General features: G+C 72.9%; 51 protein-coding genes and 1 pseudogene (2 of these 52 cut by a window edge). 32 read left to right on the plus strand and 20 right to left on the minus strand.

The genetic code is table 11. The features are described from left to right. Together H7K62_RS03790 and H7K62_RS03795 are read left to right on the plus strand one after the other, a co-directional pair. Positions 1-47 carry the end of an alpha/beta hydrolase gene (locus H7K62_RS03790; protein WP_186716620.1) on the plus strand. It extends 1207 nt beyond the left edge of the window, so 47 of the gene's 1254 nt are visible here — the last part of the coding sequence; its start codon lies off the left edge, out of view; its stop codon occupies positions 45-47. Positions 48-202: 155 nt separating this feature from the next. Continuing rightward, entirely contained in the window at positions 203-697 is a 495-nt protein-coding gene (locus tag H7K62_RS03795) for a nucleoside deaminase (RefSeq protein WP_186716621.1), read from the plus strand. Positions 698-715: 18 nt separating this feature from the next. Here H7K62_RS03795 and H7K62_RS03800 read toward each other — a convergent pair whose 3' ends face one another. Both H7K62_RS03800 and H7K62_RS03805 read right to left on the minus strand, forming a co-directional pair. Continuing rightward, on the minus strand, positions 716-2011 hold the full coding sequence (locus tag H7K62_RS03800; protein ID WP_370591602.1) for an FAD-binding domain-containing protein: 1296 nt from the start codon (positions 2009-2011) through the stop codon (positions 716-718). Between the two features lie 51 nt (positions 2012-2062). Then, a complete protein-coding gene (locus H7K62_RS03805) occupies positions 2063-3202 on the minus strand; it encodes a GNAT family N-acetyltransferase (protein WP_186716622.1) in 1140 nt (379 codons plus the stop codon). Between the two features lie 126 nt (positions 3203-3328). Between H7K62_RS03805 and H7K62_RS03810 the strand changes: the two genes are divergently transcribed. Further along, positions 3329-4879 (plus strand): flavin-containing monooxygenase, encoded by a 1551-nt coding sequence (locus tag H7K62_RS03810; RefSeq protein WP_186716623.1) that lies wholly within the window; start codon positions 3329-3331, stop codon positions 4877-4879. Positions 4880-4917: 38 nt separating this feature from the next. On the opposite strand, the gene H7K62_RS03815 is transcribed toward H7K62_RS03810, so the two are convergent. From H7K62_RS03815 to H7K62_RS23505, 3 genes are read right to left on the minus strand one after another with little or no spacing between them, the layout of a single operon-like run. Beyond that, the gene (locus tag H7K62_RS03815) at positions 4918-5925 is read right to left on the minus strand and encodes an exonuclease domain-containing protein (RefSeq protein ID WP_186716624.1); all 1008 of its coding nucleotides are present in this window, start codon (positions 5923-5925) and stop codon (positions 4918-4920) included. Between the two features lie 59 nt (positions 5926-5984). After that, on the minus strand, positions 5985-6374 hold the full coding sequence (locus H7K62_RS23500; protein ID WP_222437061.1) for a VOC family protein: 390 nt from the start codon (positions 6372-6374) through the stop codon (positions 5985-5987). A gap of 32 nt (positions 6375-6406) precedes the next feature. After that, positions 6407-6544 (minus strand): hypothetical protein, encoded by a 138-nt coding sequence (locus H7K62_RS23505; protein WP_222437062.1) that lies wholly within the window; start codon positions 6542-6544, stop codon positions 6407-6409. A 635-nt stretch (positions 6545-7179) separates the two neighbouring features. Between H7K62_RS23505 and H7K62_RS03825 the strand changes: the two genes are divergently transcribed. From H7K62_RS03825 to H7K62_RS03855, 7 genes are all read left to right on the plus strand, one after another. Then, the gene (locus H7K62_RS03825) at positions 7180-8184 is read left to right on the plus strand and encodes a LacI family DNA-binding transcriptional regulator (RefSeq protein WP_186716626.1); all 1005 of its coding nucleotides are present in this window, start codon (positions 7180-7182) and stop codon (positions 8182-8184) included. Positions 8185-8433: 249 nt separating this feature from the next. Next, on the plus strand, positions 8434-9276 hold the full coding sequence (locus H7K62_RS03830) for a sugar phosphate isomerase/epimerase family protein (protein ID WP_186716627.1): 843 nt from the start codon (positions 8434-8436) through the stop codon (positions 9274-9276). Between the two features lie 80 nt (positions 9277-9356). Next, positions 9357-10550 (plus strand): substrate-binding domain-containing protein, encoded by a 1194-nt coding sequence (locus tag H7K62_RS03835; protein WP_222437063.1) that lies wholly within the window; start codon positions 9357-9359, stop codon positions 10548-10550. An 8-nt stretch (positions 10551-10558) separates the two neighbouring features. Further along, on the plus strand, positions 10559-12088 hold the full coding sequence (locus H7K62_RS03840) for a sugar ABC transporter ATP-binding protein (protein WP_370591630.1): 1530 nt from the start codon (positions 10559-10561) through the stop codon (positions 12086-12088). Between the two features lie 2 nt (positions 12089-12090). Then, positions 12091-13083 (plus strand): ABC transporter permease, encoded by a 993-nt coding sequence (locus H7K62_RS03845; RefSeq protein ID WP_186716628.1) that lies wholly within the window; start codon positions 12091-12093, stop codon positions 13081-13083. Beyond that, positions 13080-13733: a gluconate 2-dehydrogenase subunit 3 family protein gene (locus tag H7K62_RS03850; RefSeq protein ID WP_186716629.1), complete on the plus strand. Its 654-nt coding sequence runs from the start codon at positions 13080-13082 to the stop codon at positions 13731-13733. Before H7K62_RS03845 ends, H7K62_RS03850 begins: the two co-directional genes overlap by 4 nt. After that, positions 13730-15388: a GMC family oxidoreductase gene (locus H7K62_RS03855; RefSeq protein WP_186716630.1), complete on the plus strand. Its 1659-nt coding sequence runs from the start codon at positions 13730-13732 to the stop codon at positions 15386-15388. Before H7K62_RS03850 ends, H7K62_RS03855 begins: the two co-directional genes overlap by 4 nt. Positions 15389-15662: 274 nt before the next feature. Here H7K62_RS03855 and H7K62_RS03860 read toward each other — a convergent pair whose 3' ends face one another. From H7K62_RS03860 to hisD, 4 genes are all read right to left on the minus strand, one after another. After that, positions 15663-17186 (minus strand): cell wall-binding repeat-containing protein, encoded by a 1524-nt coding sequence (locus H7K62_RS03860; RefSeq protein ID WP_186716631.1) that lies wholly within the window; start codon positions 17184-17186, stop codon positions 15663-15665. Positions 17187-17392: 206 nt separating this feature from the next. After that, complete coding sequence (locus H7K62_RS03865) at positions 17393-18241, minus strand: nitrilase-related carbon-nitrogen hydrolase (protein ID WP_186716632.1); 849 nt, start codon at positions 18239-18241, stop codon at positions 17393-17395. Continuing rightward, positions 18238-19671 (minus strand): APC family permease, encoded by a 1434-nt coding sequence (locus H7K62_RS03870; protein ID WP_186716633.1) that lies wholly within the window; start codon positions 19669-19671, stop codon positions 18238-18240. Before H7K62_RS03870 ends, H7K62_RS03865 begins: the two co-directional genes overlap by 4 nt. A gap of 31 nt (positions 19672-19702) precedes the next feature. Further along, on the minus strand, positions 19703-21022 hold the full coding sequence (hisD, locus tag H7K62_RS03875) for a histidinol dehydrogenase (RefSeq protein ID WP_186716634.1): 1320 nt from the start codon (positions 21020-21022) through the stop codon (positions 19703-19705). Between the two features lie 89 nt (positions 21023-21111). On the opposite strand from hisD, the gene H7K62_RS03880 reads away from it, so the two are divergent. Next, positions 21112-22002 carry a LysR family transcriptional regulator gene (locus tag H7K62_RS03880; RefSeq protein ID WP_186716635.1) on the plus strand — a complete coding sequence of 297 codons (891 nt, stop codon included), beginning with the start codon at positions 21112-21114 and terminating at the stop codon, positions 22000-22002. A 96-nt stretch (positions 22003-22098) separates the two neighbouring features. Here H7K62_RS03880 and H7K62_RS03885 read toward each other — a convergent pair whose 3' ends face one another. Continuing rightward, positions 22099-24822 carry an N-6 DNA methylase gene (locus tag H7K62_RS03885; protein WP_186716636.1) on the minus strand — a complete coding sequence of 908 codons (2724 nt, stop codon included), beginning with the start codon at positions 24820-24822 and terminating at the stop codon, positions 22099-22101. A 264-nt stretch (positions 24823-25086) separates the two neighbouring features. Here H7K62_RS03885 and H7K62_RS03890 point away from each other — a divergent pair, with 264 nt between their 5' ends. Then, positions 25087-28206 (plus strand): DUF3427 domain-containing protein, encoded by a 3120-nt coding sequence (locus tag H7K62_RS03890; protein ID WP_186716637.1) that lies wholly within the window; start codon positions 25087-25089, stop codon positions 28204-28206. Positions 28207-28286: 80 nt separating this feature from the next. Continuing rightward, positions 28287-28946, plus strand: coding sequence for a restriction endonuclease (locus H7K62_RS23510; protein WP_186716638.1), 660 nt, complete (start codon positions 28287-28289; stop codon positions 28944-28946). Between the two features lie 222 nt (positions 28947-29168). Here H7K62_RS23510 and H7K62_RS03900 read toward each other — a convergent pair whose 3' ends face one another. Further along, positions 29169-30146 (minus strand): ADP-ribosylglycohydrolase family protein, encoded by a 978-nt coding sequence (locus H7K62_RS03900; RefSeq protein ID WP_370591603.1) that lies wholly within the window; start codon positions 30144-30146, stop codon positions 29169-29171. 254 nt (positions 30147-30400) lie between these two features. Here H7K62_RS03900 and H7K62_RS03905 point away from each other — a divergent pair, with 254 nt between their 5' ends. Together H7K62_RS03905 and H7K62_RS03910 are read left to right on the plus strand one after the other, a co-directional pair. Continuing rightward, positions 30401-31645: a hypothetical protein gene (locus H7K62_RS03905; RefSeq protein ID WP_186716639.1), complete on the plus strand. Its 1245-nt coding sequence runs from the start codon at positions 30401-30403 to the stop codon at positions 31643-31645. 185 nt (positions 31646-31830) lie between these two features. After that, entirely contained in the window at positions 31831-32427 is a 597-nt protein-coding gene (locus tag H7K62_RS03910) for a hypothetical protein (RefSeq protein ID WP_186716640.1), read from the plus strand. On the opposite strand, the gene H7K62_RS03915 is transcribed toward H7K62_RS03910, so the two are convergent. Then, positions 32418-33317, minus strand: a complete 900-nt coding sequence (locus H7K62_RS03915) for an alpha/beta fold hydrolase (RefSeq protein WP_186716641.1) — start codon at positions 33315-33317, stop codon at positions 32418-32420. The genes H7K62_RS03910 and H7K62_RS03915 overlap by 10 nt on opposite strands. 45 nt (positions 33318-33362) lie before the next feature. Between H7K62_RS03915 and H7K62_RS03920 the strand changes: the two genes are divergently transcribed. The 7 genes from H7K62_RS03920 to H7K62_RS03950 all read left to right on the plus strand — a co-directional run bounded on the left by H7K62_RS03920 (position 33363) and on the right by H7K62_RS03950 (position 38729). Next, on the plus strand, positions 33363-33581 hold the full coding sequence (locus H7K62_RS03920) for a hypothetical protein (protein WP_186716642.1): 219 nt from the start codon (positions 33363-33365) through the stop codon (positions 33579-33581). A gap of 63 nt (positions 33582-33644) precedes the next feature. Continuing rightward, positions 33645-34298, plus strand: coding sequence for a DUF6318 family protein (locus H7K62_RS03925; protein WP_186716643.1), 654 nt, complete (start codon positions 33645-33647; stop codon positions 34296-34298). A gap of 99 nt (positions 34299-34397) precedes the next feature. Then, on the plus strand, positions 34398-35015 hold the full coding sequence (locus H7K62_RS03930; RefSeq protein WP_186716644.1) for a hypothetical protein: 618 nt from the start codon (positions 34398-34400) through the stop codon (positions 35013-35015). Positions 35016-35144: 129 nt separating this feature from the next. Beyond that, positions 35145-36209 (plus strand): PrsW family glutamic-type intramembrane protease, encoded by a 1065-nt coding sequence (locus H7K62_RS03935; RefSeq protein WP_186716645.1) that lies wholly within the window; start codon positions 35145-35147, stop codon positions 36207-36209. A gap of 389 nt (positions 36210-36598) precedes the next feature. Further along, positions 36599-36886: a hypothetical protein gene (locus tag H7K62_RS03940; RefSeq protein ID WP_186716646.1), complete on the plus strand. Its 288-nt coding sequence runs from the start codon at positions 36599-36601 to the stop codon at positions 36884-36886. Between the two features lie 71 nt (positions 36887-36957). Beyond that, the gene (locus H7K62_RS03945; RefSeq protein ID WP_186716647.1) at positions 36958-37866 is read left to right on the plus strand and encodes a hypothetical protein; all 909 of its coding nucleotides are present in this window, start codon (positions 36958-36960) and stop codon (positions 37864-37866) included. Then, positions 37863-38729 (plus strand): NERD domain-containing protein, encoded by an 867-nt coding sequence (locus H7K62_RS03950; protein WP_186716648.1) that lies wholly within the window; start codon positions 37863-37865, stop codon positions 38727-38729. The genes H7K62_RS03945 and H7K62_RS03950 overlap by 4 nt, the downstream gene beginning before the upstream one ends. 3 nt (positions 38730-38732) lie before the next feature. Here the strand turns inward: H7K62_RS03950 and gtfA are convergent, their stop codons facing one another. Continuing rightward, positions 38733-40229: a sucrose phosphorylase gene (gene gtfA, locus H7K62_RS03955; RefSeq protein ID WP_186716649.1), complete on the minus strand. Its 1497-nt coding sequence runs from the start codon at positions 40227-40229 to the stop codon at positions 38733-38735. A gap of 93 nt (positions 40230-40322) precedes the next feature. On the opposite strand from gtfA, the gene H7K62_RS03960 reads away from it, so the two are divergent. Then, entirely contained in the window at positions 40323-42710 is a 2388-nt protein-coding gene (locus H7K62_RS03960; protein ID WP_186716650.1) for a hypothetical protein, read from the plus strand. A 99-nt stretch (positions 42711-42809) separates the two neighbouring features. Further along, positions 42810-43682, plus strand: coding sequence for a hypothetical protein (locus tag H7K62_RS03965; protein WP_186716651.1), 873 nt, complete (start codon positions 42810-42812; stop codon positions 43680-43682). A gap of 9 nt (positions 43683-43691) precedes the next feature. Here H7K62_RS03965 and H7K62_RS03970 read toward each other — a convergent pair whose 3' ends face one another. The 3 genes and pseudogenes from H7K62_RS03970 to H7K62_RS23515 form a co-directional block, all read right to left on the minus strand. Then, the gene (locus tag H7K62_RS03970; protein ID WP_222437065.1) at positions 43692-44573 is read right to left on the minus strand and encodes an SDR family NAD(P)-dependent oxidoreductase; all 882 of its coding nucleotides are present in this window, start codon (positions 44571-44573) and stop codon (positions 43692-43694) included. Then, a complete protein-coding gene (locus tag H7K62_RS21970; protein WP_370591631.1) occupies positions 44570-45592 on the minus strand; it encodes an alpha/beta fold hydrolase in 1023 nt (340 codons plus the stop codon). Before H7K62_RS21970 ends, H7K62_RS03970 begins: the two co-directional genes overlap by 4 nt. Then, positions 45566-47053, minus strand: a pseudogene (locus H7K62_RS23515) (flavin-containing monooxygenase); the annotation flags it as partial. The gene H7K62_RS21970 and the pseudogene H7K62_RS23515, both read right to left, overlap by 27 nt. Before the next feature lie 117 nt (positions 47054-47170). Between H7K62_RS23515 and H7K62_RS03980 the strand changes: the two are divergent. Beyond that, positions 47171-47512 (plus strand): hypothetical protein, encoded by a 342-nt coding sequence (locus H7K62_RS03980; protein ID WP_186716653.1) that lies wholly within the window; start codon positions 47171-47173, stop codon positions 47510-47512. Here H7K62_RS03980 and H7K62_RS23520 read toward each other — a convergent pair whose 3' ends face one another. Further along, entirely contained in the window at positions 47513-48262 is a 750-nt protein-coding gene (locus H7K62_RS23520; RefSeq protein WP_186716654.1) for a matrixin family metalloprotease, read from the minus strand. A gap of 99 nt (positions 48263-48361) precedes the next feature. Between H7K62_RS23520 and H7K62_RS03990 the strand changes: the two genes are divergently transcribed. Beyond that, complete coding sequence (locus H7K62_RS03990) at positions 48362-49153, plus strand: DUF6318 family protein (protein WP_186716655.1); 792 nt, start codon at positions 48362-48364, stop codon at positions 49151-49153. A gap of 23 nt (positions 49154-49176) precedes the next feature. Here the strand turns inward: H7K62_RS03990 and H7K62_RS03995 are convergent, their stop codons facing one another. Beyond that, positions 49177-50010: an excalibur calcium-binding domain-containing protein gene (locus tag H7K62_RS03995; RefSeq protein ID WP_370591604.1), complete on the minus strand. Its 834-nt coding sequence runs from the start codon at positions 50008-50010 to the stop codon at positions 49177-49179. 141 nt (positions 50011-50151) lie between these two features. Here H7K62_RS03995 and H7K62_RS04000 point away from each other — a divergent pair, with 141 nt between their 5' ends. From H7K62_RS04000 to H7K62_RS04015, 4 genes are all read left to right on the plus strand, one after another. Further along, positions 50152-50835 (plus strand): NADPH-dependent F420 reductase, encoded by a 684-nt coding sequence (locus H7K62_RS04000; RefSeq protein ID WP_186716656.1) that lies wholly within the window; start codon positions 50152-50154, stop codon positions 50833-50835. A gap of 158 nt (positions 50836-50993) precedes the next feature. After that, on the plus strand, positions 50994-51995 hold the full coding sequence (locus H7K62_RS04005) for an alpha/beta hydrolase (protein WP_186716657.1): 1002 nt from the start codon (positions 50994-50996) through the stop codon (positions 51993-51995). 61 nt (positions 51996-52056) lie between these two features. Further along, positions 52057-53136 carry a helix-turn-helix domain-containing protein gene (locus tag H7K62_RS04010; RefSeq protein ID WP_186716658.1) on the plus strand — a complete coding sequence of 360 codons (1080 nt, stop codon included), beginning with the start codon at positions 52057-52059 and terminating at the stop codon, positions 53134-53136. After that, positions 53133-53681, plus strand: coding sequence for an acetoacetate decarboxylase family protein (locus H7K62_RS04015; RefSeq protein ID WP_186716659.1), 549 nt, complete (start codon positions 53133-53135; stop codon positions 53679-53681). The genes H7K62_RS04010 and H7K62_RS04015 overlap by 4 nt, the downstream gene beginning before the upstream one ends. A gap of 27 nt (positions 53682-53708) precedes the next feature. Here H7K62_RS04015 and H7K62_RS04020 read toward each other — a convergent pair whose 3' ends face one another. Both H7K62_RS04020 and H7K62_RS04025 read right to left on the minus strand, forming a co-directional pair. Further along, entirely contained in the window at positions 53709-54953 is a 1245-nt protein-coding gene (locus tag H7K62_RS04020) for an LCP family protein (RefSeq protein ID WP_186716660.1), read from the minus strand. 276 nt (positions 54954-55229) lie between these two features. Then, on the minus strand, positions 55230-55667 hold the full coding sequence (locus H7K62_RS04025; RefSeq protein WP_186716661.1) for a MarR family winged helix-turn-helix transcriptional regulator: 438 nt from the start codon (positions 55665-55667) through the stop codon (positions 55230-55232). A gap of 81 nt (positions 55668-55748) precedes the next feature. On the opposite strand from H7K62_RS04025, the gene H7K62_RS04030 reads away from it, so the two are divergent. Together H7K62_RS04030 and H7K62_RS04035 are read left to right on the plus strand one after the other, a co-directional pair. Continuing rightward, positions 55749-57668 (plus strand): ABC transporter ATP-binding protein, encoded by a 1920-nt coding sequence (locus H7K62_RS04030; protein WP_186716662.1) that lies wholly within the window; start codon positions 55749-55751, stop codon positions 57666-57668. Continuing rightward, positions 57665-57671: the 5' portion of an NADPH-dependent F420 reductase gene (locus tag H7K62_RS04035; RefSeq protein ID WP_186716663.1), read on the plus strand. Its footprint extends 728 nt past the window's final position; only the first 7 of its 735 coding nucleotides appear in the window; its start codon is at positions 57665-57667; its stop codon lies beyond the right edge, outside the window. The genes H7K62_RS04030 and H7K62_RS04035 overlap by 4 nt, the downstream gene beginning before the upstream one ends.

Below are 57671 nucleotides of genomic sequence, written 5' to 3' on the forward strand. Positions count from 1 at the left end.
CCCTGGCCGGCGCCGCCCTGCGCGCCCTCGTGAGCGTGACCTCGTGACTTCCTGACGCGCGGCGTGCCGCCGGGGGCGGGAGCGCAGCCCCCAGGAACCAGCCGCAGCCGCAGCGGGGCCGCACGTCGCCTCGGTGGCGGACCTCGCGAACGGGTGTTCTGCTGGCCGACGGGGAACCACCCCGCCCACCGCAGGAGGACACGTGTCAGAGCAGGCTCCGCAGGACCAGCACGCCGACCGGGCCGTCGAGCTCGCGCTCGCCAACGTGGAGGCCGGCGGCAAGCCGTTCGCGACCGTCGTCGTCGACCGCTCCAGCGGTGAGGTGCTCGCCGAGGCGACCAACCAGGTCGCCCAGTCCGGTGACCTCACCGCGCACGCGGAGATCACGGCCATCCGCCAGCTCGCCGAGCGGGGCCGGACCGGGCTGGAGGGCTGCGACGTCTACGTCACGGCCTACCCCTGCCCGATGTGCCTGGGCGCGCTGTACTACGCCCAGCCCGAGCGGGTGGTCTACGTGGCCACGCGCGAGCAGGAGGACCGCCACTACGAGGACGGCAACCGCTACACCACCCTCGCCACCTTCTACGACGAGTACGCCAAGCCCGTCGCCGAGCGCTCCCTGCCCGCGGTGCAGGCCCAGCACCCCGACCCGGAGTCGCCGTTCCGCGCGTGGAAGCAGGCGCACCCCGAGGCGTAGCCGCGCGGCGCCGCGAGGTCAGCGGCGGCGGCCGCCGCTCTTCCTCGCCGGGCGCGGGCGGCTCGGCCGCCCGGCCCAGGCGCTGAACGAGCGCAGCGACCCGGACCCCGGGCGCCGCAGCCACGGCCAGGGGTGCAGGGCCACCACGTCCAGCTGCGCCGAGCGGCGCTTGAACCCCGGCACGTACGCCCAGGTCGTCGCGAGCGGTCGGCCCGCCAGCTCGGTGACCGGGTCACCGAGGTGCACCTCCAGGGGGCGGGCCTCGCCGATGTCCGCCAGCGCCTCGGTGAGGAACACCAGGCGCTTGCCCGACAGCCGCAGCGAGCGCAGCAGCGGCTCGTCGAGGACGAAGACCGCCGGCAGGTCCGGGTGGGCCGACAGCGCCGGGTCGGCGTCCCCGAGGGACTCCGCCGTCAGCCACACCGCCTCGGGCTCCCCGGTCAGCACCGGGTGCTCCGGGCCGCCGTCGGTCTGGCCCTCGTCGACCTGGCCCCCGCCGAGGGTGTCGGGCCCGTCGACCTTCGGGCCCGACTGCGCCTCCGGCCAGTCCTGCACCGGGCAGGCCTCGCGCAGCGCGCAGCCCGCGCACAGCTGCGGAGCCCGCTTCTCCACCTGCCAGCGGCTGAACCCGTAGACCCGGCCGGTGCCGGTGCCGATCGCCCACTGCCAGCCCAGGCGGTTGGCCGCCCGCGAGCCGTCGAGCAGGTTGCGGAACATCTCGTCCTCGCCCCTGCGCCAGTCGGCGCCGGCGCGCACCGCCCACTGCGAGGCCAGCCACATGCGGGTCTGGTTGACCAGCCAGCCGTTCTCGCGCAGCTCGGTGGTGGTGGCGTCCATGCACGCCATCTGCCGCGGCCACGGGTCCTCGGGGCTGACCGGGGGAGCCGGCGGGGCGCTGCCCGGCGCGGGCACGGGGGCCTCGAAGCGCAGCGGCGCCCCGTTGGCGGCTCCGACCCGGGCGTACACGTGGCGCGAGTACTCCTGCCACAGGAGCTCGTCGCGGAACTTGTCGCGGTCCCGAGAGGGAGCGCTGCCGGCGGCGTCCCACACGGCGGGCAGCGTCAGCAGCCCGTGCCGGATGTAGGGCGACAGGCGGGACGCGCCGCGGCTGGACTCGGGCAGCACGTTGCTGCGCCGGGCGGCGTAGCCGGTGAGGTCCAGGGTGGCCAGGGCGGTGTCCGCCGCCGTCTGGCCCCCGCGCACCGGCGAGGCGCGCACCTCGTCGCTGGACAGGTGGCCGAGGTGCTCGCGCACCCAGGCCACCACCTGCGCCCGGTCCTCGCTGCGGTCGGCTCGGGGGGTGGGCAGGCGCACCGCCTCACCCTCGCCGATCACCCATCCGACGGCGACCCGGCGCTGCGCGGGTCAGCTGCGGTGCGCCCGCCGCGCCTCGCCGTAGGAGGCCCACACGCCGTGCCCGGCCACGGCCAGGTGCGCCGCCCGCGAGCGGCGCCGCGGCCCCACCAGGGTGAACTCCGTGGCGGTCCGCACCTGGTCGCTCCAGCGCAGCTTGGCCTGGTTGGGCCCGCACGACAGGTCGAACACGCGGTGCCCCGCGGCGCGGGCGTCCTCCACGGCCACCGACTGCAGGTGCGTCACCGCCGAGTACGGCCACCCGCGCTCGGCCACGCCGGAGATCGAGCTGTAGCTGGCGGTGTCGGTGTGCAGCACCAGCAGCGCCGCCTCCACCACCCCCTCCAGGCGCAGCTCGTAGACGCTGACGGCCTTGCGCCGCGCCATCCGGCCCACCACGTCGTGCAGCAGGTCGAGCACCCGGGTGTCCTCCAGCACGTCCGCGTGCACGGGCCGCCCGTCGCGCAGCCCGGCGCGCGAGCCGTGCAGCGAGGCCAGCCGGCCCAGGGCCGCGCCCACCTCGGCGGGGTCGGTGGTGCGGGTCACCGCCCAGCCGTCCGCGCCGAGGTCGCGGGTCAGCCGGTTGCGGGCGCGCCGGAACGACTCCTTGAGGTTGCGGCGCCCGGCGAAGACGTCCTCCACGGTGAGGTCCAGCCAGACGTTGGCCCGCAAGCGGCGCTGCAGCACGGTGAAGGACCAGTCCGGCAGCCACTCCGGCTCCAGCCACGGCGCGGCGGACCCACCGCCCAGCAGCAGGTGCGCCCAGTCCCAGCTCGCCTGCTCCTCGCACAGCCGGGCGACCACGGCGCGGGTGGCGTCCCGCTCCAGCCCGGCGGCGGTCAGCAGCCCGGGCAGCTCGTACGGACCCACCCACACCGCCCCGGTGCCCACCGGCTGCAGGGCGCGCGCCAGCCCGCGCGCCACCGAGCGCACGTACAGGGGCGCCACGCCCACCAGCCGCTCGCCCGAGCGCACCTCCACCACGAACGGCTCGTCGCGGGTGCCGTCGGCGAAGCGCTCCAGCCAGGGCAGCGCCCAGTCCGGCCCGGTGAAGGGGTTGGCGGTCCCGGAGGTCTCGTGCAGCGACTGCCACTGCTCCGCGAGGTCACGGAGGGCGGGCAGGTCGCGGTGCACCGTCGTCTGCAGCTCCACGGTCCAGGCATCGGGTCCCCGCCCGCGCCGCTGGAGCCGCACGCGTCCTGCCGGGTGACGCCTCCGTCGTCGTCGTCCACCGGACGGCCCGGTGTGCCGATGGGCATCTCCGTGAGGGTCGCTGTCGTGGGAGCCGGTCCGTCCGGCCTGTCCACCGCCGCCGTGCTGACGGCGTGCGGGCACGACGTGGTCGTCTTCGAGGCCGCACCGGACGTCGGCGGCGTGTGGAGCACCACCCGCGCCTACCCCGGGGTGTCCACCCAGGACGACCGCACCTCCTACGCCTTCTCCGACACCCCCATGCCGGCCGACCACCCCGAGCACCCGAGTGGCGACCAGGTCCGCGCCTACCTGCACGAGTACGCGCGCAGCAAGGGGCTGCTGGACCGCATCCACCTGCGCACGCGCGTGGAGGCCGCCGAGCCCACCGCCGACGGCGAGGGCTGGCTGGTGCGCACCACCGGCCCCGGCCCCGGCACCGCCGCGGAGATGACGACGACGACGCACGCCGTCGACTGGCTCGTCATGGCCAGCGGCGTCTTCTCCACCCCCCACGTGCCCGACTGGCCGGGCCGTGACGCGTTCGAGGCGGCCGGCGGCCGGGTCGTCGAGCCCACCCGGCTCGGTGACGGCGCTGCGCTCGCGGGACAGCGGGTGGTGGTGGTCGGCTGGGGCAAGACCGCGTGCGACGTCGCGGCGGCCAGCGCCGCCACGGCGGCCTCCACCACGGTGCTGGCCCGGGCCCTGCGCTGGAAGGTGCCCAAGCGCTTGGCCGCCGGCCTCACGTTCCGCCACCTGCTGCTGACGCGGGCCGGGGAGCACCTGCTGGACCCCCGCCACGACCGCCCGGCGCTGCGCGCGCTGGCGCTGGCCGACGCCCCGCTGCGGCGGGCGACGGCCTGGCTGCTGGCCCGGCACGTGGCCCGGCGCTGCGGGCTGCGCGAGCTGGGCCTGCTGCCCGCGGTGTCGCTGCCGCACTCCGACAGCCTCGTCACCGACGGCTTCTTCGAGGCGGTGCGCGCCGGGCGGGTCGCGGTGCGCCGCGAGGTGTCGGTGCGGGCGCTGGCCGCCGTCGGGGACGAGCCGGGGGTGGTGCTGTCCGACGGGCGGTGGCTGCCCGCCGACGTGGTGGTGGCGGCGACGGGCTTCGAGCAGGACCTGTCGCTGCTGGCACCCGAGGTCCGTGCGGCGCTCCTCGACGACGACGGCGTCATGGCCCTCGACCGGCGCGTCCTGCCGCTGCGCGTGCCGCGGCTGGCGTTCGCCGGGTGGGGCAACACCTACCGCAGCCCGCTGACCGCCGAGGTCGGGGCGGTGTGGCTGGCCGCCCACCTGGCCGGGGAGCTGCGCCCGCGCCGGCGCGCCGACGTGGAGCGCCGCGCCGACCGCTACCACCTCACCCACGCCCGCGCCGCCGCCCACGGCGAGCCGCAGCTGCCGAGCGGCTCGTTCGGCGCCCTCGACGACCTCCTGGCGGACCTCGGGATGCCGCTGCCGCGCCGGGTGCGGTGGCGTCAGTGGACCCGGCCGCTGACCCCGGACACGTACGCCCACCTGCTGCCCGCGCTGCAGCGCCGGCTGGTGGCCCGCGGGCTGCTCGACGCGTCCGTGCCGCGGCCTCGCGAGGCGCACGAGGCGACGGCCAGTGCCAGGACGGGCCGCTCCGTCAGGTCGTGACACGGCGACGGCGCCTCACAGGGGACGCCGCCGAGGGCTCACCAGGCGCGAACGCGGCTCGGGCGGAGGTCGACGACTTCTGGCGCCGGCACCGGCGCGGGGCGCGCCGTCTCGATGAGCACGGCCGCGGTCGCGGGGTCGGCCACGGGCGTGCCCAGCTCCAGGGCGCGGGTGGCCTTGCGGGTGCCGGAGTGCACGTCGTCGGTGACGAGCAGCCTCGTGCGCCGTGAGACGGCACTGGTCACGCGCAGGCCGCGCTGGCGGCAGCGGGCCTCCAGCAGGGCGCGCACGTCCGGGTCACCGCCGGTGAAGACGACGGCGTCGCCGGCAGTCAACGCCGGCAGCGACGGCAGAGCTGCGAGCCGTGGCGCCGCCGTCGTCGTCGTCCTCGGTGTTGTCGGTGTTGTCGGTGCTGCGGGTGCGGCCACGGCTCCGCGCCGGCGCAGCACGGGCGGGTGCGGCGGGGGAGCGACGGCGGGCCAGGCGGTGGTGGTCGCGCGGCGCAGGAGCCCGGTGTGCGCGCCCGGTCCCGCGGAGCGCAGGTAGCAGGTGAGCAGCTCGGCGGTGGCGCGCGCGTCACCGAGGGCGGAGTGGGCGCCGGTGAGCCGGACGCCGGCGGCGGCGCAGCAGTCGGCCAGCTTGCGCTTGAGCAGGTGCGGCAGGTGGCGGCGGCTCTCCGCGAGGGTGCACAGCTGGGCCACGTCGGGCATGAGCACGCCCGCGCGCTCCATCTCGGCGCGCAGGAACGGCACGTCGAAGGCGGTGTTGTGCGCCACCAGCACGCGCCCGGCGAGCACCTCCACCAGGGCCGCGACGACGTCCGCGAAGCGCGGGGCGGAGCGCACGTCGGCGGGGCGGATGCCGTGCACCTGGGTGGCGCCGACGCCCGCCCGGCCGGGGTGGACGAGCGTGGACCACTCCGCGCCGGCCACGCCGTCGGGGGAGACGTGGACCACCGCCACCTCCACGACGCGCTCGGTGCGCGGGGAGAAGCCGGTGGTCTCGAGGTCGAGCACTGCGAAGCCTGCTGTGCCGGGGAAGTGCACCCCGTCACGCTACGTGCTCTCCTGACCCTCCCGGACCAGCGGCGTGACGGCTCCGGTGCTCAGGTGAAGAGGCAGAAGGGGTGCCCGTCGGGATCACGCAGGACGCGGACGTCGTCCTGCGGCTGGAACGGGTCCAGCACCGCGCCCACCTCCAGGGCCCAGGTGACGGCGGCGTCGAGGTCGTCGACGTGGACGTCGAGGTGCGCGGTCGCGTGCTGCGCGCTCGGCTCGCTGGGCCAGGTCGGGCGGGTGAAGCGCGCGTCGTGCTCGAAGCTCAGCACGGGCCCGAGGTCCGGGCTGGCGGGACGGACCTGCGCCCAGCCGGGCTCGTCCGCGGTCACCGGACTGCCCAGCAGCCGGGAGTAGAAGGCCGCCAGCCGCTGCGCGTCGGAGGCGGCCAGCGTCACGGAGGTGACCCGCAGGCGGGGGCGGGTGTCGTCGTCGTCCACCGTCCGAGGCTGCCACCGGTCGGCGACGGCTGTCAGGAGCCCGCGGCGGTGGCGAGGGGGGCGTCGGTGCCGCGGCGGGCGGGGGTGAGGAGCGCGGTGAGCCGCTCGGGCGGGACCGCGGGGCTGAAGAGCCAGCCCTGGCCAGCTCGCACCCGTGGGCGAGCAGCCACTGCGCCTGCTGCTCCTCCTCGACGCCCTCGGCCACCGAGCGCATCCCCGGGGCGCAGGCGACGCGAGGCGGCGCTCACCAGGGGCGCCTCCCGGTCGGCGCGCTCGATGTCCACGATGAAGCTGCGGCCGAACTCCAGGACGGCGCTGCCGAAGTCGTCGACGGCGGTGCTGACGCCGAGCTCGCACAGAGCGGGTCAGGCGCCCGGCGAAGAGGAAGCAGAGGGCGCTGCTGACGAGGGCCAGCACGTCGGTGAGGCGCACCAGCCACGTGGTGCGGTCCCCGCTGGACGCCGGGAGCGGGGTGGTGGAGATGACCAGCACCCCGACGGCTCCGAACAGCACGCCCATCAGCACCCACGTCGGGCGCCGTCAGCGCCGACGACCTGGCGCGGAGGCGGGCACGAGCGTCGCACCACGATCGCCGGTGGGCGCCCGGTGGTGCTGGAGCACCCCATCGGGGTCACCCGCAGGTGTCTCCCGGCGCCTGGTCGGGCAGGCTCGCCCGCGGGGTCAGTGGTGGTCGCGAGCGCACGCGGTGGAGGATGACCTTCGGTCGGCACCGAGGAAGGTCGGGGGCGGGGTCTTCACATGTCCACCTGCGCGTCGTCGGTGCGCTGCACCCGCGGAGCCCTGAGTGTCTAGGAACCGTCCACCGTCGCTGAAGGACGTCGCCCGGGAGGCCGGCGTCTCCTTCCAGACCGTCTCCCGCGTCATCAACGACGGCCCGCGCGTCTCGAGCGACACCCGCGCTCGGGTCCTCGAGGTGATCGCCAGGCTCGGCTACCACCGCAACGACGCGGCGCGGGCGCTGAAGACCAGCCGGTCCCGCACGATCGGGGTCATCGCTGACGCCTCCCCGCGCTTCGGCCCGGTGAGCACGCTCACCGCGGTGGAGTCCGCCGCCCGCGAGGCGGGCTACACCGCGCTCGTCACCACCATGAGCCACCCGAGCCGCGACCTCGTGGCCGACACCCTCGGCGACTTCATGGAGCGCGGCGTGGAAGGGGTGGTGGTGATCGCCCCCCGCGTGGACCTGGCCCACGTGGCGCAGGAGACGCCGTCGGAGATCCCGGTCGTGGTGCTGGCTCCCGGGGAGGCGAGCCAGCCGGGGATGACCGTGTTCTACGAGGACCAGGAGCTGGGCGCCCGCCTGGCGGTCCGCCACCTCGTGGAGCTCGGCCACCGGGACGTCGCCCACCTGGCGGGCAACCAGGAGTGGCTCGACGGGCAGGTGCGCCTGCGGGGCTGGGAGGCCGAGCTCCGGGTCCACGGCATCGAGCCGGGGGCGCTGCGGCTGGGGGACTGGTCCGGTGACAGCGGCTACGAGATCGGTCGCGAGATGGTGGCGCAGGGGCTGCCCGGGGCGGTCTTCGTCGCGTCGGACCTCATGGCCCTGGGGTTCGTCCGGGCCGTCCACGAGGCGGGGCTGTCCGTCCCCGGCGACGTGTCCGTGGTCAGTTTCGACGACAACGAGTTCGCCCCGCAGGTGCACCCGCCGCTCACCACGGTCCGCCAGTCCTTCGGGGTGGTCGGCTCGCGGTGCATGGAGATCCTGCTGGCGCTGATCTCCGGGGACGACGTCGACACCACCCCGGCCGTGCCGGAGCTCGTGGTGCGGCAGTCGACCCGTCGCGCCTGAGCCTCCTCTCGAGCTGCCCGTCCGAGGGGTGGGAGAAGGGGTCCTGACAGACAGGGCGAACGTTCGCCCAAAACCCTTGACGCGCCTCTAGGCGAACGTTCACACTCATGGCACCGGTCGAGCGGGTGCGCTGGACGGGTGGGGAGGACGGCCGCGCCGAGGCGGCGTCCGCTCCCTCCCGACCGCCCGCGAGGCCGTCGGTGCCACGTCGGTGTGGTGCCTCCGCCAGGCACCCAGGAGGACGCGACGATGCGCATCGGGCACCACACCATCACCTGGGGAGGGGTCGTCGGACACCCCGCCGGTGTCACCAGCACCAAGGACCTCCACTACCTGTCCCAAGGGTCGGTGGTCGAGGCGGTCCAGCAGATCGGCGCCGTCGGCTACGAGGGCACCGAGGTCTTCGACGGCAACCTCGCGGCCCTCGCCGACACGCCGGAGGTGCTCCTGGAGGCGCTGGCGGCGGCGCAGGTGGAGCTGGTCAGCGTCTACGCGGGGGCGAACTTCGTCTACGCGGACGCGCTGCCGGACGAGATGGCCCGCCTGCGCCGCAGCTGCGAGCTGGCCCAGCGCTTCGGTGCCTCGCGCCTGGTGGTCGGCGGCGGCGCCCGCCGCGCCGCAGGGACGCCCGACGCCGACTACGACCGCCTCGGCGCCGCGCTCGACGTGGTCGACGACCTGGCCGCCGACCACGGCCTCGAGGCCAGCTACCACCCGCACCTGTCGACCATCGTCGAGTCCCCGGCGGAGCTCGAGAGGCTCATGGACCGCACGCGCATCGGGTTCTGCCCCGACACCGCCCACCTCGCCGCCGGCGGTGGAGACCCGGCGGCGCTCGTCCGGCGCTACCCGGACCGCCTCAAGCACGTGCACCTCAAGGACATCGACCTGCGCACCGGAGCGTTCCTGCCCCTCGGGCAGGGCGACCTCGACCTCGCCGACGTCCTCGCCGCCGTCGCCGAGACCGGCTACGACAGCTGGCTCATGGTCGAGCTCGACTCCGCTGACGGGTCGCCCCAGGAGGCGGCCGCGGCCAGCCTCGCCCACCTCCGGGGTCTGCTCAGCGGCCTGCCGAACCGCGCCACCGCCTGACGCCCCACCGCCCCACCGCCTCACCGCCTCACCGCCTCACCGCACGCCCCACCCCCACCCGCGACCGGAAGGCCTTCGCCATGCCCACCTCCGTCCTGCGCCGCCGCCTCGGTGCGGCCGTCCGCCTCGCCGCCGTCCCCGCGGCGATGTGCCTCCTGCTCACCTCGTGCAGCGCCGCCGGCACCAGCGCCTCGGCCCCCGCCGGCGGCGCCGACAAGGCCTTCGACGCCAAGGTGGACGCCTCGCTCGCCTCGGTGGAGTCCCAGGTCCTCAGCACCGGGCCGAACGGGGAGAAGCCCGCCAGCGCCGACGCCGCGACCCTCACCGACGCCCAGGTCGCGCAGGTCAAGGGGCTGGGCGCCACCGCCGCGATCACCATGCACTACGCCGGTGACGACTGGTCGACCTCGCAGATCAAGGGGTTGCAGGACGAGTTCGGTCGCCTGGGCATCACGGTCGTCTCCAGCACCGACGCGAACTTCGACCCGGCGCAGCAGGTCTCCGACATCGAGAACGCGATGACCCGCAAGCCCAGCGTCATGGTCTCCCTGCCCACCGACCCGGTGGCCACGGCCGGCGCGTACCGGGCCGCGGCCGCGGCCGGCACCAAGCTCGTCTTCATGGACAACGTGCCCAAGGGGTTCGTGGCCGGGAAGGACTACGTCTCGACCGTCTCCGCGGACAACTACGGCAACGGCGTCATCTCCGCGCACCTCATGGCCCGCGCGCTCGGCGGCAAGGGGACCATCGGCCTGGTCTTCCACGAGGCCGACTTCTTCGTCACCAAGCAGCGCTACCAGGGCTTCAAGGAGACCATCGCCAAGGACTACCCGGACATCAAGATCGTCGCCGAGCAGGGGATCGCCGGTCCCGACTTCGCCGGGGACGCCCAGCGGGTGTCCGCTGCCATGCTCAGCCAGAACCCCGACCTGAGCGGCATCTGGGCCGTGTGGGACGTTCCCGCCGAGGGCGTGCTCGCCGCGGCGCGCGCCGCAGGCCGTGACGACCTCAAGGTCGCCACGCAGGACCTCGGCCTGAACGTCGCCATCGCGCTGGCGCAGGACCGCAACGTCGTGGGTCTCGGCGCACAGCGCCCCTACGAGCAGGGCGTCACCGAGGCGCGCCTGGCCGCGCTGAGCCTCATCGGGCAGCAGGTGCCGGCGTACGTGGCGCTGCCCTCCCTGGGCGTGACCCACGACAACGTCCTGGACGCCTGGAAGACCGTCTACTCCCAGGACGCCCCTGCCCAGCTCCGCGACTCCTTCGTCAAGTGACGTCCGCGATGGTGTCCGAGCCGGTGTCGCAGGCCCCGCCCGCCGTGCGGATGCACGGCATCGACAAGTCCTTCGACGCGGTGCGCGTGCTCACCGACGTCGACTTCGAGGTCAGCCGCGGTGAGGTGCACGCGCTGGCCGGCGGCAACGGCGCCGGCAAGTCGACGCTGATGAAGATCCTGCAGGGGGTCTACAGCAAGGACGCCGGCACCATCGAGGTCGACGGCCGCGAGGTCGACGTCCGCAGCACCCACGACGCGCGGGCCGCCGGCATCGGCATGGTGTTCCAGGAGTTCAGCCTGGTCCCCACCCTGACCGTGGCCCAGAACATCTTCCTCGGCGTGGAGCCGCTCTCCGGCGGCATCATCAAGGACCGGGAGGCGGAGTCCCGGGCGCGGGAGGTCTTCGCGCAGATGGCAGTCGACGTCGACCCGCGCGCGGTGGTCGGCAGGCTCGGCACGGCCTACTGGCAGCTCACGGAGATCGCCAAGGCGCTCGCCCAGGACGCCCGCGTGCTCATCATGGACGAGCCCACGGCGAGCCTGGCCCGTCACGAGGCCGACGCCCTCTTCGAGCTGGTCGGACGGCTGAAGGCGCGCGGCATCTCGGTCATCTACATCTCCCACCGCATGGACGAGGTGTTCCGGATCGCCGACCGGATCACGGTCCTGCGCGACGGCCGACGCCTCATGACCGAGCGCCTCGTCGACACGACGCCGGCCGAGGTCATCGAGGGGATCGTCGGCCAGGCCCTCGAGGGGGAGATGACCTACCGGCGCCGCGGGGAGCGTCCGGACGCCGACGCCGGCGCCCCGCCGGTGCTGGAGCTGCGCGAGGTGACCGCAGGTCCCCGCGTGCAGGGGGTGTCCTTCTCGGTGGGCGCCGGCGAGATCGTCGGCATCGCGGGCCTCATGGGCAGCGGGCGCACCGAGCTGGCCAGGGCCCTGTTCGGCATCGACCCGATCCGGTCCGGCGAGGTGCTGGTGCGGGGGAAGACCGTGCGCCTGGGCGACCCCCGGCGCGCCATCGCCGCGGGGATCGCCATGATCCCCGAGGACCGCCGAGCCCAGGGACTGGTGCTCGATCACTCCGTGCGCGACAACCTCCTGCTGCCGCTGCTCGGCAGGTTCCGGGCGGGCCCGCTGGTCGACGACCGCGCCGCCCGCGGCGAGGCCCGGCGTCTGGTGGAGCGCTTCCGCGTCAAGGTCGCCGACGACTCCAAGGCGGTCCGCCGGCTCTCCGGCGGCAACCAGCAGAAGGTCGTCATCGCCAAGTGGCTCGGCACGCAGCCCTCGGTGCTGGTCATGGACGAGCCGACGGCGGGCGTCGACATCGGCACCAAGACGGAGATCCTCGAGACCATCCGCGACCTGGCCGACGCCGGGATGGGCGTGCTCGTCATCTCCTCCGAGTACCCGGAGCTGCTCGCCGTGAGCGACCGCGTGGTCGTGCTCCGCGAGGGCTCGGTGCACCGCGTCCTGGACCGGGACGCCATCCCCGACGAGAACTCCCTCCAACTCTCCGTGCAAGGAGCCTGACCATGTCGACCACGTCGTCACCACCCGCCACCGCCGCCGCTGCTCAGGCAGCGCCGCAGCGCGAGAGCCTCCTGCAGCGGCTCGACTGGCGCCGCTACATCATCTACATCGGCTTCGTCGTCATCTTCGCCGCCTTCGCGGTCACCCTCGGCGACAACGGCTTCCTGTCCACCAACAACCTGCTCAACATCGTGCGGCAGTCGGCGATCATCGCGATCATCGCCGTGGGGATGACCTACGTCATCGCCTGCGCCCAGATCGACCTGTCAGTGGGCTCCACCGCCGGCCTGGCCAGCGTCGTCACCGCGATGGCCATCTCCTCGTACGGGCTCGTGGCTGGCATCGCCGCGGGCCTGCTCGTCGGCCTCGTGGTCGGCTGCATCAACGGCGCCCTCGTCAGCATGCTCAACATCCCCTCGTTCCTCGTGACGCTGGGCATGCTGGGCATCGCCGTCGGCGTCGCCCAGTGGATCACCGACTCCGCGCCGCAGCCGATCCTCAACAGCACGTACAACCTCGTCTTCGGGGGCGGGAACTTCGGGCCCGTGCCGGGGCTGCTCGTGTGGATGGCGATCGTGGTCGCCGTCGGCGCCGTGGGTCTGGCCAAGACCCGGTTCGGCCGGCAGGTGCTCGCCACCGGCGGCAACCGGATGGCGGCGGACTTCACCGGCGTGAACACCCGCCGGATCACGTTCTCGGTGCTCGTCATCTCCTCGGTGCTCGCGTCGCTGGCGGGCATGCTCTACGCGGGCCGGCTGGAGTCCGGGCGCTTCCAGTGGGGCACCGGCGACGAGCTCTCCGCGATCGCCGCGGTGATCCTGGGCGGCACGAGCCTGTTCGGCGGATCCGGTGCCGTGATCGGCACCTTCGTCGGAGCGCTGCTCATCGGCCTCATCAACAACGGGCTGGTGCTCGCCGGGCTCGACACCAGCCAGCAGCAGGTGGTCCGCGGTGTGATCATCATCCTCGCGGTGGCGCTGGCGAGGCGGAAGTGAACGACACCTTCTTCGACCCGCACCAGCGCGCGACGATCGCCGCCGCCATGGCGCGCATGATCCCCACGGACGACACCCCGGGTGCTGCCGAGGCCGGGACCATCGACTTCCTCGACGGGTACCTGTCAGGGACCGACCGCATCTACGCGGCCCCGGACGGCAACGGCTTCGAGGTGCTCACCGGCCGCCGGCTCGACGCGTGGACGCAGCGCCTCGAGGTGGTGCGGGCCCGCTACGTGGCCGGTGTCCGCGCCCTGGACGCCGCCGCCGAGCGGCGCGGCGGGCGGTTCGTCGACCTCAGCGGCGAGGAGCAGGACGACGTGCTGCGCGAGGTCGAGCGCCCCGAGGGGCGCGAGCAGGAGGCGGACGCAGCCCGCGCCAAGGTCGCCCTCTACGGCGCGCCCGTCGAGGCTGCGCTGCAGCAGACCAGCGCCGAGGTCGACCTCGGCTTCGTGCCGCTCCTGGCGCTGCACACCCGCCAGGGCTTCTACGCCGACCCCGTCTACGGCGGCAACCGCGACCACGTGGGCTGGAAGGTCATCGGCTTCCCGGGGCCCGCGAGCCTCGCCGAGGTCCACCAGGGCCGCTACACGACCATCGACTACTTCGCCGAGGACCGCGTCCACCCCGGCACGGAGGGCCTGTCATGACCAGCCAGACGACCGCCGGGACCCGGCACGACCCCACCGACGTCCTCATCATCGGTGCCGGCGCCTCGGGTGCCACCGCCGCCAAGGTGCTCACCGAGAGCGGCCTGCGGGTCGTGGCCCTGGAGAAGGGCCCCTGGCGCACCAAGGAGACCTTCAGCGGTGACGAGCTGGCGAGCATCAACCGGTACGACCTGTGGCCGGACCCGCTGCTGAACCCCCGCACCCACCGCACCGGCGTGGACGAGCCCGCCACCACGCAGCTGTTCTGCCCGGTCCCCCAGATGGTGGGCGGCGGCACCGTGCACTGGCAGGGCTGGCTGCCGCGCTTCACGGAGGAGGACTTCAGGTTCCACTCCGTGGTCGGTGACGTCCCCGGCGCCTCCCTGGCCGACTGGCCGATCAGCTACGCCGAGCTCGAGCCGTACTACACCGCGGTGGAGTGGGCCTTCGGCGTCTCCGGGCAGGCGGGCGCCAACAGGTACGAGTCGTTCCGGTCCAAGGGCTACCCGTGCCCGCCGATGCCCATGTCGCGGTACGCGGAGAAGTACCACCGGGGTGCTGCAGCCCTGGGGTGGAACACCTTCCCCACCCCGCAGGCGGCGCTGTCGCAGCCGTTCGACGGGCGCCCGGCGACGGTGCTGAGCGCCTTCGCGCAGCAGCACGGTGACCCGTCAGGGACGCGGTCGAGCGCGCTCAACGTCTTCGTGCCTCAGGCCGTCGCCACGGGGCGCTACGACCTGCGGCCTGACAGCGTGGTGCGGGAGATCACCGTCGACGCGCGCGGGCGCGCGACCGGCGCGGTGTACGAGGACGCCGAGGGGCGCCTGCACGAGCAGCGCGCCGACGTCGTCGTCCTGGCGTGCGGGGCGGTGGAGACCGCCCGGCTCATGCTGCTGTCGCGCTCCGCGGCCCACCCCCACGGCCTGGGCAACGAGAACGACCTGGTGGGCCGGAACGTGACCTTCCACGAGTTCAGCTCCGCCGTCGCCACCTTCGACGACCCGATCTACGCGTGGGCGGGCGGTGGGTACGTCAGCGCGAGCTCGTTCGAGTTCTACGGGCACGACGACAGCCGCGGGTTCGCCGGCGGCGGCCACATGGCGACGTCGGGGGTCGGCATCCCGCTGCCCATCAACTGGTCGCTGCCCGACCGTCCCGCGTGGGGCGCGGAGGCCAAGCGCGTGGACAGGGAGCACTTCAACCACTCGATGGCCGCCTCGATGGTGGTGCACGACCTCCCGCAGCACGACAACCGCGTGGACCTGGACGACGAGGTGGTCGACGACTGGGGCCTGCCGGTGGCGCGCATCACCCTCACCCCCCACGAGAACGACCTGGCGATGGGGCGGTTCCTCATCGACAGGAGCGCGGAGATCCTCGAGGCGGCGGGCGCCACCAGCGTGCAGAAGGTCTACCCGGACCGCGTCACCGGCAACTGCTCCCACCAGCACGGCACCGCGCGCATGGGGAACGACCCGGAGACGTCGGTGCTGGACCGGGACTGCCGGGCGCACACCGTCGAGAACCTCTTCGTGGTGGACGGCAGCTCGTTCCCGACCGGCACCGGCGCCAACCCGACGCTGACGATCATGGCCAACGCGTGGCGCGTGGCGGAGCGGATCGCCGCGGGGCGCGACGCGGCGACGAGGGGGTGACGGCGTAGGGCGCCCCGGTCGGCTGCGGCTGACCGGGGCGCCCGTGCTGACAGGCGTCGTCGTGGGAGGTGCGGCGCTCTCGTGGGGGGAGGCGGGCCGCACGTCACCGGGTGGTGACGCAGCCGTGACGGCGAGCCGGTCAGCCGGCTCCGAGAAGTGGCCCCTTGGGGGTGATCGGATGATCACTCCCAAGGGGCCACTTCCCGGAGCCGCCATCATCCAGACCACCGGCGGCTGTCCCCGCGATGTCAGGGCGCCGCGGTCACACCCGTCGTCAGCCGACCTTGGACCAGGTGCCGCAGCGGCTCGACGTGAACATGACGTCGTCAGCGCTGATTTCGACGGTCGCGGTGGCGCCCTTCTCGACGATGTCGTTGGCGATGATCGTGTCGCTGCCGCCCGTGGCGGCGCTGCTGCGCTGCCAGTAGCAGGAGTCGTTGCTCCTGGACTGGTACGTACCCGGCGCGACGTGGATGTTGACGAGCCAATCACCCTCGCCGATGGACGTCTGCGGACGCGGCGTGGTGTCGACGGCGCTCCAGGCGCTGCACCGGCTGCTCTTGAAGACGACGTCTGTGGGCAGGATCGTCACGATCGACTGACCGCTGGTGATGTCGTTGGCGAGGATGGCGTCGGTCTTGCCGGACGCGTTCGAGGCGCGCTCCCAGTAGCAGCTGTCGTTCTTCGTCGAGATGTACGTGCCCGCGGGGATGTCCTTGCCGACCAGCAGCGAGCCGCCGCCGTACGTCTTGCCCGCGGGGGCGGCCGGCGGCGGAGCCGAGGCGCAGACGCTCATGCTCGCCGCGGCGTCGGACACCGCCCGCGTACCACCGAGCACCGTGACGCTGGAGCCCTTGAGTCGCGCGAACTCCGCGGTGGTGGCCGCGGGCGCGCATGAGTCCCGGGCGAGCAGCAGCGGCTGGCCCTTCGAGGCGGCCAGCGGTCCCGCGGCCAGCGCGTCGGGGAAGTTGGCGCCGGTGGCCACGAACGCGCCGTCCGCGGTGCCAGGGAAGCCGAGCTGGGAGACGAGAGCCGCCGTCGCGTAGCGGTCGCTGCCGCCGACGCGGTCGACGCCCGCGCCGGGCACGGCCGCCTTGACCTGGCCGACGACGCCGTCGGACACGACCCCGCTCGACCCGAGGACCACCACCCGGGTCGGAGCGAGGTCCTTGAGGGCGTTGCTCGTCTCGAGCGGCAGCGAGTCCTGCGGGGTGAGCAGCAGGGCGCTGCGGGAGCGGGTGGCGACGGCGGAGGCGGCCAGCGCGTCGGGGTAGTTCAGCCCGGTCGCCAGGTAGACGGTGCCTCCGGTCCTGACGCCGGCCGCGGCGGTGATGGCGGCCGCCGTGCCGTAGCGGGTCGAGCCGGAGATGCGGCTGGGGCTGTCGTCCCAGTTCCGCAGCTGCTGGACGACGTCGTCGGTGACGGCACCGCCGCCACCGACGACACGGATGTCGGCGGGCTTGAGGCGGTCGAGCTCCGCGGTGACGGACGCGGGTAGGGCCCCCGACCTCGGGACCAGCAGGAGCGGCGCCGGTGAGGCGTGCTGCTGCGTGGCCGGGCCGGTGGCCAGGGCGTCGGGGAAGTTCTCACCCGAGGCGATGTAGACGACCTGCCCCGAGACGGCGGTCGGCACGAGGGCCCTCGAGACGGCGGCTGCGGTGGCGTAGCGGTCGTCGCCCTGGACCCGGTTCACCGACGGAGCGGCAGCAGCCGCCGTCGTCGTCCCGAGGCCGAGCAGGCCGATGGTGGCTGCGGCGCAGAGCGCGGTCAGCCGTCGTGAGGTGGCGGTCCAGGACACGTCCTCCAGCCAAGGTCACCCCTGGCGCTGCTCGCGGGACCGTGAGGTGCGTGTCGTGACCCCTCCTGGGATGACAGCGGCGTGCCGCTTGTTCGTGAGGCTCCGCAGATGCGCCCCTTGGGTGTGACCGATCAGTCACGCCCAAGGGGCCACTTCCCGGAGCCGTGCGCCGAGACCGCGCCGTCACCCCGCCCTAGACCACGGCCCTAGACCACGGCCCCGTACAGCTCGGGGCGGCGGTCGTCCAGGAGGTGGGCGTGCTCCGTCAGCCGCTTGTCCCGCGACGCCGCCAGGTCGAGGTCGGCCCACGCCACGCCCGTCCCGGCGCCCACCTCGGACACCACCCAGCCGTCGGCGCTGACGATGCTCGTGCCCTCGTTCCAGTCCACGCCGCGCTCGGTGCCGGACCGGTCGGCGCACGCGATGGCCACGTGGTTGACCCGTGCCGCCGCCATGGCGATGACCACCTCCGGCACCCGCTCGCCCGCGGGGCGCGGCACGAGCGGCCAGTTGGTCGGTACGGCGATGAGGTCCGCCCCGGGCCGCTCGGCTGTAGGGAGCGCGGCGGTCCGGGTCCACTCGGGGAACTCGAGGTCGTAGCAGACCATCACGGCGATGCGCCCGTGCGCGGTGTCCACCACGGGCGGCGCCGAGGAGCCGGGGGTGAAGACCAGCTTCTCCCGGTCCCACAGGTGCGCCTTGCGGTACACCGCGCGCACGCCGCTGGCGTCGACCACCGCGGCTGAGTTGTAGAGCAGGCCGTCGTCGCCGAGCTCGCAGAACCCGCCGACCACCACGGCCCCGTCACGGGCGGTGCACGCCGCGGCCCAGGCCGCGAAGACGCCGTGCTCGGGCGTCACCGCCACGCCCCGCGCCTCCTCGGGGGAGGAGAACACGTAGCCCGACGTCACCAGCTCCGGCAGGACGACGACGTCCGCGCCCGCGCTGATCGCCGTCCGCACCGCCGTCGCCGACACCTCAGCATTGGCAGGGAGGTCGCCGACGGTCGGCGCCAGCTGGCACGCCGCCACCCGCGTCGTCGTCGTCGAGCTCATGACTGCGACCGCTCCAGGCTCGCCCGCACGCGCCCGGCGAGCCCCGGCGCGAAGGAGATCGCCACGCCGAGCACGAGCCAGGCGAGCACCACCCACGGGAACCACGAGTACGGCGCCTCGAGGCCCACGGCGTTGCGGTAGATCGTGTAGATGACCAGCGCCAGGCCGAGCACCGGCACCACCACCTGCCACCGCGGCGCCTTGGCCGCACCGCGGAAGAACAGGAAGCGGATGGCGCCGGCCGTCGCCAGCACGTACGCGACGAGCAGCGCGATGGTCCCGATGGTGAGGGCGTAGTAGGTGGCGTTGAGCGCACCGGAGGTGACGGTCAGCCGCTCGATGACGACGACGAGGAGCGTCAGCACCCCGGCGACCACCAGCGCCGTCGACGGCGCGCCGGTGGGGGACAGGCGGGCGATGCCGCGCTGGCTGCCGGTGTCGCGCGCCAGGGCGAACAGGATGCGCGCGGCCGCGGAGACGGTGCCGAGGAAGATGGCGAAGAGGCTGACGATCGCGGCGACGGTGAGCAGGTCGCCCAGCCACGCGCCGACGTAGGCGGTGCCCAGGTCGAGGTAAGGCGCACCGGCGGAGGAGAAGGCCTGGGTGCCGGCCTCGTCGGTGCCGTAGCCGAGGGACTGCGCGACGATCGAGAGCAGGTAGAACGCCCCGACCACCACGATGGCGATCTTGAGGGCGCGGGGGATGTCGCGCTTGGGGTCCTGCGTCTCCTCACCGAGCGCCGCGGCACCCTCGAAGCCCGCGAACGCGAGGAAGCCGAACACCGCGGCGGCGGCGATGGTCGCGACGCCCGTGCCGGACGGGAGACTGAGGAAGTCGGCGTTCAGGCTGCGCCCGCCCGGCGCGGTGCCCGTGCCCAGGCGCACGAGGATGACGACGCTCAGCAGCGTCACGAGCGCCGCGCCGATGAGCTCGGCGTACAGCAGGGAGCGCGTGATGACGTGCACCTCGCGCCGGGCCAGCACCAGCACGACGGCCAGGGCGACGACGAAGACCAGCGCGTAGTCGACGCTGAACCCGGCCCCGAGCCTGTCGAGCAGCTGGTCGAGGAAGAAGCCGATCTCCATGCCGGAGCCGGCGCCGATGGTGACGTAGGCGAAGAACAGCGCCCACCCGGCGACGAAGCCCGAGCGCGGGCCGAGCGTGATGCCGACCAGCGCGTACACCGAGCCGGTGTGGGAGATGTGGCGCGACAGCTTCACGAAGCCGTACGCCACCAGCGAGACGGCGACGAGCGCGAAGACGAACGCCCACGTCGCGCCCGGGCCGAGGATGCCGGCGGCGCCGGCGCCCAGCAGGGCCATGACGCCGACGGGGCCGATGAGGCCGACGGAGAAGGCGGCGGCGTCGGCGACCTTGAGCTCGCGCTTGAGGCCGCCTCCCGTCGTCGTCGAGGGTGCGGTGGTGCTCATGTCGCTCCTGGTGGCTCGAGGTGGCAGAGGGTCAGGCGGACCAGCGGGCGGTGCGGAGCGTGGCGGTGGCGCTGTGGGCGGCCATGCCCTCGGAGTCGGAGATGACCTGCACGGCCGTGGCCAGCAGCGGCGTCGCCTCCTGGGTCACGCGCTGGTAGGTCAGCGGCTTGAGGAAGCGCGAGACCGACAGGCCCGCGCTGTGCTTGGCGCCGCCGGCGGTGGGGAGCACGTGGTTGGTGCCGGCCATGCCCTTGTCGGAGTAGGCGACGGTGGACGCCTCCCCGAGGAAGAGGGAGCCGTAGTTGCGGAGCCGGGCGTGGTACCAGTCGTCGTCGGCGGTCTGGACCTCGAGGTGCTCGGGGGCGAGGTCGTCCATGAGGGTGGCGGCGGTCTCGCGGTCATCGGCGACGAGCACCGAGCCGAAGTCGCGCCAGGCGGGGCCGGCGATGTCGCGGGTGGCCAGGGTGGCGAGCTGCTTCTCGACCTCCGCGACGACGGCGACGCCCAGCGCGTGGGAGGTGGTGACCAGCGCGGCGGGGGAGGTGGGGCCGTGCTCGGCCTGGCCGAGCAGGTCCGCGGCGACGAGCACCGGGTCGGCGGTCTCGTCAGCGATCACCGCGACCTCGCTGGGGCCGGCGGGCAGGTCGATGGCCACCCGACCGAACAGCTGCCGCTTGGCCTCGGCCACGTAGGCGTTGCCCGCACCGACCAGCATGTCGACCGGGCCGTCACCGACCAGGCCGAAGGCCATCGCGGCGAGCGCCTGCACGCCGCCGAGCACGAAGACCCTGTCGACGCCGGACACGTGCGCGGCGTAGACGACCGCGGGGTTGGCGCGCCCGTCGGGCTGGGGCGGGGTGCAGGCGACGACGTCGCCCACGCCGGCGGCCTTCGCGACGCCGACCGTCATGAACGCGCTCGCAGTCAGCGGGAAGCGGCCGGCGGGCAGGTAGGCGCCGACGCGGCCGACGGGGATGTAGCGGTGGCCGACGACGAGGCCCGGCTCGAGCTCGGTCTCGACGTCGACGAGGTGGTTTCGCTGGACCTTCGCGAAGGCCTGGGTGCGGCGGGCGCCGAGCTCGATGGCCTCGCGGAGGTCTCGCGGGAGGGCGTCGGCGGACTTGGCGATGTCGGCGGGGGAGAGCTCGACGTCGCGGCCGTCCCAGCGGTCCAGCTCCGCGGCGTGCTTGAGCACGGCGTCCATGCCGCCGGCCTCGATGTCGAGCAGCATCTGGCGGACGCGGCTGGCGACGGCGGGGTCGTGCTGGGCGGGCGGGGCGTCGACGGCGGGGGCCTTCAGGGTGGTGAAGCGGCCGGCGAGGGAGGTGAGGACGGCGGGCGTGGAGAGCACGTCAGCGACGGTAGGGAGACGCGCATCACCAGGACAAGAGGGCGACGTCTTGTGCGAAGCGCAGGGTTTCCTTGTGGATACTGAGCGGCGTGACGTTGGTGCAGCTGCGGGCGTTCCTCGCTTCGCTCAAGACGGGGAGCTTCACGGGCGCGGCCCGGGAGCTCGGGATGACGCAGGCGTCGGTGTCGGAGCTGGTGCGTCGGCTGGAGGAGGAGTCCGGCGGTGAGCTGTTCGTCCGCGGGGCCCGCCGACTGGTGGTGACGGCGGCGGGTCGTGAGCTGGCGCCCTACGCGGAGCAGGCCGTAACGGCCGCCGACGCTGGCGCGCGTGCGGTGGCGGCGCTCGGGGCGCTGGGGGGTGGGACGGCGTCGTTCGGGCTGCTGCGCAACGCCGACCACTACGCGCTGGCCGGTCTGGTGGAGCAGTTCCACACCCGCTACCCCGCGGTGCGGGCGAGGTTCATCGGCCAGAACTCGGTGGAGGTGGCGGCCTCCGTGGTCTCCGGCGAGCTCGAGGCGGGTCTTGCTGTGCTGCCCGTCGACGACGACGGGCTGGACGTGGTGCCGCTGCTGCGCGACGAGGTGCTGTGGGTGTCGGCTGATGCGTCGCGGCTGCGGGAGGCGGTGTCGATCGCTGACGTGGCTGCGGCGCGGCTGGTGCTCTACGACGCGCACTACGGCTGGCGCGACCCCACGCGCCGCCAGCTGGCCGAGAGGGCACAGCTGGCGGGGCTGTCGCTGGAGGCGAGCATCGAGGTGGAGCACGTCGAGACGGCGCTCCGGCTCGTGGCCCGCGGGCTGGGGGACACGTTCGTGGCGAGGGCGGTGACGCAGTCGGCGGTGTTCCCCGAGGGGCTGCACGTGGTGCCGTTCGCGGACCCGCTCTACGACACGGTGGCACTGGTCAGCCGCCGCGGTGCAGTGCTTTCACCGGCGACGCGGGAGATCGCCCGGATGGCGCGGGCAATGCTTGACGCTTAGCCCAGGTCGTCCGCCACGCGGCGGACGACCTGGGTCCAGAGGCTGGGACACGGCTCAACCGGGCCGAACAAGGCCCAGCGTTCACCTGTGAAAGGGTCAGCGTGGTGGCTTGAAAGCGGAAATTATGGTCTCCGAGAGTGGCGTCTCAAGAAAGAGCCCTTGCGAAACAGCGTCCAAAGCGCTCCTGCGCTGTCGGGCAGCTTGAGCTTCGGCCTCGTCAGCCAAAGACAAAGAGGCAATAATCTCATGAGCCACCGCCTCCGGGGGGCGGGGAAGAAGCATCTCGCTCAAAGTCGACCAATTGACCCGGGTACGTCCTATTCCTGTAGATCGAAGTAACATGTCGGCTCGTGCCTCAGAAGATCTCAGCATGGCCCAGAGCACATACGTGTGTATGTCTGAGGAACTTCGAATTAGAGTATACTCGCTAGTGACAATAGTGCCATCCAAGTGCTCCGGGACTATCCCAACCGCTCCGTGAATGGCATTGATGTGACTAATTGCAATATCGCCAGCCCTGACCCAGGTATACCTTCCTCGTGGCAAGTCGCCAATCGATACCGTTTCGGCCGCCTCGCAGAATCCGTCGTACGAGACGCGCAAATAAGTGACTTCATCAGTTCCGGCTTCATCGAAGTTGACCGGTCTTGCAGCCGCATCTGCGAGTGCCAACACATTCTCCACATAATCACCTAGGCGAATCCCAGGTAGGCCAGCTGCGGTCCATCCAATCTCCCTATGCCGAAGTTGCGGCATTACTGCCTTCACGTCCATGCGTTCAGATATCGCGCTGGCTGGGACGACCCAATCCCGGTTCGCAAGGGCGCCTGTTTTGAATTTACGGAAGAGGTCGATCACCGAGGCTACCTCAGCGTCGGCGTTCTCTCTATTAACCGCATCAATAGGAAGAACGCGTTGGCGTGGCGAGTCATCGACACCCACTGACGAGCAGTAGTACATGAAGACGTCAGGCTGCTCCTCACTCTCTTCAGACTTCTTGCGAAGCACTAGGAGGGAAGTCTTGACGCGAGCTTGAGAGCGCTGGAATGCATCTCCGGGAAGCGAGATGACAGCTTCGATAATGAAATGTGAACGGAGCCATGAGCGAAGTCGAGAGTGGCTCGGGCCGCCTAAGATTCCATCGTCAACTACCGAGATCAGGCGACCCCGTGGAGCGAGTAGTTCGTAGTACCGTTCAAAGAAGAGATGCATCGATGAAACGGCCTGGATAGGTGCCCGCCCACCGCCTTCACTATTAAAAGCAAGTTCATAGCTATCCAGGAGTTCATTGTCCGACATCTGCTTGCGATTGTACTCTTTGGCAAATGGGGGATTGGTTAGTGCAACGTCAGCAACGCCCGCGCGCGGTCCGCCAGTGTGCTCGTTCAAACTGTTGCTGACGAGCTGTTTAAAGGCGGCCTTCTCCTGCACCAACTCTACGTCATCGGTCTCTTGCCTACGAACGCTTTTATCCAAGGCGTCAAGTTGAAAAATCTTACTTCCGCCATCTCCGTGCAGATACATGTTAATACGGGCGATCCGAGCCAGAGCAGGATCTCGAGCGATATCGACTCCGATCAAGGATTCATTAGCAACTTTGCGCTTGAGCTGTTCCTTTTCGATGTTACTTAGAGATGCATTTTGGTCAATCTTCTGCTGCAGGACCGAGAGTGCTTCGATCAAAAACCCCCCCGTTCCGCAGCATGCGTCGATTACCCGGTCCACCCTGTGCTGATCCGCATGAAGATCTGCGATCCCAGTGGCGAGTTTCACGATGCTGCGAGGCGTGAAGTACTGACCAAGGTCCTTGCCGCGCAAAGTTGAGTTCAGGAATGTTTCGAACATTCGGCCGTTCAAATCTTCGTCAATGCTATGGAGGTCGATGTGCTCGAGGCGGCCAGTGATGGCCTTTAGAGTTTCGGCTGAGAGGTTAATTCGCTCACTTGGTGCGAAGATGCGTCGTTTACTGTTGTTGGCAATCTCGAGCTCGAAGGCCTCTATACGCCCCTTGAAAAGAATCGCGTCGAGCGGGTTGGCGGTTTCTTGCTCTCGTGATTCGATCCACTGCCTCGAAAAATAGACTTCGCTAGCAGGCACTGATAGTGAGCCGTTGGCAAGCCTCCTGGCTGCGGGCGACGCTATGACCTGTCGGTCCGACCACAGTTTCAGGAAGATAACCTTAACGAACTCCATAAATGCAGCGGTATAGCTTAAGTTTTCACGCTTGTAGATTGTTCGATGAATCCAGGCAAAATGTGTATTTAGTTCCGCTACTGACAACTTCTGTAGCTGAAACGTCTCTGAGGGCTGGGCCTCAATGATGCCTCGCGTTCGACGCATGTTGTTCTTTGCTACAATTTCACGCAAGGCTAGATAGTTTGCATTGCCATCGGCGAAATCGTGCCAGGCCGTTGTGACCAGCGGAGTGTCACTGTCCCACCGATAAAGGCGGGATTCGACGCCATTGGTCAAAAGAAAGTAGTCGACTGTGGCGGCACCTGCACGCGCGGTCCTGTTGAATTCGAAGCAGTAGCTAGCTGCTTGACCGGTCCAATCGTCGATGCTTTCCTCGGTACCCTTAGCCTCGATAATCCATCGCAGAGTGCCGGATGGCGCTACTCCAAAGTCCGGGCGCCACCGTTCCTGGGATCTCCCCCGATTGATAGACAATTCTCTCATGGACATCTTGGGCTTGATCTCAGAATCTTCGTAGCCAAGGTCTTGAAGAAGGCGGGCCACAAAGAAAGTCTCGACTGTTGCCTCGTTCCCGAGGTCAGATAGGCGACCGAACTTATTGGAGGTCTGCTGCTCGCTTGGCACGAAATTAGCTTATCAGTACTAGGAAGCTATGGGTAATGCGAGGGTGTGTAGGCTTCTGCGCTTGACACGCAAACTCATGGACAACCATGTATTGGAATTTGTGATCCTGTGGCGGTAAGGATCTCTCTAGGTGCGTATTTGTCGGTTAAGAGATTGCCGGAAAGTTGTCGCCTCAATGGTTGTTTTCTTCTCGTCGAGGAGGCCTGGCCTGACTGCAAATGGATCCTTCGGCATCACTTCCGTGCGCCGTGACAAACTCGCAGCGTGACCGCTGTAACCCCGCCCGGTGCCTACGAGGCCCTCCTCACCCAGCGGCTGCACCAGGCGCTCGAGGCCTCCGACCTCGTCGCGGAGCACGGCACCGTTCCCGACGCCGCCGCCCCCGACGTCCTCACCCGCCACGTCGCCGTTGCCGTCCAGCGAGCCCTGGCGAGCGCCAGGCCCGAGCAGCGCGCCAATCTCGTGAATCGCGTCCTCGACCTCGTCGGAGCGCCTGAGGACGACCACGTCAGCCAGATCGAGCAGCTCCTGGCCCTGCGCCTCGCCGGGCTGGGGGAGGGCTGGCCCCACCACCGACCCGTGACGCCGCTGTCCGACGTCGCCCTGCTCACCAACAGCCACGGCGAACCCAACCTCGGCGCCGAGCTGCGCGCCGAGATGGCCAGCGCTGACGACGTCGACCTGCTGTGCGCGTTCGTCCGCTGGCACGGCATCCGGGTGCTCGAGGACTCCCTCAAGGAGCTTGCGGAGCGCGGACGCCCGCTGCGGGTCATCACCACCACCTACTGCGGTGCCACCGAGCGCAAGGCCCTCGACGTGCTGGTCCGCCGCTACGGCGCGCAGGTGAAGGTCCGTTACGAGACGCAGAGCACCAAGCTGCACGCCAAGGCGTGGCTGTTCCGCCGCGGGTCGGGATTCGACACCGGCTACGTCGGCAGCTCGAACCTGTCGAAGTCGGCGCTGGTCGACGGGCTGGAGTGGAACGTCCGCATCTCCTCGGTCGCCACGCCCACGCTGGTGCGCAAGTTCGAGGCGACCTTCGACACGTACTGGAACGACGCCGGGTTCCTCGACTACGACCCCGACCGCGACGCCGCCCTGCTCGACCGCGCGCTCGTCGAGCAGGGCGGCGGGCCGCGCACCACGCTCGTCGTCCCCGTCTCCGGGCTCGACGTGCAGGCGCGTCCTCACCAGGTGGAGATCCTCGAAGCGCTGGACGTCGAGCGGACCGTCCACGACCGGCACCGCAACCTCGTCGTCGCGGCCACAGGCACGGGCAAGACCGTGGTCGCCGCGCTCGACTTCCGCCGGATCCGTGAGCAGTGGGCGGCGGAGCGCCGCGGCGAGCCGCGGCTGCTGTTCGTCGCTCACCGCAAGGAGATCCTCGAGCAGTCGCTGCGCACCTACCGCGAGGTGCTCAAGGACGGCTCCTTCGGCGAGCTGCACGTCGGCGAGTACAAGGCCGAGCAGTGGCGGCACGTGTTCGCCAGCGTCCAGTCGCTCACCGCCCAACGCCTCGCGCTGCTCGACCCCGATCGGTTCGACGTCGTCGTCGTCGACGAGTTCCACCACGCTGACGCGTCGAGCTACCGGCGGCTGCTCGACCACCTGCGTCCCGCCGAGCTGCTGGGGCTCACGGCGACGCCGGAGCGCGGTGACGGCGTCGACGTCCGCAGCTTCTTCGACGGGCGCACGGCCTTCGAGCTGCGGCTGTGGACGGCGCTCGAGGCGGACCTGCTGTGCCCGTTCCACTACTTCGGCGTGCACGACGGCACGAACCTCACGCGCGTCGACTACGGGCGGCGGGCGGGGTACGACCTCAACGGCCTGTCCGACGTCTACACGGGAAACGACGCCCGCACCCGCATCGTGCTCAGCACCTTGCGGGATCGGGTCACCGACGTCGACAGCATGCGCGCGCTCGGCTTCTGCGTGTCCGTGGCGCACGCGCAGTACATGGCGCGGCGCTTCAGCGAGGACGGCATCCCCGCGCTCGCCGTCCACGGCGGCACACCAGCGCACGAGCGCGAGCAGGCGTTCCGAGCGCTGGCGGCCGGGGATGTGCGGTGTCTGTTCGCCGTTGACCTCTTCAACGAGGGCCTCGACGTCCCTGACGTCGACACGATCATGCTCCTGCGTCCCACGCAGTCGGCGACGGTCTTCCTGCAGCAGCTCGGGCGCGGGCTGCGACGCGCGCCGAACAAGGCGGTGCTGACGGTGCTCGACTTCATCGGGCAGCACCGCGCTGAGTACCGCTTCGACGTGAGGTACCGCGCGCTGACCGGCGCGACGCGGTCGCAGCTGGAGGCTCAGCTCGAGCAGGGCTTCCCGTACCTGCCGCCCGGGTCGCAGCTGGTGCTCGACGCTGTGAGCCAGAAGATCGTGCTGTCCAACGTGCGCTCTTCCCTGAGGATGGCCAAGGAGGAGCTGCTGGCCGACGTCCGCAGCTACGCCTCGGGCGGTCGGGTGCCGACGCTGCAGGAGTACCTCGACGAGAGCGGTCGTGAGGTCGCCGACGTCTACCGCGATCGCGGAACCTACGGCAGCTGGACCGCGCTGCTGCGCGCTGCGGGTCTGCCGACGCCGGAAGGCGGTACGGGGGAGGCCGCGCTGTTGAAGCGCGTGGCGGCTCTAGTGCACGTCGACGACGACGAGCGCGCCCGTGCCTACGCCCGCTTCCTCACCCCGGGGGCAGTGCCCTACGAGGACCTGAGCGATCGCGAGCAGCGGCTCGCGCGGATGTTGTTCTTCACGCTGTGGCCGAACCGCGGTGGATTCAGGTCGTACGAGGAGGGCTTCGCCCACCTCCGGGCCCACCCCGCGGTGGTGGCGGAGGTCCAGCAACTGATGGCCGGTGCGGTGGAGCGGGCGCGGCACGCACCGAAGCCGCTCAGCCCGGCGTTGGCGCACCTGCCGGTGCTCAGCCACGCCACGTACCGGCGTGACGAGCTGCTTGCGGGTCTCGACTACGCCGACGAGAAGCGGTCGACCGCCGGTCACGTCAGCGGGGTGGCCTGGTGCGAGAGGACCGCGGTGGACGCGCTGCTCGTGAACCTCCGCAAGGACGAGCGCGCCTTCACCCCGACCACGATGTACCGCGACTACGCGCTCTCGCCGCGGCTGTTCCACTGGGAGAGCCAGAACGCGACGTCGCCGGAGTCACCGACGGGGCGGCGGTACGTGGAGCACGAGGCGGCCGGGTCGCACGTGGTCCTGTTCACGCGAGAAGCGCCGAAGGGGGAGATGGGGACGCCGCCGTTCCTCTGCCTCGGGACGGCGACGTACGGCGAGCACCGCGGGGAGAGGCCGATGGCTGTCACATGGGAGCTGCGTCGGCGGATGCCCGCGGACGTCGTGCATGCGGCGTCGGCGGCCAGCGCCTGAGGCGCGGATGATGCGTGTCGTTCCCCGGCTGCACGTCCCGTCCCGGAAACGATGCATGCAGAGCCACGTGAGGAGCAAAGGTGTCCCGACGCCGCCGCAAGAAGACGACCGCTTCTGATGTCCTCGGAGCGGCCGCGGTTTTGATGGTTGTCGCGGGCGCTGTCCTCAGCGTCATCTTCGCCTTCTTGTCGGCCGTGTGGGACAGCGCTGGGATCTTCAGATGGCCCATCATCTGCGTCTTGCTCGCCTTGATTGTCCTCGCACTCAGGCGAAGAAGTCGTAAGCGCCGTGCAGCTCGTGCGCTGGTGCAGGCCCGATATGAACGCCAGATGCAGATGGACCAGGACTTTGGGTACACGAAAAGCTTGTCGCCGAAACAGTTTGAAGAGCAAGTTGCTCGTCTTCTGCGCCGCGACGGATGGTTCAACGCCGCTGTCGTCGGAGGCGCAAATGATCGGGGCGCCGATGTCATCGCAACTCGGAACGGCCACAAGATGGTGGTCCAGTGCAAGCGATACTTCGGACACAAGGTCACAAGCCGGGAGATGCAGCAGTTCGTCGGAATGTGCTACGACGAGCATAGAGCCACCATTGCTGTCTTTGTCACCACCTCGTCCTTCACCAAGGAGGCGCGTGCTATCGCGACCAGCAGACGGGTCGTTCTGATCGAAGAGCGAGACTTCACACGGTGGCAGTCCTTTGGTGAGGGTGATTTCCTGAGGATCGGGGCGACCAGCTGACGAATGGGGAACGGATGGCGATCACGCCGCGTGCGCACTCACAAGAGGGATTCTTTACCCCAAGGTAAGTCGTGCTCACCGAGGCAGCTGGCCGAAGAACAACGTGATGCCTTACCTGATCGCGAGCAGATGCGAGGGCGACGGGAGCGAACCTCGAGTTGGGCGGCGTTTCGACGAACCCGTCGATCGGACCACGGACGCTCCCGCTGAGCCAGTTCCCGTCTACCCAGTCCAGCCCGACGCTGCGGTGTCCCGGGCGAGCCGCTTCAGGTCAGCGGCACGGCGGCCGCCGATGCCGTGGACGAGGCGGCGCCAGTCGGGCGGGACCAGGCCGGCGCCCCAGCGAGCGCCGAGGAGCGCTCCCGCGATCGCCGCGACGGTGTCCGTGTCGTTCCCCGTGCGGACCGCGGCGTGCAGCGCCGGCTCGAGGTGGTGCTGCGGCGTGGAGGTGATCGCCGTCCACGCGTCCTGGAGCGCGGCGACGGTCCACCCGTTGCTCGCAGCCGGGTCGCGCTCGCCGCGGGCAGCTGAAGCAAGGCGGCGTCCCCAGAGCTGTCGGCGATCCGGAGGGAGGAGGTCGAGGCCGCTCTCGACGTCGAGGCGCCCGTCCAGCACGGCGATCCGCACCGCCTCGCTCCACAGCACGCACGAGTCGCCGGCGTCCGGGTCGGCGTGCGTCAGCTCGGCCACGGCTCGCGCGGCGCGGGCGGTGGCCTCGCGGTCGTGCAGTCGCGTCAGCCCGACGACGCCCGTGCGCATGAGGGCTCCGTTGCCGCCAGTGCGCTCACCAGCGGCGGCGAGTGCGGCGCAGGAACCGCGGAGGCGCCCGGCAGAGCCGGGGCCGGGCGACGTTGCGCCGAGCACCTTCGCCGTCTGGATGCCGATGTCAGCCGGGCCGTCCGCGGCCCAGGCGATGAACCCATCGGCGATCTCGTCGAGCGCCTCGGCGGAGGTGAGGTCGAGCCCGCGCGAGGACACCTCAGCGATGATCACGGCCATCTGCGTGTCGTCGCTGTACTCGCCGGGGGCGTAGTCGCCGAGCCCACCGCCGAGCATCTCGGCGCGGCCTCCGGTGGCGTCACCGAGGTGCGGCAGCCGCTCCTGCGGGACGAACTCGTAGGGAACGCCCAGGGCGTCACCGACCGCCTGGCCCAGGAGCACCCCCTGGGCCCGGTCGAGCTGCATATCGCTGAGCTGCACAGGCCCTCCTCCGCTCGTGCCTCGCCACCTCGCGCCTCCGGAAGCGGCTGCGCCTCAGCATCCTCTGCGCTGGTCCACCTTCGGGTGGGACGTCCCGTCGTCGTCCTGTCGTGGTCTAGGAGGCGCAGCACGGACGGCCCACCGGCGCAGCGACGTCCCGGGTGAGGTGGATCAAGGTGGGGCGGCGGGAGTGCCGATCCGTCGGGTGAGCGTGCGACCAGCCGCCTGCCCGCCCGACACCCGGAGACGCGCCGATGCCCTGGAACGAGCCGATCGACCCGACGGGCGTGGCCCGCGCGATCGCTGACGACGTGCAGGTGTTCCGCCCGGAGCCGGGCACCGGACCCGTGAGGCTGCCGAGCTGGGCGCGGTTCTACCTGGCGCCGGCGGCGCTCGTCGTCGTCGTCCAGCCGGGGCTGGCCTGGAACCAGGCGGAGCAGGCGCTGGCGTACGGGCTGCACCACTCCGAGGCGGTGGGGGTGCCCTTGGCGCTCGCCTTCCCCGAGGAGGCGGGGGGAGGCAGCAGCCCGGTCCGGGCGTCGCGGGTGCGAGCCGCCTACCTGCGGCCCGGGCGCGTGTCGGTCTGGACGTACGGGCCCGTGGACGGTGCCCACCCGTGCCGGCCGCTGACCCGTGAAGAGGCGCAGGTGGCGGTCCGGGAGGCGTCGACGGTGCTGCGCGGGCAGGTCAAGCCCCTGCCGCACGACCACGCCGAGGACGTCGCCGCCGCCCTGGCCCGCGCCGTCGACGAGCTGACCGACCTGCCGCTGGTCCCGACGCCGCGCAGCGCGTCGCGCACGTGGACCTACCGCGGTCTGCGGGTGCTGTCGGTGATGGCGTCCACCGACGAGACGGTGGTCCGCACCGGCGTCCACTCCACCGACCGGCGCCTCAGCCACGAGGGCCGGCACGCGATCCGGCCCGGGGCGCTCTCGGACGAGTTCGCGAGGGCGATCCTCGAGGAGGTGCGGGAGGCCTGCGCCGGCCGGGCGGTGGCCAAGGAGAGCGAGCAGCGCGCGGAGCACTGGTTCTCCAGCGCTCTGCCCGCGCTGCTGCCGCAGGTGATGCCGCTCGTGGAGCGCGAGGTCGGACGGTCGGTGCTGCGCGAGGTGCCGACGTACCGCCCCGCCGGGGGGACCGGCTTCATCGACCTGGTGGCGCTCGACGACGACGGGACGCTGCACGTCATCGAGACGACGCCCGGCAGCGACCCGATGCTCGTCCTGCAGGGCCTCGATCACCTCATCTGGGTCGAGGCGAACACGCGGCTCCTGCTGGAGGCCTTCGGCGTGGCGCGTGTCGAGCGCGTGGTCATCGACTACGTGCTGGCCGACCGCAAGGGCGAGGCGTTGCCCGCAGGCACGGACGTCATGGGGCCGTACGCGGCTGCCAGCCGCGCCGCGCTCGCGGACGACGTCCGCTGGCAGGTGCACGTGGCCGAGGCGTGGACGTCGAACGCAGGTCGGCTCGTGCCGGTCCCCGTCCCGTCAGGCCGCTGACGCGGACCGCTCGTAGCGCCACACGAGGCCGTCCCGGTCGCGGCGGCCTCGCTGGAGCTGTGTCGGGTCGGTGGTGCGTCCAGGCGGTCCCCGTCAGGAGACCAGGACGTCGATCACGCCGATGCCGCGCTGGTGCACTCGCTCGCGCGATCGAGCCGTCCCACGAGGCTGCCGATGGTGCTGGGGTGACCGAGCTCGCGCCGACCTGGATCCCGCCCGTCGTGCCGGCGGCCGAGGAGCGCCCGCTGACCGGGTCGGAGCGGTTCCTCGGTGTGGATGCCGGAGTCGGCGACTTCTGGCGGTTCGCCATGGGCGACCTGCGCAGCAACACCACGCGTGGTCTGCTGGCCGAGTTCCTCGTGCAGTGCGCAGTCGGAGGTCGCGGTGTGCGGGAGGAGTGGGCTGAGCACGACGTGACAGCCCTCGACGGGACGACGATCGAGGTCAAGAGCGCAGCACGGCTGCAGGCGTGGCCGCAGCGCCGAGCTGCGGTGCCGCGCTTCGGGGGTCTGCGCAGCCGCATCTGGACGGACGGCGCCGGCCGAGCGGACGTGGCCACCCACCACGCGCAGGTGTACGTCTTCTGCCTCCACACCGAGATCGACCCTCGCGCCTACGACGCGCTCGACCTCGACCAGTGGCAGTTCGCCGTGTTGAGCGGGGAGGCCGTCAGGGCGCAGGGCTGTGCCTCGCTGGCCTGGCCGACAGTGCTCAAGCTCGCCGGCGAGCCCCTGCACCACGGCGATCTCGACACAGCCGTCCGAGCGTGTCGTCAGGTGTGAGTCCGCAGGAACCCCGTCACCAGCATCTCGAACTCTGCCGGCTGGTCTTCCCACGGCAGGTGACCTGCCCTCTCCACGACCGCCAGCTCGGCGCGCGGCAGTGCTGCGGCCACCGCGAGCGTCCCCGTCGCGGGCCGCGGGTCCTCCGCGCCGCGGATGAGGAGCACCGGCACGTTGATCCCCGTCAGCTCCGCCAGCGCCTCGCCGGGGTCGCGCCCGAACTCCTCGGCCGCCATCGCGCGGTTCGCGTGCTCGTTGACCGGCAGGGGAGTGGCAGCGAAGGACTCCACCGCCGCCACCGTCGCGGATGTCGCAGGGGCGGGGTGGTCGGGCAGCCACTGCAGCGTGCGCCACCGCACCTCCTGCGCCCACGTCCGCCCGCGCTGCCCGAGCTCCTCAATCTGCTTGTGCTCCTCCATCTCAGCTGCGGTCAGCCGGCTCGCCATCGCGGCCCCGGCTTGCGCGCGCTGCGACGGCCAGTCCGGTCCCGTCCCCGCGCACCACACCAGGGCGCCGACGCGGTCCGGGTGCGCTGCGGCGTACCGCGCGGCGATCGTCGCCCCGAAGGAGTGCCCGAAGACCGCCCACCGCTCGTGGCCGAAGGCCTCCCGCAGCTCCTCTAGGTCGGCGACCGCTCGCGCGATCGACTGCACGTCGCTGGGCTCGGAGCGTCCGCAGCCGCGCTGGTCGTACCGGTGGGTGGTCAGCGAGTCGGCCACGCACGCCGCCACCGGCTCGAGGTAGTCCCACAGGCCCGGACCTCCGTGCACCAGCACGAGCGCCGGCGGCCCCTCGTCGTCGTCCCCGTCGGTCACCCAGGACGACGACGTCCACAGCTCCACTCCGTCGCGCATCCGCACCCGCCGCTCCCCGGCGTCCGCGTCGGTCACCGGACCAGCCTGGCAGCGCCGGCGCCCGCGAGGCACCATGGCGTGATGACCAGGCCGCTGCTGTGCCCCGGCTGCGGGGAGCGGGAGGGTGTGCGGCTGGTGCTCGGGTACCCGAACGCGCAGGCGCGGGCCGAGGTCGAGCGCGGCGACGCCGTGTGGGGCGGCTGCTTCATGCCGTACCCGCCTCCGCCGCGGCCGTGGGTCGACACGGCGTGCCGTGCGTGCGGTGCGCAGTGGTCGAGCGAGGCCAAGCCCTCCCGCTGACGTCCGGGCGGCGCCGACGACGGCCGAGTTGTCCACAGGGGCACGGCCAGGACGAGCACGCGCGTGCCCGGCCTCCCTAGCCTCCGGGGCATCATCGAACACCGGGTCTCAGCCCTGCCGCTGCCGGAGGCGCCCGAGCACCGGGCGCGCCGTCGTCTCCGGCGCGCGGGCGCCTTCGCCCTCGTCGCCCTGGGACTGGCCGGTGGGTACTTCGTGACGCTGCCCCTGGTGACCTTCGTGGTGTGGGTCACGGGGTCCTACCTGCTGTTCGGGGACAGGGGGTTGGAGCACGTGGCGCAGACGGTGCAGGCTCACGAGGAGCTGCCCGCCCCGGGGCCGCCGCCGACGGCGCCGGTGGCCAGGAGGGACGCCGAGGGGGCGGCAGAGGCAGCGCGGTACTTCGTCGCCTCCTACGAGTACGGGTACACCAGCGGTGACCCCGCCTGGATCGAGGAGCTCTCCACCCCGCAGTGCGCCACCTGCGCCTCTGCGGTGAGGGCGATCGACCTGGTCGACCAGCGGGGTGGGCGCTTCCTGATGATGGACTTCGAGCCCACGGCCGTCACCGTCACCTCCTTCACCCCGGAGCGCGCCGCCGTCCACCTGTCGGTGGCGATCTCTGACGCCGCCATGTCCACCAGCGACGGGGGCATCGCCGAGCTCGGGGGTGGGAACGTCGAGAACGACGTCGTCCTCGTCTGGCAGGACGGCCACTAGCTGGTCGACAGCCTCGACGATGGGCTGTGGGCCCCCGGCCAGCACGCCTGACCGCGGTGCCTGACGCTGGTGTCGGGGGGCGCTGGCACGCTGGGCCGCGTGTCCAACAGCGCGGTCTCGACGGTCACGGTGTGGTCCACCGACCCGGCTGCTCTGGCGGCGGTGAAGGCGCACGCGGCGGCGTCCCCAGGTCGTGGCGGCAGCACCGCCGGCGGTCCTGGCACCCACCGCCTCCCGGGGTGGCTCGGCGGGCTGGGGAAGCGGCTCGACCGCTCGCGGGCCGCGACCGTCGAGCGTCCGTTCTCGCTGGAGGCCGTCGTGCCGACCGGCATGGAGCTCGACGCGTGGGACCGCGACCGCGCCCTGGAGCTGTGGGGCACGAGCCTGCCAGAGAAGGACTCCTCGCTGGAGCACGAGAACGAGGACCGGCTGGTCTACGAGCTGGTCACCGCCTACTCCCAGCCCACCGCGGTCTTCCGGGCGCTCAGCGCCGCGCACCCGTCGGTGGTGCTGCACGCCGTGACCACCTGCGAGGGCGAGTTCGCCGCGGTCGGCTGGTACGTGCGCGGCGAGGCGGTGGACGAGCGGGAGGCGGAGCTCGACCTCACCGACGAGCAGTGGGAGGAGTGGGACGGCGAGTGGGACCTGCCGGCCGACTGGTCCTTCGACGTCAAGAGGGCCCGGCAGCTGGCGACGGAGGGGCCGACCAGCGGCTGACGGGTGGCGGGTCATCGGCGGGTGGGTTCGGCTGGGCGAAGGACGCCGCTCAACTCAGCGGCGCAGCCCGTCGACAAGGACGCGGAGGGCGGAGCACCCGCGCCGCGTCCTGCCGCTGGGAGAGCACTCGTGACGAGCAACACCGACCCGGGCGCTGGGGTGACCGCGCACGTCGACACCGCCTTTGCGCACGACGCGGTCCTGGACAGCGCTGGATGCGCCGCCTGCGGGGCCGGACTCGTGTCCGCGGCCGCGTTCTGCGGTAGCTGCGGGCATCGCCGGGGTGCTCCCGTCAGCCCGGCGGAGACGGTCATGTCGCCCTTGCCGACAGCACCTTCGGTCAAGGTGTCACTGACGTTGCAGCCGCTCATCGCCTGGGCGCGTGAGCCCGGCTTCTGGCGCGGCTGGGTGGGGCCGTTCGCGCTCTTCGCCGTCGCTCCGTTCGCCCTGCTGCAGGCATCGGGTGAGACGGAGTCGCGAGTGATCGCCACAGGCTTCGCGGTCTACTTCGCCCTGCTGTGGGGGCTGGTCCTGCACCGGGTCATCGCTCCCGAGCCGCAGGACCGGTGGCTGCTCGTGCGCATCAGCCTCTTCACGGCCTTCGTCGGAACCGCGCTGGCCATCGCGATCGAGGAGTGGGTCCTCTCGGACGCCCCGCAGCTGCCCGACTACGTCTTCGGCGTCGGGCTGCCGGAAGAGGCGGTCAAGGCGCTTCCCGTCTTGCTGTTCGTCTTCCTGAGCCGTCGGTCCTGGACCCCTCGCACGTTCATCTTCGCCGGGGTCGTCAGCGGCCTGACGTTCGGCGCTGTGGAGGCGATCAGCTACACGGGCCTCTACGAGCAGCTGTCCGACCTGGGCGCAGGCACCTATGGCGACATGACGGCTGCCACCATCTGGCGCCTGCTGTCGGGAGGTCTCTTCCACGGGTGCCTGGCCGGGGTGCTCGCGTACTTCATCGGGCTGGCGTACTGGTACCGCCGCTCGGCCGTGGTCCTCGTCGCCCTCGGTCTCGGTCTCGTCTCGGTGCTCCACGGCTTGTACGACGACCTGTCGGGTGGATGGCTCGGCACGGCGGTGGCGGGCTTCACGATCGTCGTCTTCGCCGCCTACGTCCGCATCGGGGACGAGATCGCGCTGCGTCTCGGAGAGCCCGACCAGCAGCGCCCCGCTGCACTGACCGGAGGCGCCCGGTGAGCCGGGGTCCCCTCGCACTCGTGCGCTGCCCCGCGTGTCGAGCGGCGGTGCCTGGCGACGACCTGTGCGCGCGATGTGCGGCGCCGCTGGCAGCGAGCAGCACAGGCGTTCAGGTGCCTGTAGCGGCCGACGACGGCGCCCGCACCTCAGCGGCGACGCTGCGCCAGCTGCTCGAGCTGCCCTCGCCGAGGGGGTCGGGGCTGCCGGACGACTCCAGTGGTCCCCCTTCGACGGGCCACGCCGGATCCGCTGTCCACGGACACGGTCCCACCACCACCCGGCGAGCTGTCGCGGCTGGGTCGGGCGCGGTCGGCGTCGGGCTCCTCTGCGCGGTGGTCGCCGGGTACCTCGTCCTCGGGGTCAGCTCCAGCCACACGATCACCGGCGCTGTGCACCTGTCGGCGACTGGCGCGGACGCTCTGGGCACCACCTGCACGGCAGCCTCGTCCGGGTTGGGTGAAGGTTCCGACGTCGTCATCACCAGCGGTGACGGCACCGTGCTGGGATCCACCCACCTCGGCGCAGGGACCTATGACGGGTCTCGCTGCGTGCTTCCGTTCACCCTCAGCGATGTCGAGGACGCCGGCGACTACTTCATCACCCTCGATGGCGGGGACCCTGTGTCGTTCAACCGCGAGGACCTCGTTCGCGACGACTGGCGGGTGGACGTCTCATGAGCCTGAGGCGGCTCATCACGTCCCGGCGCACCCACGTCGTCGTCCTGCTGCTCGCTGGAGCGGCAGCGGTCGTGGCGCTGCCGGTGCGGTCCACCTCGTGCGGGAGTCCCCTGCAGACCTGGACGCGTCAGCAGGCGGTCACCGCCGCGTTCGTGTCCCCGCAATCCGACTCTGATGTCACCCGTCGGGACACCGCTGCCGTGGCCGCCGCGCACAAGGCCGTCTCTGAGGCCGACAGCGCCGAGCACCGGGCCGAGGAGCTGCAGCAGGCCGCCGACCAGAAGTCGGATGAGGCCTCCCAAGCGCAGACCGACCTGTACTCCAGTCCCGGCTACTACGGGAGCGACACCTCCTATGAGCTGTCGATGGCGGAGTCGAAGGTCAGCTCCGCCGAGTACGACGTCGAGTACTACGAGAGCGACGTCCGCTCGCTGACCTCGTCACTGGACGAGTCACGCGGCACCACCATGGAGTCCTACTACTCCTCCCAGCTCGCCACCGCGCAGAGCCAGCTGGCGGACGCCAAGTCGGAGCTGTCCCAGGCGCAGGCCGGACTGAAGTCGGCGAAGGCCGCGGACACCCAGTCGCAGGCCTCAGCCGAGGCGGCCCAGACCCGCGTTGATGACGCGCTGACTGCCGCCACGACCGCTCAGCAGGAGGCGCAGACCGCGGCCACCGACGCCGAGGGCCAGGTGGAAAGGGCTCGCCAGCAGTTGCAGAGCGCGACCGCCACTCAGGAGCGGCATGTCGCGGAGAGCGCGGGAGAGGTAGCGGCTGCCTACACGCGCTGGTTCGACGCGAAGGTCGACGTGTCCGCCGCCAACGCCGTGCTGCGGGACTGCCGTGACGACAGCCTCCTGTCCGGGGCAGCGTCGACGGTCATGGCTGCGGGTGCGGCGGGCCTGGTGCTCGTGCCGGTGGTCGGCGGGATCCGAAACCGTCGGAAGGGTCGGCGCGACGGTCGAGAGGCCACATCGTGACCCCGGGGGGCCGTGCCGCGCAGCGAGCCGAGGCGATCGAGACGCAGCTGGCGCGCAAGCGCGAGCTGCTCGCGCGCACGCAGCACGACATCACCTCCCTGGAGGCGCAGCTGCACCAGTGGACAGCCGGCGCGGAGGGGGAGCAGCGCACCGCCGCCGCGCTCGAGGTGCTCGAAGCCGACGGGTGGCAGCTCCTGCACGACGTCCACTGGCCCGGCCGTCCCAAGGCGAACCTCGACCACGTCGCCGTCGGCCCGGGCGGGGTGGTGGTGGTCGACGCCAAGCGCTGGTCCGGTGACATCACCGTGACCGGGGCGGAGCTGCGCCTCGGCAGCTGGCGCAAGACCCGCGACTGCGAGAACGCCGCGCGCATGGCCTCCGACGTCGCGTCGCTGCTCGCGCCCCAGCACCGCACGGCCGTCGCGTCGGTGCTCTGCCTCGTCGGCAAGACACTCCCGCCGACCGCGGTCGAGGCGGGCGTGGTGGCCGTCGGTGACGCGCACCTCGCGGACCACCTGCGCTCCCTGCCCCGCCGGTTCGACGACGACGACGTCAGCGCCGTCACCGCCCAGCTCCGCGACCTGCTCGCCGGTGCGACCTCACCGCCGGTGCTCACGGCGTCGGCGTGGGAGGAGCGCACGGCGCCCGTGTCCGTGCCGTCGCTCGCGGTGCTCGGGTCGGTCGCCGCACCGACGCGCCGCTCGACGCGCTCGGAGCGTGCCGCGTCGGGACGGGCGGTACAGGACCGGCGCGTCCGTCGTCGTCAGGCGTCCTCGAAGCTCGAGTACGTCGTGGTGCGCCTCGGTCTGCTGGGAGCTCTCGTCGGCGGCTACTACCTCTGGGTCGGCTCCCTCGGGCGGTAGCGCTCAGCTGAGCGGGCGCAGGCTCCGGAACACCGCGGTCGGGACGGCGTCGTCGTCGTCCTCCTGGTCCGCGGTCTCGGTGACCTGCCACGTGTGCTCGCGCAGGTCGGCACGCAGCTGTGCGCTGCTACCGGGAGCGGTCCAGCGCAGCAGCAGCTCACCGGGCCGGTCGGTCTCGGTGACGGTGAGGTCGCCGTCGAACGCCGCGCACCGGTTGCGCCACCGCAGGACGTCGAGGAGCAGCGCCACGTGCGGGTCGGTGACGCGCTCGCGGACCTCCTCGACCGTGTAGTCGTGGCGGTTGATGGCCCGCGGGTCGCCGACGGCCTCGAGGGCCTCGAGGTCGTTGCCGCCGAAGAGCGCTCCCACGTAGTAGACCTGCGGGATCCCGGGCACGAAGAGCTGGAGCACGCGGGCGAGCAGGTGGGCGTCGTCGTCGCTGAGAGCGTCGTGGAAGGTGCACATGAGCTGGTAGCGGCGGGCCTTCTGGCCGTCGCGGCGGATGACGGGCTCGCGGCCCGTGACGAGGTGCCGGCTGTCAGCGATGACGGCGCTGACGCGCTCGCTGACGAGGTCGACCTCGTCCTCGGACAGCAGCCCCGCGACGTCGACCACGCCGATGCCGTCGTGGGTGTCGAGGGTGGTGAACTGACGGCGGGGGCAGATCTCGAGCCAGTGCCGCAGGCGGTCGGTGCGGCCGGTCATGAGGGCGTGGAGGGTGAGCATCGGCAGCGCGAAGTCGTAGACCCACAGGCCGCGCTCGGCCATGGCGAGCTGGATCTCGTAGCGCTCGTGGACCTCGGGGAGCATCTGCGTACCCGCTGCCCGGAGGGGCTCCATGCCGATGTCGAGCACCTGCCACACCTCCGGCTCCACGAAGAAGCAGCTGGTGCCGGGGCGCTTGGAGGCGTAGGCGAACGCGTCGAACCGCACGATCGGCACCAGCTGCGCGAGCCGGCCCAGGGTGCGGCGGTAGTGCTCCTGGGTGGCTGCGGCGAAGGGGTCGACGTCGACCTGCTCGGCGAAGAAGGTGCTCCACAGCTGCACGTCGGTGCCGTCGGCGCGCGTGTAGGTGCGCACCGGGCCGCCCTCGCGGCGGCTGTACAGAGTCTCGAGGTCCTCGGGGGTGGGGGCGCCGCCGGGCCAGAACTCGTCCCAGCGGATGAACATCTCGCGGTAGGGGGAGGCGTCGCCGCGGGCGAGGTAGTCCCGGAACTCGGCGGAGCGGACCGAGACGTGGTTGATCATGAAGTCGACCATGACGGTGTGGTGCTCGGCGAGGCGCTCGATGTCGTCCCAGGTGCCGAAGCGCGGGTCGACGGTGTCGTAGTGGACGACGGCGAAGCCGCGGTCACCCGACGACGGGTAGAACGGCAGCACGTGCACGCCGCCGAAGGCGCCGGACAGCTCGTGGTCGAGCAGCTGCTGGAGCTGGGCGAGGTCGCCGCCGAGGCTGTCGGCGTAGGTGATGAGCATCGCCTCGTTGGTGACCGGCTTCATGCGTCCACCCTCGGGGTGGTGGCCAGCTGGCGCGAGTGCGGGCATCAGGCCTGGTCAGCCCGGGTTGTCGGTGGTGGGTGATCGGGTGTGGGCATGGGTCAGGGGCCGGTCTCGCGGCTGGAGGAGCGCATCGCTGCGCACCTGTGGTGGCGCTCAGTGGCCCACCCCGACGGCTACGAGCTCGCCTCTGACACCCAGGTGCTGCACCTGGAAGAGGACGACGACGACGAGCGCTCGGCTGCAGCGGCGCCGGCGCTGCTGCCGGAGGCGTGCCTGGTCGGGGTGCGCGAGGAGGTGGCGCTGCTGTGGGCGGCGCGCGTTCCCGGGGTCGGGCTGGTGGCGGCGGTGGAGGAGCTCTGGGCCGACCTGGCCGCCGACCTGCCGGCGGCCTGCTGCTCCACCGACACCACCGACAGTGCCTGTCCCGGGGTCAGCGATGCGGAGCTGGTCGAGGCGGTCGCGGCGTGCGAGCGCCAGCTCGCAGCACTGGCCGCCCGCCGTGACCAGCTCGCCGGGGTGTTCGCCTCCCGACGCCAGGCCGAGGCTGAAGCCGACGTCGCTGATGCGCGTGCTGCCAGCGCCCGTGACGGCACGGGCCGCCCGTGGGCCATGCGGGTCCGCTCGACTGCTCCCTCGGAGCTGTGCGCCCGGCTCGGCATCGGGTCGGTGGCCTCTGAGGCGTTGGTCGAGCGGGGTCTGGCAGCGGTGGGGGCTCACCGGGATGTGGCTTCGGCGATGGCTGCCGGAGCCCTGCCCGCGGGGGCCGGGAGCTGGCTGCTGGAGCAGCTGTCCGCGGTGCGCACGACCTCCTACCTGAGCGCGCTGGAGTCCGAGAGCGCTGCCCGTGAGCGGGCGCTGGAGGCGCAGCGTGCCGCTGAGGACGCTGCCCGCGCCCAGGCCGGGCTGGTGCCGCTGACGCGAGAGGAGGTGCGGGCTCGGGCCGCTGCCGATCGGGCGCAGGTCGACGCCGAAGCGGAGGCAGCAGCTGCCGCCCACGCCGAACAGGTCGCTGCGGCGGTGCGCCGGGAGCTGCTGGGCAAGGCCACCGGCACCGCGGCCTGGACCGCCGCAGGGGCCGGGCAGGACCTGGCCCGCACTGACGCCGGTGACGCAGGTGACGCCCGTACTGACGGTGACGGTGGTGATGAAGAGGGTGCCCCGCAGAAGCCTGCGGCGTCTGCGACCACCCGTCCCACCGCGGGGGCGGGGCTGGGCCCGAACCGGCGGGCGTGGACCAAGCGTCTGAACACCGCGGTGGCCCGCGCTGACGGCCCCGCCGCCCAACGGCGCGCGGCCAAGGCCCGCGCGGCGTGCTCCACCTCCCGCTGGTCTGAACCGGACGGGCAGGCGGCGCTGCAGCTGCGCGGACCCGCCGAGGACATCGCGGTGATCACCGCGGCGATGGACGCCCGCGCCCGACGCCGCCAGGAGGAGGCCCGCGCCGCTGAACGTGCTGCTGCCAAGGAGCAGGGCCGGGCCTTCGGCCGGGGCGCGGTGGGCTCCCTGGACGCTCACCGCATCGCGGCGCTGGTGGAGTGGGCGAGCGCAGCACTCGAGGTCGCCGGCACCTCCGGGGTGTGCGGCACGTGGTACCCGATCGCCCGCACCGCCGCCTCCAGGCCGGTGGTGCACCTGGTGCTGCCGTGGACGGTGGCCGCCGGGGTGAGCACGATCGGGGCGCAGCTGGCCGGGTACGGGCCCATCGGTGCGGTGGCGGCGTTGCGGATCGCCGCGGACGGGATGTGGCGGCGGGTGCTGGCCGACCCGGTGTGCGGGGCGGCGGTGGCAGTGGAGGAGGGCGCGTGGCGCCCCTCGACGGCGTTGGCGCGGTTGGTGGGGCTGCGGTGGTGGTCTTCGACGATGCCGTCCTCGACCCGTCCGGTGGGGTTGGACCACGGTCCCGCCGGTGGTGGGGGCGGTGGTGGTGGTGCTGGGGGTGGGCAGATCGACCACGTCCAGGCCTATGACAGTGGCGGGGCGACGGAGGCGACGAACCTGCAGCTGCTGGCGCAGGTGGAGCACCTGCTCAAGCAGGCCGGGGAGCACGCCCGTCCCGGGCACGGCTGGAGCGTGGCGGTGGCGCGGACCGCTGCGCAGCCAGGGCCGGGGGACGCGGTGGTGTGGACCGCGCCGACCGGGCACACCTACCGCGTCAGCCCCCAGGTGCTGCTGGACCCCGACGACGGTCCCGACGACGGTCCTGGTGACGGTGCTGGTGACGGTGCTGATGGCGGTCCTGAGGGCGGGGGTGAGCTGCCGGGGTGGGTGCACCGGTTGCTGGCTGATGTGCTGCCCGCGTGGGTGGGCTGGCCACCGGATGGTCGCCCAGATCCTCCCGGTGGGCCGGCGGGGGTGGCGTGGTCGACGGACTGGACCCGTGCGGCCTTGACCGACGCACCACCGCAGCCGCGCCCAGGTGCTGACGGTGACCCCGGCGACGGGGAGGAGCCGTGCCTGTTCGACGACCTCCCCGCCGCGTGAGGCGCCCACACGCAGCTCGGAGCTGCGCGAGGACAGGAGTTGTCCACAGGTGGTCTTCGTGCAGCCCACCGCGGTCTCGCCGCCCGGCAGAGTGCGGACATGAGCCCGCGTTCACGCCGCCGCACCTCGAAGTCCGCCGCTCGCCGCACCTCCGCCCAGCGCCGCACGCGTCCGAGCATCCCGCGGCAGCGGCAGGCGCCTGAGGACGGGTACCCGCAGCGGCCCGAGCCCTTCGTCTCCAACGACGACGCCCTCCTCGTGCTGCACCGCGCCGTGGAAGACCCGGCCTTCCAGCAGTTCCTCGATGAGCTGCCCCTGGTCAACCTGGTGGGGCAGTTCCTGGAGTGGGTCGGGGAGTGCGAGGACCTCGACGACCTCACCGACCTCACCGCAGACGCACACGACTGCCACGACGCAGACGACGATGACGACGCTCCCCTCCCCTCTGAGGCCGCGCTCTCCGTGCGGCTCGGCGTCGCGCTCATCGGGTCCACGGCTGTCGAGCGCTGGCGCTCTCGCGTGCTCTCCCTGGCCTGCTCACGGTGGGCGCTCGTGTCGCTCAGCGACGACGGGCTGGAGCGCGGTCCCGACATCCTCGGCTGGGACGCGGTGGACGCCAGGGACAGGGCCTGGGCCCGCGCCCTCGTCGTCGCCGCGGCCGTCGAGTGCACTGCCCGCTACGTGTCCGCTCAGCACGTGATGGGCGACCACGTCCGGCACGCCCTGGCGACGATGCTCGCGACCTCCGTGGAGGAGAACCCCTGGCCCCTCGGCCTCATGAGCGCCCTGCGTCCTGACGACCTCGTCTCCGAGCACGTGGACCGCATCGTCCTCGAGCACGTCACCGAGCTGCGCGCGTGGGGCGTCCTGGCCGACGGCGACGAGCTGCGCGTCGCTGCTGGCGCCGAGCCCCTGCTGCGGTCCGTCTCGATCAACCTCCGTACCGACCCGGTGCCCGTGCCGGTCTCCTGAGGGGCCGGGTCATCCGGAGCGCGAGGTGCGGCGAGCCAGCCGCGCCACGAGGGCCGGGTAGTGCGCCGGCAGGAGGCGCACGACGGCGTCGACGACCTTCGCGTCACGCCCGACCAGCACCCGCGGCCGGCCCGCCTCGACCCCGTCGACGACGATCCGCGCCGCCTGCTCCGGCGGCATCCGCAGCAGCTTCTCGTTGTAGCGCTTCTGCTGCGCCTCCTCGGCCGCGCTCACGCGGTGCCCGGAGGCCTTGGCGTGCTCGAGCGCGGACGTCGCGATGCTCGTCGCCACCCCGCCGGGGTGCACGACCGTCACGCGCACCGGCTGACCGGCGGTCAGCACCTCCGCCCGCAGCGCCTCGGTGAACCCGCGCACCCCGAACTTGCTCGCGCTGTACGCCGACAGCCCGCTCTGCGCCATGAACCCGTTGAGGCTGGAGATGTTCACGACGTGCCCGTCCCCGGAGGCCACCAGGTGCGGCAAGAACGCCTGCGTCCCGTGGATCACCCCGAACAGGTTGATGCCCAGCACCCGCTGGTACTCCGACCAGTCGCTGTCCGCCACGGTGCCGCTGCTGGCCACGCCCGCGTTGTTGTAGACCTGGTGGACCACCCCCAGCTCGTCGACGACGACGCGGGCGTACGCGAAGAACGCCTCGCGGTCGCTGACGTCGAGCCGGGCGGTGTGCACGCGCGCCCCCAGCGCCCGGGCGCGCTGCGCGGTCTCGGCGAGTCCCGCCTCGGACACGTCCGACAGGGCCAGGCGCGCACCCCGCCGGGCCAGCTCCAGGGCCAGCGCACGTCCGATGCCCGACCCCGCGCCGGTCACGACGCACACCTTGCCCGCGACGCCGTTGACCACGCCGTTGACGCCCTGACGCTGCCTGCTCACTGCTGTGCTCCTTCGAGTGGACTGGCCGCTGAGGCACCGGAGGCACCCGAGGCCGCTGCCACGTGGTCACCGACCAGGTCCGCCAGACGGTCCACGAGACCCGGCGGCAGGTGGTGGCCCATCCCGGGGATGACGACGTGCCGCGCCCCGGTGATCGCCGCGGCCGTGGCGGCGCCGCCGCTGGGGTCGACCATGACGTCGCGGTCACCGTTGATGACCAGCGTGGGTGCCGTCACCCGCGCCAGCTCCGCCGTCCGGTCCCCACTGGCCGCGATCGCCTGGATCTGCCGCGCCGGCCCGATCCGGGACACCGGCCCGCCGCCCCGCTCCCACGACCCGCGGGCGCGAGCTTCCTCGGCGGCCAGCGCGTCGTCGTCGAGGGGGAAGCCGAGGCCGGCGAGGTGGCGCATCATCGCGACGTGCCGCTGGACGGCCACCTCGACGGTGGCCGCGGGGGCGTGGCGCAGCCGCCACAGCGTCGACCGGGTCGGCGCCCCGACCCCCGCGGCACCGGTGGTGGAGTACAGGGACGTCAGCGACGCCACCCGGTCCGGCCGCCGTGCGGCGACGGTCTGCGCGACCATCCCGCCGAGCGACTGCCCCACCAGGTGCGCGCGCTGCACGCCGAGGTGGTCGAGCAGGCCGACGGCGTCGGCGGCCATGTCCGCCAGGTCGTACGCGTCGGGCCGCGGCCGCCGCAGGAGCTGGCGGACCAGCCCGGGGGCGGGGGCGTCGATGCGGCTGGAGCGTCCGATGTCGCGGTTGTCGAACCGCACCACCCGCAGCCCGCGTGCCACGAGCGCGTCGACGAGGGCGTCCGGCCATGCGGTCAGGTCCTGTCCGAGACCGGCGACGAGCAGCACCACCTCGCGGCGCTCGTCGTCGTCCTCGCCGGTGCCTCCGGTGCCTCCGGTGCCTCCGGTGTCCCGGAAGCACAGCCGCGGCCCGGCGGGCAGCTGGACGAACAGGTCCTGCGACGGCCGCGCCACCGAGGTGAGCTGCAGCTCGGGGTCCACCACGTCTCCGGTGCGCAGCAGGGCGAGGTCGGAGTGGTAGTCCATCGACGTCGTCCACGGCGGCCGGCTGCCCTGTCGCGGCAGCTCCCCGACGGCGCGCTGGATGTACCCGGCGGCGAAGTCGAGGTAGGGCCGGGTCGGCATGTCGGGGTCGGAGGGGACGGGACGGGCGGTGTCGTAGCCGTGCTCGGCCATGTGGCGCAGCAGCCGCACGAAGTGCTCGCACAGCAGCCCGACCTTGAGCGTCCAGGAGGAGTTGGTGTACCCGATCGCGAAGGCCAGGTTGGGCACCCCGGACAGCATCATCCCCTTGTAGGCGAGCCGCTCGGAGAGCCTGACCTCCTCGCCGTCCACCTCCACCCGGGTGCCGCCGAACACCTGCACCGCCAGGCCCGTGGCCGTGACCACGACGTCCGCCTCCAGCCGCTGCCCGCTGACCAGCCGGACGCCGGTGGCGTCGAAGGAGGCGATCGCGCCGGTGACCACCGAGGCCCGGCCCGAGCGGATCGCCGCGAAGAGGTCGCCGTCGGGGGAGGCGCACAGGCGCTGGTCCCACGGGTCGTACGGCGGGTTGAAGTGCGTGTCGACGTCGTAGCCCTCAGGCAGCTGCTTCGTCACGACGCGGCGGTAGATCGCTCGCGCCAGCCGGGGGTGCTGCTGGCAGAAGCGCCACACCGCGCGCTGCTTGGCGATGTTCTTGCGGCGGGTCAGCGCCGCGCCCCGCTCGTCACCGAACCAGCGGCGCAGCCGCGCGCCGAGGGCGTCCCCGCGGGAGACCGGCATGACGTAGGTGGGCGTGCGCTGCAGCATCGTCACGTGGGCGGCCTGCCCGGCGATCGCCGGCACCACCGTGACCGCCGTCGCCCCGCTGCCGACGACGACGACGCGCTTCCCGGTCAGGTCCAGGTCCTGCGGCCAGTGCTGCGGGTGCACCACGGTGTTGCCGGGCGTGGCCGCGAACCGGTCCAGCCCCGGCAGCTCGGGGGTGTACCCGGCGTCGTAGCGGTAGTAGCCGGTGCCCGCGAACACCCAGCCCGCCGTCAGCTGGAACCGCACGGGCCGCTCGTCGTCGTCGGTGGCGTCGTCGGAGGTCTGGTCGGTGCGCTCCACGGTCACGGTCCACCGGGCGCTCCGGCTGCTCCAGGCCAGGTCCACCACGCGCTGGTGGTAGCGGATCCGATCGTCCAGACCGCCTTCGGTGGCGGCCTCGCGGACGTAGCGCAGGATGCGCGGGGCGTCGGCGATGGCCTGCTCGTCCAGCCACGGCTTGAACTCGTAGCCGAAGGTCGACAGGTCGGAGTCGGAGCGCACCCCGGGGTAGCGGAACAGGTCCCACGTGCCGCCCGAGGCGCCGCGGGCCTCGAAGATGGCGAACGACGTGCCGGGCAGCTCGGCGGCCAGGTAGCGCCCGGCGCCGATGCCCGAGATGCCGGCACCGATGACGACGACGTCGAGGTGCTCCACCGGGGAGTGCTGGGAGTGCTGGGAGTGCTGGCCGTCGCTGGCGACGGCGAGGGGAGCGGTCACCGCCCCATCGTGCGCTCCCCCCCGCGGGGGCGCACCGGTGGCTACCGTGAGCGCGTGCCCGACGACCGCGCGCCCGCCCCGCACCCGGGCGAGCTGCCGGCGCCGTACGAGGTCGAGGCGCCCGTCGACGACGTCGCGCTGGTCCCCGTCGGGCTCGGCCTGGCCGCCCTCCTGGTCACCGCGCTGTCGATGCTGCTGCCCGCGCTCGGGGCGGCAGGAGCGCTCGTCGGGCTGCTGGGCCTGGCGGCGTCGGCCCTCGTGGCGCGCCGGCGGACCCCGGTGCCGCGCACCGCGGTGGCGGGCGCGGTGCTCAGCGCCACCGCGCTGCTGCTCTCGGCGGTGCTGGTCGCGGTGGCGGTGCTGGCCGCCCTGGGGACCGCGCTCGGCCGCAGCTGATCAGGGCGTGGCGAGGTCCTCCACGCACGGGCCCTCGCCCATGGCCGCGAGCCCCGCGAAGTCGCCGGCGGCCGGCTCGACGACGTCGGGGTCGTCCTCGGCGTCCATGAGCTGCGTCGGGTCGTCGACGTGGTCGAGCCCCACGAGGTGCCCGAGCTCGTGCACCACCACCGAGCGCACCTGCGCCCGCCCGGTGCGCTCGGTGAGGATGTCGGACAGGTCCGGTCCGTCGAGGACCACGTCACCGCTGACGTAGGCGCTGCGGCCGGCGCTGTCGGTGTACGCCTGGCTGCCGGCCAGCCCCACGGTGTCGCCGCGCAGGTCGGGGATGGTGGTGTCGTCGGTCCAGGCGATGAGCACGGGGGCCCAGGCGTCGTCGCCGTACCGCGCCAGCTGCGCGCCGCGGTCGGGGGTGGGCTCCTCGTCGGTGGGGCCCTCGTCCACGAAGGTGAGGCCGGTCGCCCGGGCCACGGTGGCCACCGCCTCCTCGACGATCCGGTCCACCCCCGCGGGAGCGCCGTCGAGGTGGGTGACGTACCGGACGGGCCGGCACGAGCTGTACCGGACCGGCTCTCCCGAGGCGGCGTCCCGCTCCAGCACGGCGTACCCGGCGCCCTCCCCGGCTGACGGTGCTGACGCCGACGGCGCGTCGTCGGCCGGGGCGTCCGCCAGCAGCGAGCAGCCGCTGAGCGCGACCGCGGTGCTCAGCAGCAGGACGGCGGCTGCTGCACCGCGAGCGCGTGTGCCCACACCAGCAGCCTCCCACGCCAGGTCACCGCGGTCGGCGTTGTCCACAGGTCGCCGACCATGATCAGCGCGGTCGGTGCCGTCCTGTCTAGCCTTCCGACCATGATCGACCAGCAGCTCCCGCCTGTGCCGTCCGCATGGCCGCGAACGCCGGGCGAGGTCGCGTCGCGGCGCCGGCGCACGCTCCTGGTCTGCCTCGGGGCGGTGGTCGGGGGCGCGCCCGTGCTGTGGCTGCTCAGCAGGGCGGCCTCCTGGCTGGTCGTCGACGTCGTCGCCGCGGCCGTCCTGGTCGCCGGGCTGTCGCACGGCTCCGCGCCGGCCGGTGCCGACGGGGCCTCGGCGGGCACGTCCCACGGTCCGCGCGGCGCACACGCGTCACCAGCCCCGTCACCAGCCCCGTCACCGGGACCGGGACCGGGACCGGGTGGGCGGATCCTCGCCACCGCGCCCGCCCTGCCGGTGGCCAGCCGGGACGCGCAGGGTGCGCTGGCCTTCAGCGACTACTACGTCCAGGCCTTCGCGCACGGCTACGCCACCGGTGACCTCGCCCCCCTGGAGGCGGCGCAGACGCCGGGCTGCGTCACCTGCGCCGGAATCGCCTCGGCGCTGCGCAGCAGGGAGGAGCAGGGCGTCCCGCTGCGCGACCCGGAGCTGACCTCGGTGATGACCACCGTCACCGGTGAGGACGGCGGTGCCCTGGTGCACACGACGGTCGACGTCGCCGCCTCCGTGGTGGTCCTGCGCGACGGCACCCGAGTCGACCTGGAGGGCTACCGCGCGGAGACCGACGAGCACCTGGTCTGGAGCGGCGGCCGGTGGCGCGTGGCGGACCTGCAGGGTGACGCGTGGTTCGTCCACCTCACCCACCGCACCGCGGCGCGGCCGGGCACGTGAGCCCGGTCGCGCCGGTCAGCGGCTCACTCGCAGCCGACGCCGTCACCGTCGCGGTCGAGCTTGCGGCTGTAGCCGGGGTCGCCCACCCGCACCGGGGCGGCACCGGCGGCGCGCGCCGCGGCGCAGTTGGCGTAGGTGACCGCCGAGCCAGTCGAACCCTTCGAGGTGCCGGCCTGGTCCTGCTGCACCGGACCGGTCGAGGTCTTCGAGGAGGACGACGTGGACGCCGACGGCGCCGAGGTCGGCTTCGCCGCGGCGGCCTGCGCCGCCGTCAGCCGGGCCTGGAGGTCGTTGGCGCGAGCGGTGGCGGCGTCGGCGGAGGCCTGGGCGCCGGCGAGCGCCTTCTCGGCCGTGGCCCTCGCGGCGGTAGCGGCGTCCGCGGCCTGCTGGGCGGCGGCCATCTGGTGCTGGGCGTCAGCGATGGCGGTGTCCGCGTCGTGGACCTGCCGGACGGCCTCGTCGGCGCGGCGCTCGGCGTCGGTGGTGCGCGTGGAGCTGCCGGCCCCGCCGATGCCCATGCCCACGAGGAGCGACACCACCCCCGACACCACCGCGACGGCCGCGTACTTGCGCTTGCGCCACCGACGCGCCGGCTGTGACGCCGTCGGCGCGGGCACGTCGGGGAGCGGGCCTGTCGGCGTGGTGCCCGTCGGTGTGGTGCCCGTCGGTGTGGTGCTGTCCGGACGGGTGCCGGCCGACCTGCCGGCGCGGGTGCGTCCCGTGCGGCGGGGCAGAGGCACCGTCCCGCCGACCGTCCCGCCGAGCTGGGCCGTCGCCAGCGCGTGACCGCCCGCGGCGTCCGCCGACCCGGCGTTCCTGAGATCGGCGTTCCTGAGATCGATGGTGCGCTCGTCCACGTCCGCCCCCGGCTGCCTCGCGCCGTCCCCCGACGGCCCCTCCCGACGGTAGGGGCCGCGCCGTCACCAGCGGCGGAGCACACGCCGGTGGCGCTGCTCACAGACCGGAAGCACGGTCCCGGCGGAGGTGTTGTGCCTGGCATGAGCAGCACCACCCACACCGTCGGGATCATCGGCGCCGGCCGCATCGGCTCGGCCGTGGCGCAGCTGGCCGTGGACGCCGGCCTCGACGTGGTCATCGCCAACTCCCGTGGCCCCGAGACCCTCACCGAGCTCGTCTCCACCCTCGGGCCGCGCGCCCGCGCCGCCAGCGCGGGCGAGGCCGCGCGCGCCGGTGACGTCGTCGTCCTGACCATCCCGCTGAAGAACACCACCGACGTCGACCCGGCGCCGCTGGCCGGGAAGGTCGTCCTCGACACCGGCAACTACTACCCGCAGCGGGACGGGCAGGTGGCCGTCCTCGACGACGGCTCCACCACCTCCAGCGCCCTCACCCAGCAGCACCTGGCGGACAGCTCCGTGGTGAAGGTCTTCAACAACATCTACTCGGAGTCGCTGCGGTCCCTGGCCCGGCCCTCCGGCGACGCCGAGCGCACCGCCCTGACCGTCTTCGGGGACGACGACGACGCGAAGGCCGTGGCCGTGGCCTTCCTCGACGTCATCGGCTACGACGCCGTGGACGGCGGCGACCTCGCCGGCAGCTGGCGAGCGGAGCCGGGTCGCCCGGCCTACGGGTGGCCGTACGCCGCCGGTGACGACTTCACCACCGCCAGGCCGGCCGGCGCCGACGCGGTCCGCGAGGCCCTCGCGCGCGCGGAGCGCTGACGGCGGAGCGCTGACGACCCCGACGTCTGGCGGGCCGCTCCCGCCAGACGTCGGTGGCTCGCTGGCACCTGGGACGGGCAGGCTGCGCAGACCGGGTCCGCCGAGGGTGGCGGACGGGCAGCAGCGACAGCACCGACAGCGAGGGCGAGGGGTCGACGATGACCAGCACGAGCACGGCAGCCACCACGCAGACCGGGGGCACCACACCGGTGCCCTTCGACCCGGAGTGCGCTGCGGCGCTGGCGGCGGTGGGCGGCTTCCCACCCCTGACGCCCGACCTCATCCCGGTCATGCGGCAGGGGCTCCCGGGCCTGGAGCCGCCGTCGCTGGAGGACCTGCGGCGCGGCGGCGCCTTCGCCGTGGAGGAGCGGTCGGTGCCCGGCCCCGACGGAGCCCCGGAGGTCAGCCTGCTCATCTGCCGCCCCACCGCGGCGACCGGACCGACGCCGCTGGTCTACCACGTCCACGGCGGCGGGATGATCATCGGTGACAACCGCACCGGGGTGCTCGAGGCGCTGGACTGGGCCCAGGACCTCGGGCTCACCGTGGTCTCGGTGGAGTACCGCCTGGCCCCCGAGACCCCGCACCCCGGCCCCGTGGAGGACTGCTACGCGGGGCTCGTCTGGGCCGTGGAGCACGCCGAGGAGCTGGGGGTGGACCCCGCCCGCGTGGTGGTCGCCGGTGCGAGCGCCGGCGGTGGCCTGTCGGCCGCCCTCGCGCTGCTCGCCCGCGACCGGCGCGGGCCGGCGCTGCTCGGGCAGCTGCTCATCTACCCGATGATCGACGACCGCAACGACTCCCCGTCGGCGGTGCAGATGGCCGACACCGGCACCTGGGGGCGCACCGCCAACACCACCGGCTGGACCTCCCTGCTGGGAGACGCGGCCGGTGGGGCGGACGTCTCCCCGTACGCCGCACCGGCCCGCGCCACCGACCTGTCGGGCCTGCCGCCGGCCTTCGTGGACGTCGCGTCGGCCGAGAACTTCCGCGACGAGGACGTCGCCTACGCGGTGCGGCTGTGGCAGGCCGGCGTGCAGGCGGAGCTGCACGTGTGGCCGGGTGGGTTCCACGGCTTCGACGCGTTCGCCCCGGAGGCGCAGATCTCCCAGGAGGCCCGCGCCGCGCGGCTGCGCTGGCTGCGGCGGCTGCTCGCCGGCTGAGCTGCCGGGGCCGCCGGGCCGCCGGGCCGCCGGTGCTGCGGCGCAGGAGCAGGATGGTCCCGTGCAGCAACTGGCGCTGCGCCTGTCGGCGCTGGACCCGGAGGCCGGCGCCGCGCTGCGCGTGGTCACCTACTTCGACGAGCTGGCCGCCGGGGGAGCGGGGCTGACCGCCGTCGTCCGCGGCGCGGCCCTGCTCACCGGCAGCCCGGCCCTGCTCGTGGACCCGCGCCGCCGGCTGCGCGTGCGGGTGGAGGTGGACGGCAGCGCCACGTCCCCGCCCGGCGCCTCCCTGGTGGGCGCCTCCCCGGCCACCGCGTCCCCGGACCCCGGCTGGCTCCGGGCCCCGGTGGACGTCGTGGCCGGGGGAGGCGGGGACGGCGGGGCCGTCCTGTGGCTGGAGCGCCCCGGTCCGGCGCGCGTGGTGGACGCCGTGGTGCTGGAGCGCGCGGCGGCGCTGCTGCACGCCCTGCTGGCACGGACCAGGCCGCTGCACGACACCGCTCCCGAGCCCGACGAGGCGGCCGTGGAGGTGCTGCTCGACGACCGCGCCGACCCGGTGGCGCGCGACCGCGCCGCGAGGTCCCTCGGTCTCGGCTCGACGAGCCGGCACCGCGTGGTGGCCGCGGAGGGAGCACCACCCCGCCTCGTCAGCTCCGCCGCCTGGGGCGCCGACCTGCCACCGGTCGGGCGGGTCGGGCGGGTCGGGGTGGGGCCGGCGGCCGCACCGGACCAGCTGCCCGGGTCCTGGCAGGACGCGCAGCGGGCGCTGCGCCTGGCCGCGGACGGCACGGCTGACGACCCCGGGCCCCGGGTGGTGCTCGCCGAGGAGGTGCCGGCGCTGCTCCTGCTCGCCGACGCCGTCGGTCCGACCACCCCGCGCTCCGCCGACGTCGTCGCCCTCGACCGCGCGGCCGCGGCGGCCCCGTGGGCGCTCACCACCCTGGACGCGCTGGCCCGCAGCGCGAGCCGCCGCACGGCCGCCACCGCGCTGGGGCTGCACCACTCCACGCTCACCGAGCGCGTGCACGCCTTGGAGCGGCACCTCGGCTGGCCGCTCGACGACCCCGCCGGGCTGCTGCGGCTGTCGCTGGCGCTGGTCGTCCGGCGGCTGCACCGACACCCGCCTACTGTCGGGGGGTGAGCCCGCCGCCACCGCCGTGGACGTGCCAGCTGCGGGCCGTGGTGGTCCCGGCGCTCGTGCGGGCACCGGCGCTGCGGGCGGGGGCCTTCGCCGTCGTCGACTACGCGGACACGCCCGTCGGCGCCTACCGCGAGGCGCTGACCGCGGTGGCGCTGGGCGCCCGCAGCGGCTGGGTGCCGTGGATGGTGGTCGACTCCGAGGCCTCCCGCGCCGGGGGCCGCGAGGGGTGGGGGCTGCCGAAGGAGCTCGGCGTCATCGACACCGACCTCGCTGGTACCGGCCGCGCGCCGACCAGCGCGCGGGTGCTCGCCGAGGGGGTGGACGTCGGCGTGACGGCGCGGGTGGCGGCCGGGCCCGGCCTGCGGGTGAGCCTCACCGCGCAGCTGCGCCAGCCGCGCCGCGGTCCGGCGGTGGTGCGCTTCACCGGACGGGTGCGGCCGGCCGTCGTCGTCCTCGAGGGGACGCCACCGCGCGGCGTGCGCCCGGGACGCCGGCCCGGGGTGGCGCTCAGCGGCGAGCTGCTGGTCGGCGCCCCGAGGCCCTGAGCCCCTCCGCTGGTGCCCCGCCGAGGCTCAGGTGACGGTGCAGGCGTCGTCCGAGCCGGTCAGGGACGGCGTCAGCGGGGCGGACGGCGTGGACGCGGACGGGCTCGGCGTCGTCGTCGGGTGGTGGCCGGAGCCCTTGCTGCTGCTGTGCGACGGGCTGGCGGACGGGGTCGGCGACGCGGACGGCTGCGACGCGGCGCTCGAGGACGCCGCGCTGGTCGGGTCGACGTCGTCCGCGAGGTCCTTGAACAGGTTCCCGGCGGCAGGCTGGCTCCACAGCACGTTGGCCGTGTCGGACTTCACCACCTCACCGCGGGGGAAGTTGGGAACGGTGAAGAACTGCAGCTGGCTCGGCGGCAGCGACTTCACCGACTCCGCCAGCGACGCCAGCGACGTGAGGCTGCCCAGCCCGGAGTCGGTGGTGATGGACTTGGTGGCGGCGTCGAGGAAGCCGTACATCGCGGTGGGGTCGGTGAGCTCGCTCTGCGCGGTGCGGGCCATCGAGGCGAGAAACTGCTGCTGGCGGTTGATGCGGCCCAGGTCGGAGCCGTCACCGATGGCGTGGCGCTCGCGGACGAACGCGAGCGCCTGCTCGCCCTCGAGCTTGTGCTGGCCCGCGGGCAGGTCGAGGTTGGCCTTAGGGTCCACCACGGGCTGGGTGGTGCAGATCGGCACGCCGCCCAGCGCGGTGGTCATGTCCTTGAAGCCCTCGAAGTTGACCACCACGAAGTGGTCGATGTGCACCCCGGTTGCGGCCTCGAGGGTCTTGATGGAGCACGCGGCGCCGCTGGCGGCGCCGCCGTGCAAGGACCCGAGGGTGAACGCCTCGTTGATCTTGCCCTTGGTGGGCCCGGTGGTGGTGCCGTCGCTGCCGGTGCAGCTGGGGATGGACGTCCACGAGTCGCGCGGGATGCTCACCGCCGCCGCCCACTTCCGGTCCGCGGACAGGTGCACCAGCATCATGGTGTCCGACTGCGCGGTGGTGAGGTCGGCGCCGTACTCGGTGCCGGTGCCGGCGCGGCTGTCCGAGCCGAGCACGAGGATGTTCTCGGCGTCCTTGGCCACCACGGCGGGCCGGTCCGTGCCCAGCTGGCTGCTGATGTCGGCGCTGGTGATGTTGCTGTCGAGGTGGCGGTACACGCCGTACGCGGTGGCGGCGCCGCTCAGCACCACCACCGCCGCGACCGCGCCCACGATGCGCAGGGTCCGGCGGCGGCGCCGCAGCATGCGGGCGCGCGGCGAGGCGTCGTCGGACACGGCGTGGGAGGGCACCCCACGACGGTAGGTGGCCTGCGGCGCCGAGCATCACCAAAACGGCACCACCCCAGCGACGGCTCAGCAACCTCTCAGGTGGTGGCGGCCTCGGCGACGATGGTGGTGAAGGCGTCGCCGATCTCGTCCTCGACGGGTGCGTCACCCTCGCCGAGCTCCCTGCGCGTGTCCTCCACGGTGGCGTCCTCCCCGGTCGCGGGCGTCGGGGCGGCGGGCTCGGCCTCGGAGGCCGACGCTAGGTGCAGCGGGCCCGGACCGCCCCCGCAGCGCCCGCCGTCACTCCTGCGGGGCCAGGCGGTGCAGCAGTGACGCCAGCAGGCTGCGCTCGCCGTCGGAGAGGGCGCCGAACAGCTCCGCCGCCGCCTGCGCCCGGGCCCGCTCCGCGTGCGCCACCGCCTCCTGCCCCGCGCCGGTGAGGACGACGACGACGGCGCGCCGGTCCGCCGGGTCCGCGCGGCGCTGCGCGAGGCCGCGGTCGGCGAGGCCGTCGACCACCTCGGTGGCCGAGCGCGGCGCGATGCGCAGCGCGGCCGCCAGCTCGGAGACGCGGACGCCGTCCTCGCGTGAGAGGACCCGCAGCGCGCGGGCGTGGTGCGGGGACAGCCCGGCGGGCTCGAGCGCGCTGTGGAACCCGCGGCGCAGGTGCCGTGCCGCACCGAGCAGCGCGTCGGCCAGCTCGGCGCTGCTGCCCTCGGGGCCGCCGCTGGGAGTCACCGGGGAATGCTAGCGCGCACTCTTGTGCTTACCTCTTCGTGAGGTAACCTCAGCAATGTTCCCGCTCTCGACCGGAAGGACGTGGTCACCACGTCGAGCCCCACCCTCAGCCCACCCGTCCCCACCACCACGCCCGGTAACCCCGGCGGTCCCGGCGGCCGAGGCCCGCGCGGCGGCCGCGGCCCCGCGCGCACCGACCCCGCGGACCGCGAGCAGCTCCGCCGCTCGCCCGTCTCCCTGGGCCGCATCGCCTCCCTCTTCGCGCCGCACCGCTGGCAGGTCGCGCTCGTCGTCGTCCTCATCGTCGCCTCGTCGGTGGTGTCGCTGGCCACGCCGTTCCTGGTCCGCACGGTCATCGACGACGCCCTGCCGCACGCCGACGTGCGCCTGCTCGCCCTCGCCGTGGCCGGCATGGTGGCCGTCGCCGCCACCACCTCGCTGCTGGGCGTGGTGCAGACGTGGATCTCCACCGGTGTCGGCCAGCAGGTCATGCACCGGCTGCGCACGTCGGTCTTCACGCACCTGCAGCGCCAGTCGATGGACTTCTTCACCCGCACCCGCGGCGGCGAGATCACCTCCCGCCTCACCAACGACATCGGCGGGATGCAGTCCGTGGTGACCTCCACCGCGACGTCGCTGGCGTCCAACGCCACCACCGTGGTCGGCACCGCGGTGGCCATGGCGGCGCTGTCGTGGCGGCTGTCGCTGCTCACGCTCGTGGTGCTGCCGCCCGCGGTGTGGCTGACCCGGCGCGTGGCGCTGCTGCGCCGCTCCATCACCTCCGCCCAGCAGCGGCGCCTCGCCGACCTGCAACACCAGGTGGAGGAGTCGCTGTCCGTCTCGGGCGCGCTGCTCACCAAGACCCTCGGCACCGCCGACGCGCAGGCGCAGCGCTTCGCGGCTACGTCGGCGGAGCTGGTGGACCTCGAGGTCCGCTCCTCCCTGGCCGGGCGGTGGCGCATGGCCACCATGAACGTGGTGTTCGCCGCCATCCCCGCCGCGATCTACCTCGCCGCCGGGCTGCCCGTCACCTCCGGCGGGATGACCGTCGGCACGCTGGTCGCCTTCACCGCCCTGCAGGCCGCGATCTTCAGGCCGCTCATGGGCCTGCTCGACGTGGGCGTGCAGCTCACCGCCTCGATGGCGCTGTTCAGCCGCGTCTTCGAGTACCTCGACCTCGCCGTCGACATCGCCGACCCCGAGCACCCCGTGCCGATGGAGGCCGCGCGCGTGCGCGGCGAGGTGCGCTTCGAGGGCGTCTCCTTCACCTACCCCGGCGCCGACCGCTCGGCGCTGAGCGACGTCGACGTGGTGGTCCCCGCCGGCACCTCGCTGGCGCTGGTCGGCGCCACCGGCTCCGGCAAGTCGACGCTGGCCTCGCTCGTCGCGCGCCTGCACGACCCGACGCACGGGCGGGTGCTCCTGGACGGCGTGGACCTGCGCGAGGTGTCCCTCGCGGCGCTCGCGTCCGTGGTCGGCGTGGTCTCGCAGGAGACGTACCTGCTGCACGCCACGGTGCGCGAGAACCTGCGGCACGCCAGGCCGTCCGCCACCGACGCCGAGGTGGAGCAGGCCGCGCGCCGCGCCCAGGTGCACGACGTCATCGCTGCCCTGCCCGACGGGTACGACACCCTCGTCGGCGCCCGCGGGCACCGCTTCTCCGGCGGCGAGCAGCAGCGGATCGCCATCGCCCGCACGCTGCTGCGGGACCCGAAGGTGCTCGTCCTCGACGAGGCCACCTCGGCGCTGGACAACACCACCGAGCGGGCCGTGCAGGCCGCGCTCGACGAGGTCCGCCGCGGCCGGACGACGATCATGATCGCCCACCGCCTGTCCACCACGGCCGGCGCCGACCGGATCGCGGTGCTCGACGGCGGCCGCGTGGTCGAGCAGGGCCCGCGCGCGGAGCTGCTGGCCTCCGGCGGAGCCTTCGCGGCGCTGGTCGCTGCCGGTGGCGCGCCGGGAAGGGCGCAGTCCGGGGAGGTGTTGGCACTCGCATGAGCA

It is taken from the genome of Quadrisphaera sp. RL12-1S (assembly GCF_014270065.1).
In the GTDB taxonomy this organism is placed as follows: Bacteria; Actinomycetota; Actinomycetes; order Actinomycetales; family Quadrisphaeraceae; genus Quadrisphaera.

What these genes read in the sequence shown, in the direction of transcription:
- H7K62_RS03830 (WP_186716627.1), top strand. Translation starts at nt 8,434, where the DNA reads ATGCGCATCGGGCACCACACCATCACCTGGGGAGGGGTCGTCGGACAC.
- H7K62_RS03835 (WP_222437063.1), top strand. Translation starts at nt 9,357, where the DNA reads ATGCCCACCTCCGTCCTGCGCCGCCGCCTCGGTGCGGCCGTCCGCCTC.
- H7K62_RS03840 (WP_370591630.1), top strand. Translation starts at nt 10,559, where the DNA reads ATGGTGTCCGAGCCGGTGTCGCAGGCCCCGCCCGCCGTGCGGATGCAC.
- H7K62_RS03845 (WP_186716628.1), top strand. Translation starts at nt 12,091, where the DNA reads ATGTCGACCACGTCGTCACCACCCGCCACCGCCGCCGCTGCTCAGGCA.
- H7K62_RS03855 (WP_186716630.1), top strand. Translation starts at nt 13,730, where the DNA reads ATGACCAGCCAGACGACCGCCGGGACCCGGCACGACCCCACCGACGTC.
- H7K62_RS03865 (WP_186716632.1), bottom strand. Translation starts at nt 18,241, where the DNA reads ATGAGCTCGACGACGACGACGCGGGTGGCGGCGTGCCAGCTGGCGCCG.
- H7K62_RS03870 (WP_186716633.1), bottom strand. Translation starts at nt 19,671, where the DNA reads ATGAGCACCACCGCACCCTCGACGACGACGGGAGGCGGCCTCAAGCGC.
- H7K62_RS03905 (WP_186716639.1), top strand. Translation starts at nt 30,401, where the DNA reads ATGCCCTGGAACGAGCCGATCGACCCGACGGGCGTGGCCCGCGCGATC.
- H7K62_RS03920 (WP_186716642.1), top strand. Translation starts at nt 33,363, where the DNA reads ATGACCAGGCCGCTGCTGTGCCCCGGCTGCGGGGAGCGGGAGGGTGTG.
- gtfA (WP_186716649.1), bottom strand. Translation starts at nt 40,229, where the DNA reads ATGAAGCCGGTCACCAACGAGGCGATGCTCATCACCTACGCCGACAGC.
- H7K62_RS03960 (WP_186716650.1), top strand. Translation starts at nt 40,323, where the DNA reads ATGGGTCAGGGGCCGGTCTCGCGGCTGGAGGAGCGCATCGCTGCGCAC.
- H7K62_RS03965 (WP_186716651.1), top strand. Translation starts at nt 42,810, where the DNA reads ATGAGCCCGCGTTCACGCCGCCGCACCTCGAAGTCCGCCGCTCGCCGC.
- H7K62_RS03990 (WP_186716655.1), top strand. Translation starts at nt 48,362, where the DNA reads ATGATCGACCAGCAGCTCCCGCCTGTGCCGTCCGCATGGCCGCGAACG.
- H7K62_RS04000 (WP_186716656.1), top strand. Translation starts at nt 50,152, where the DNA reads ATGAGCAGCACCACCCACACCGTCGGGATCATCGGCGCCGGCCGCATC.
- H7K62_RS04005 (WP_186716657.1), top strand. Translation starts at nt 50,994, where the DNA reads ATGACCAGCACGAGCACGGCAGCCACCACGCAGACCGGGGGCACCACA.